The organism is Mycobacterium appelbergii, from assembly GCF_032883035.1.
Classification (GTDB): Bacteria; Actinomycetota; Actinomycetes; order Mycobacteriales; family Mycobacteriaceae; genus Mycobacterium; species Mycobacterium appelbergii.
This window is the reverse complement of sequence record NZ_JAMQTH010000001.1, coordinates 57,553-115,223: the sequence shown is the minus strand read 5'-3', so window position 1 is coordinate 115,223 and position 57,671 is coordinate 57,553. Positions and strand designations below refer to the sequence as shown.

Genomic DNA, 57,671 nt, shown 5'->3' with positions numbered 1-57,671 from the left:
TCGCGCTGGCGGCCCTGGCCGGTGGCCTCGGCACCGGGCTGTCGTCCTATCTCACGACCCGGTTGGGCGAAGGAACCCTGGCCGATCTGCGTGAACAGGTGCTGCAGCGGGCGTTGAACCTGCCCGCAACGATGATCGAGGAGAGCGGGCGCGGCGATCTGTTGTCCCGGGTGGGACCCGACGTGGCGGTGGTCGCGCGGACCGTCGCACAGGTGCTGCCGACGATCCTCAACGGGTTCTTCCTCGGGGTCGTGACGCTCGTCGGCATGACGAGCCTCGACTGGCGTCTCGGTCTGGCCGGCGCGCTGGCAATCCCGGCGTACGTCTCGGGCTTGTGGTGGTATCTGCCGCGCTCTGCGCCCATGTACGCCGAAGAGCGCGTGGCGATCGCCCGCCGGGCTCAGGTCACGGTCGAATCCATCCAGGGCGCCAGGACGATCGACGCCTACGAGATCCACGACCGGCACCTGGCCGACATCGATCGCGCGTCAGGACGGGCGCGAGACATCTCGATCTCGGTCTTCACGTTCTTCACCCGTCTGGTCGGCCGGGTCAACCGGGCCGAATTCATCGGGCTGACGGCCACCCTGGTGGTCGGATTCCTGCTGGCCCGCTCGGGTGACATCACGGTCGGCCAGGTCACCGCTGCCGCGTTGATGTTTCATCGGTTGTTCAACCCCATCGGTGAACTGATGTACAACTTCGACGAGATCCAGTCCGCCTCGGCGAGTTTGGCGCGCCTGGTGGGCGTGCTGGACCTGCGGGCACCGGGCGAGGCCGAGCGCAGCGCAGCGACCGCGGTCCCCGGTGGGACGGACGTCGAGGTCGACGACGTCTCGTTCGCCTATGGCACCGGCCCCGAGGTACTGCACAGCGTCTCCTTGACGATCGCCGCGGGCACCCGGTGCGCACTTGTCGGCACCACGGGGGCGGGCAAGACCACGCTCGCCGCCATCGTCGCAGGCATGCTCGGTCCGACGGGGGGCCAGGCCCGCATCGGTGGGGTCGACGTCTCGGATATCGACCGCAGCCAACTACGCCAGTGGGTGGCCACGATCACCCAGGAAGTGCACGTGTTCTCCGGTCCGCTCATCGACGACCTGCGTCTGGTGGCGCCACAGGCGACCACCGAGCAGGTGTGGGCGGCGCTCAAGACCGTCGGCGCCGACGGCTGGGTCGCGGCGCTTGAGGACGGCCTGGACACCCTGGTCGGTGAGCACGGCTTGGCGCTCAGTGCGGCCCAGGCCCAGCATGTCGCGATGGCCCGGCTGGTGCTGGCCGACCCACGGGTGGTCGTGCTCGACGAGGCCACCGCGGAAGCGGGCAGCGCCCACGCCGCGGAACTGGAGAACGCCGCGGCAGCGGCTACCGCCGGGCGCACCACGCTGATCGTCGCGCACCGGCTGACCCAGGCTGCGGCGGCCGACCAGATCGCCGTGATGGACGACGGGCACATCGTCGAGAACGGCACGCACGCCGAACTGATCGCACTCGACGGCCGATATGCGCGGCTGTGGCAGGCCTGGGGCAAGCACAACTGAGACAGTGTGCCGTCCTCGCCAGAACATCGGCGGGACAGGCGCTTTACGGACATGGAGAGGTTGCTCGCACGTGACCGCAGACGCATTGGACATCACTGAGCTTCTGGAACAGTGGAACAACCATTCGACGCCGGAGTCGACGTCAACGGTACCGGCGCTGTTCTCCGCCCAGTGCGCCTCCACCCCTGACGCCATCGCGGTCGTCGACGGCGACCGCAGGCTGACCTACCGGGAACTCGAACAGCGTGTCGCCCAACTGGCCCACACCGTGCGCACGGTGACCGAGGCCGTCCCGGAATCCGTTGTGGCGATCGGTGTTCCCCGCTCGGCGGAAATGGTCGTCGGCGTACTGGCCGCCATGATCGCCGGGGCGGCATTCGTGCCGCTCGACCCGACCTGGCCGCTGCACCGGCGCGGCCAGGTGCTGGCCGATTCCGGCGCGGTCGCCGCGGTCATCGCCACCGACGACGAATCCGGCTGGGACGTCCCGACGCTGCGCGTCGATCTGTCCGACTGGCGTTTCGCCGAGGCCCCGACCGTGCTGCCGGTCAACGAGGTGCAGCCGACTCAGCTTGCCTACGTCATCTTCACCTCGGGTTCGACGGGGAAGCCCAAGGGCGCGATGATCCGGCACGAGGCGATCGCCGAACGTCTGCTGTGGCAGCGCGATCAGATCCTGCACTTCGGCAAACACGACCACACCGATGCGTCGCTGTTCAAAGCACCGCTGTCATTCGACATCTCGGTGAACGAGATCCTGCTGCCGCTCGCCAGCGGCGGCAGGGTCGTGGTAGCCGTGCCCGATGGGGAGAAAGATCCCGAGTACCTGCTCGAGCTCATCCGGACCGAGCAGGTCACCTTCGTCTACCTGGTGTCGTCGATGCTCGACACCCTGCTGGAACTCGACCGGATCGCCCAGGCAGACGGTGCGCCCAGTTCGCTGACCTCGTTGCGTCACGTGTGGTGCGGCGGTGAGGTGTTGACTCCCGGTCTGTTCGCCCGATTCCGCCGCCAGTTGTCCACCACGCTGTACCACGGATACGGGCCTGCGGAGGCGACAATCGGTGTCTCCCATGTGATCTACCGGGACACCGCCGAGCGGATCGCGACCTCGATCGGTAAGCCGAATCCGCACACCCAACTGTATGTGCTCGACGATGACATGCGTCCGGTGCCACCGGGAGTCGGCGGCGAGCTGTACGCCGCCGGATTCCTGCTGGGCCGAGGGTACGTCAACGCGGCATCGCTGACGGCCTCCCGGTTTGTCGCGAACCCGTTCGACGACACCGGCTCTCGCATGTACCGCACAGGTGATCTGGCCCGGTGGACCGCTGACGGCTCGTTGGAGTTCCTCGGCCGTGCCGACAATCAGGTGAAGATCGGCGGCAGGCGGATCGAGCTCGAGGAAATCGAGTCACAGCTGGCCGATCACCCCGCGGTCCGGCAGGCCGTCGTCGACGTGCATCGCCAGGGCGGCGCCGAGCTGCTCGTCGGCTACGTCGTGACGGTCGACGGCACCGCCAACGACGCCGCACTGCACGGCGAGATCACCGACTGGTGCCATACCCGCCTGCCCGGATACCTGGTGCCCAAGATGTTCGTCGCACTGGACCGGGTGCCGGTCACCGCCAACGGCAAAACCGATCGCCGGGCCTTGCCCGCACCCGAGGTGGCCCGGTCCCGGACGGTCAGTCCCCCGCGGACTCCGCGAGAAACGGTGCTGTGCCAGGCCTTCGCCGATGCCCTCGACATCGCCGCCGTCGGAGTCGACGAGGACTTCTTCGCGCTCGGCGGCGACAGCATCGTCGCGATCCGGGTGGTCAGCCGGGTTCGCGCCAACGGGTACTCGCTGCGGCCACGCGACATGTTCGCCCACCGCACGGTGGCAGCCCTGGCCCCGCTACTCGTCGAGTCGGGAGCCGATGCCGATATCGACGTGGTCGGACCGACCGGTGCCGTGGCGGCCACGCCCATCCTGCGCTGGCTCGACGAGGTGGGTGCTTCCGCGTCGGTGTTGAACGGCTTCTACCAGGGCATGTCACTGGTCACCCCGGCCGACCTCGACGGCGACACCTTGCGGACCGTGCTGGACGCGACGTTGCGCCGCCACCCCGCATTGTGGGCGTCGACCGGCGCGGGCGCGGCCGAACTGCAGATCGCTGACAGGGCACCGGAATTCGAGGTTGTCACCACGGATTGCGCCGACGACCTGGCGCCGGCCGTCGCGCGTACCGCCGAGCGCCTCGTCGAACGCCTGGACCCCGCGAACGGGGTCATGACCGGGTTCGGCTGGGTCCGGCGCCGGGGGGCCCCGGGCAGGCTGGTCGTGATCGCGCACCACATCGTCATCGACGGGGTGTCCCTGCGAATCCTGGCCGATGATCTGGCCACCGCCCACCGGCTGGCCACCACGGGCGGGCGTGTCGACCTTCCCGCCGAGAACACCTCGTGGCGTGCCTGGGCACAGCAACTGGCCGACGCCACGGCCACGGGCAACTTCGAACCTGATCGCGACTACTGGCAACACGTGTGCGCCGTCTCCGAAAAGCCGTGGGGGGACCGACCGCTCGACCCCACCCGCGACACCGTGGCCACCGAGTCCCGGCTGACCGTCGAACTGCCCGCCGCCGTTACCGATACGCTCCTGACGGCGGTACCGAACCGGATCCACGGCCACGTCAACGATGCTCTGGTGACGGCGCTGTACCTCGCGCTGCGGCAGTGGCTCGCCGACCGCGGTCACGCGGGTGACGGCACCCTGCTGGTCGAGATGGAGGGACACGGCCGCGAGGGACACCTCGTCGGGGACGTCGATCTGTCGAACACGGTCGGATGGTTCACCACGCTGTACCCCGTCGCACTCGGGGGCACGGGTTTCGATTGGCGAACAGCACTTTCCGGCGGTCCGCAGCTGGGCGCGGCGGTGCGGGCGGTCAAGGATCAGTTGCGCGCCGTTCCGTCGCACGGGCTCAGTTACGGGGCATTGCGCTACCTGCCCGCGGCCGCCGCGGAGCTCGCCGCCGCACCACAGGTGCTGTTCAATTACCTGGGCCGGTTCGATGCACCCGACCGCCCGTGGGCGTTTGCCGACGATGACGTCGCGGTCCTGGAGGACCGTGACCCTGCCATGCCGCTCCCCCGGCTGCTGGAGATCAACGCCGAAGCGGTCAATACCGCCGCGGGCCCTGTGCTGCGCGCATCCTTCAGCTGGCCTTCGGGAGCGGTCGCGGAATCGGAGATCGCCACCCTCGCGCGCAACTGGAGCGAGCTGCTCACCACGATCGCCGGCAGCGAGCATGTCAGCGGGCACAGTGTGTCCGACTTCTCCGCGGTCACCCTCGATCCGCAGGACGTCACCGAGCTGGAACGGCGCTACCCGGGGCTGACCGACGTCCTGCCGCTCACGTCGGCCCAGCAGGGCATCTACTTCCACTCCACCTTCAGCCGCCGACACGATCCCTATGTGGTGCAACAGATCGTCGACATCACCGGGCCGCTCGACATCGAACGGTTCCAGGGCGCCACCGAGACCGTCGCCGCACGGCACCGGGCGCTGTCGGCGGCTTTCACGACGCTGTCCGACGGCACCCCGGTCGCGGTCCACGCCGCGGTCATCGCGCCGGACTTCGACGTGGTCGATGCGCGGACCGCGGCTGACCCGGCCGCGGTCATCGCCCAGCGGGCCCAGTGGGAACGCAACCGGCGGTTCAACCTCGCTGCGGCGCCGCTGACCCGCTACACCCTGGTCCGCCGCGCCGACGAGCTGCACACCATGATCCAGACGGTGCACCACATCGTTGCCGACGGATGGTCGGTGCCGATCGTGCTCGACGACCTGCTGACCGCGTACACAGGAGACGACTTCGACCGTCCGGCACCGCAGTTCGGCCGATTCGTGGACTGGCTCGGCGACCGTGACGAGGCCGCCGATCAGTCGGCCTGGGCCACGGTACTCGACGGTATCGCCGAGCCCACCCGGGTGGCCATCGCGGACGGGGCCCGCGGCCGGGAGTCCGGGACGGGCTTCGGTACCCGCACCGTGACGTTGTTGCCCCGCAGCGCGGCAACTTCCGCGGCGGGCCGCGCGGCAGTCACCGTGGGTACCCTCCTGCACACCGCGTGGGGTCTCACCGTGGGCCGGCTGACCGGCCGCGACGACGTCGTCTTCGGGACCGTCGTCTCGGGCCGGGGCGGCGACATCGAGGGCATCGAGTCCATGGTCGGCCTGCTGGTCAACACCGTGCCGGTGCGCGTGCGCTGGTCTGGAACCGACACCGGCGCCGAGGTGGCGACGCGGCTCGCCCGCATCGAATCCGATGTCGTCGAACATCATCACCTGCCGTTGCCCGAGGCACACCGCCTGGCCGGCGTCGGCGAACTGTTCGACTCCCTGGTGGTGATCGAGAATCTCGGCGCCTCAACGCATTCGCGCGGCGACCTCAGGTTGGGTGACATCGGTGTGGTCGAGGCGCCGCATTATCCGTTGACGCTGATGATCACGGTCCGCGACACGATCAGCGTGACGGTCACCAACGACCGTCAACACGTCTCCGACGTCTTCGCCGAGGCTGCTGCCGGTGCATTCGGCGAGGTCCTGGCGGCCCTGGCGGCCGATCCCACGGTGCTGTCCGGCGATATCGCGCTGGCACACCCGACCGATCCGGAGACCGCGGGTCCCGTGCCGGAGACCACCACCGCGCTCCTCGCCGACGCCATCCGTGCGCACCGCGACGAAACCGCGATTGTCACCGGTGACACCGAGTGGACATTCGCCGAATTGGATGCCCGCGCAGCCGCGTTCGCCCGTGAACTCACCGAGGCCGGTGTGCGACGCGGCGACGTGGTGGCACTGGCGATGACCCGGTCGGCCGATCTGGTCGCCGCGATGTGGGCCACCATTTCCGCCGGCGCCGCCTATCTGCCGGTGGACCTTTCGTATCCCCGCGCCCGCATCGAATTCATGCTGCACCACGCACGCCCCGGTGCGGTCATTGTCGACGCGGCCGGCCGCGCCGCGGTGTCCGGGCTGCTGCCCGAGGGCACCGTCACACTGTCGGCCACCGACAGAGCGGACCGCGGCGACGGGTTCACCCCCGTCCCGGTCGGCCCGGCCGATGCGGTGTCGGTGCTCTACACCTCAGGATCCACCGGAGAACCCAAGGCCGTGGTGGGAACCCATGGCGCCCTGGCGAACCGGCTGGCGTGGGCGATGACTGACTGGCCCGCAGCCGTCCGGGTCGCCAAGAGTTCACTGTCGTTCATCGACGGCACCACCGAGCTGCTCGCCGGGCTGGCCGCGGGCGCCCGCACGATCCTCGCCGGCGACGACGAGGTCCGCGACGGACGCCGCCTCGCCGAACTGGTCGCCACCCACGATGTCGGTCAGCTGGTCGCGGTGCCGTCGCTGGCCGCTGCGCTCGCCGATGAGCACGCCACGGACATCGCGGCGCTCCACCGCTGGATCCTCAGTGGCGAACCGCTGGAACCAGCACACGTCACCGCGCTGCGCACAGCCTGCCCGAGCGCAGAACTGATCAACTCCTACGGATCCTCCGAAGTCGCCGGTGACGTCCTCGCCGGCGTGCAGGACGATGCGGGCATCACCCTCGGCGTCCCGGTGCCCGGTGTGACCATCCGGATCCTCGACGAGAGGCTGGCCGACCTACCGCCCGGAGTGATCGGCGAGATCTACGTCGGCGGCAGGCAATTGGCCCGCGGTTATCTGCATCGGGCCGGTCAGACCGCGAGCCGGTTCGTCGCTGCCGCGGATGGTCAGCGGATGTACCGCACCGGTGATCTCGGGGCACTGCTGCCCGACGGGCAGGTGACCTTCGCCGGACGCGCGGACGGCCAGCTCAAGATCAACGGGCACCGCGTCGAACCCGGTGAGGTCGAGGCCGCGCTGGCCCGCCGACCCGGTGTGCGCGACGCGGCTGTCATCGGCAACGGGACGGTGCTGGCGGCTTTCGTGGTGCTCGACCCGGAATCCCCCGGGCCCGAGGCTGTGCTCGAGAGCGTCGCCGCGGAGCTGCCTCGGCACCTGGTGCCGAGCTCCATCCAGGCGGTCCACGCGATTGCGTTGCTGCCCAACGGCAAGCGGGACACCGCGGCCCTGCGTGCACTGATCGGCGCGACGAGGCCGGGTGGGGACGCGATGGTGGCCCCTGCCGACGAGGTGCAGCGTGCAATCCTCGAGGTGCTGGCCGGTGTCCTGGGCCGCGACAGCGTCAGCGCCGACGCGGACTTTTTCGCCATGGGCGGTGACAGCATCGCCGCCATCCGAGTCACCAGCCGGTTGGCGCGCGCGGGCTACCACGTCGCAGGGGAGGACATCTTCCGTGGTCGCAGCGCCATCGGAGTGGCCGCCCTGCTCGGCGACAACACCGTGGGTCACGGCCTCGAGCAGGCCGGTGAGCCGATCGTGCCGTTCAGCACGGTACGGCTGTCGCCCGAGACGGTCGAACGGATGTGCTCGACCGGTGCGGTCGAGGACATCTGGGCGATGTCACCGCTGCAGCAGGGCGTCTATTACCAGAGCACCCTTGCCGATTCGGGGCCCACGTACATCGCGCAGAACACGTTCGAGTTCGACCGCAGGATCGAACTCGACGCGATGCAGCGCGCCTTCACCGCGCTGCTGAGCAGGCATCCGCAGTTGCGGGTCGGCTTCCACACCGTCGAGCACGTCGAGGCCGAGCCGGTGGCAGGCGCGACCGCGCTCGCGCAGGTGGTGATCACCGATCCGCCGTCCGACATCACTGTCCTTGACCTGTCCGACCACGAATCCGACGACGCCGCACAGCGCATCGTCGACGCCGATCGCCGCACGCCGTTCGACGTCACCGCACCGCCGTTGCTTCGGCTCACGGTCATCCGGCTGCCCGGTGGTCGCGACCGGATGCTCCTGACCTACCACTTCCTGCTGTTCGACGGGTGGTCGCGCGAGCTGGTGCTGCGGGAGTTGTTCGCGCTGTACGACTCTGATGCCCGGCACGGAGCGGTGCAGCCCCACGGCGAGCTGGTGGTGCGGCATCTGCATTGGCTGGCTGCGGACGGGGACCCGGAAACGTCAGGGGCCTCGGTGGCCTGGCGCGACCTGTTGGCCGGCCTGGGCGGACCGACGCTGGCCAGCGGTGTGGAGCCCGGCCATCCGGACGCCACCCCGGCCGAGGAGCCGGGGCGGCTCGTGGTGACGGTGCCCCGTCACGTCACCGAGCAACTGAACGCGTGCGCGGCGGCCCATGGAGTCACCCTCAACGCGGTGGTGACGGCCGCGGTGGCGCTGGTGACCGGTTACCACGCGGGCACCACCGATGTGGTGATCGGCACGACCGTCGCCGGACGACCGGGGGAACTGGTCGGTATCGACGAGACGATCGGGCTGTTTCTCAACACGGTGCCGGTGCGGGTCGACGTGTCGCCCGCACAGCCCGCTTCGGCGGCGATCCGTGACATCGGCGAGCAACGCATTTCGATGATGCGCCACGACCATCTCGGGCTCGGCCAGATCCAGCGGGCCGCAGGGGATTCCGCAGGCGCGCTGTTCGATTCGCTGTTGGTGCTGCAGAACTTCCTCGACGACGATACGTTCACCGACCTCGAGGCGCGGCACGGCATCGTCGGTGTCAGCTATCACGACACCACCCACTTCCCGCTGACCTGGGTACTGACCCCGGGCGCCGAACTGACGATCAAACTTGAGCACCGCGTGATCGGTGATGCGCGGGCAGCCGAGATGGTCGGGCAGCTGCAGACGGTACTGACGACCATCGCCGGACAACCCGACGTGGCGGTGGGCGCCGTCGACCTGGTCGACCGGACCCGGCGCACCGAGCTGGAGCGGCGGTGGTCATCGACCACTCGACCGGTCGAGCCGGTCACCATCGCCGAACTGCTGGCCCGTCGCGCCGAACTGATCCCGGAAGACATCGCACTGGTCTTCGGATCGGAGTCGGTGACCTACCGCGAGTTCGACGAGCGGGTGTCGGGGATGGCCCGCTACCTGTGCCGGCACGGTGCGGCCCCGGAGACGTTCGTGGCACTGGCGTTGCCGCGTTCCATCGACATGGTCGTCGCGTTGTTCGCGGTGCTGCGCGCAGGCGCGGCCTACCTGCCGCTGGAACTGGACCTCCCGATCGAACGCCTGCGGACCATCGTCGATGACGCGCGGCCGGTTCTGCTGGTGACCACCGGTGACCACACCGAGCTGATCGACTGTGCGCGCCGCCACGGCAGCCGGGTCATCACCGCCGACGATCCGGAAACCGTTGCCGCCCTGGCAGAAACCCCACGTCAGCCGTTGAGCGCGGACGAACTCGGCGATTTCGCCTCGGGTGAACCGCGTCTGGGACATCCGGCGTACCTGATCTACACCTCGGGTTCGACCGGGGTACCGAAAGGCGTACTCACCGGGTATGCGGGCTTGACGAACATGTACTTCAACCACCGCGAGGCGATCTTCGACCCGACGGTGCGACGGGCCGCGTCGCCCGACCCACTGCGCATCGCGCACACCGTGTCGTTCTCCTTCGACATGTCCTGGGAGGAGCTGTTCTGGCTCGTCGAAGGACATCAGGTGCACATTTGCGACGAGGAACTGCGCCGCGATGCGCCTGCCCTGGTCGCCTACTGCCACGAGCATCGCGTGGACGTCATCAACGTCACCCCGACGTACGCACACCACCTACTGGACTCCGGACTGCTGGGCGATGCGGACAGCGGCCACCCGCCCGCGCTGGTGCTGTTGGGCGGTGAGGCCGTCGGTGACGGCGTGTGGTCAACACTGCGTGATCATCCCGAATCGGCGGGTTACAACCTCTACGGCCCGACCGAGTACACCATCAACACCCTCGGCGGCGGCACCGACGACAGTGTGACACCCACTGTCGGCCGGCCGATCTGGAATACCAGGGGCTACATCCTGGACGCTGCGCTGCGGCCGGTGCCCGACGGCGCCACCGGTGAGCTCTACATCGCCGGCATCGGCTTGGCCCGCGGCTACCATCACCGCGCGGGTCTGACAGCCGCCGCCATGGTCGCCGACCCCTACGTCCCGGGCGGCCGGATGTACCGCACAGGTGACCTGGTGCGCTTGCGTCCCGGCAGTGCCGAACCCGGAATCCTCGACTATCTCGGCCGTGCCGACGATCAGGTGAAGATCCGCGGTTACCGCGTCGAACTCGGCGAGATCGAATCTGTCCTCGCGACCGCAGCAGGGGTCGCGCGCTGCGCAGTCGTGGCCCGGCCCGACGGGTCCACTCCCCCGGTGAAAACACTTGCTGCTTACGTGATTCCGACGACACCACGAGCCGACGAAGCGGACTTCATCACCGGACTACGCGCCCACCTGGCCGATGTCCTGCCCGGCTACATGGTGCCGACGCGGTACGGCATCGTCGGGGCACTGCCGCTGACCATCAACGGCAAGCTGGATGTGGCTGCCTTGCCCGAACCCGTTGCGGCCACCCGCGCGGCCACGCGTGAACCGCGTAGCGCCGCCGAATCGACATTGCTCGAGATCGTCGCCGCAGTGCTGGGCATTGACGGCGTCGGCGTGGACGACGACTTCTTCACCCTCGGCGGTGACAGCATCTCCTCGATCGCGGTGTGCGGCCGGGCGCGCAAGGCCGGGCTGGCCATTTCGCCGCGCGACGTGTTCCGCCGCCGCAGTGTCGCCGCGCTGGCCGCCGCGGCCGGGAGCACCGCCCCGGTGCACACCGCCGCGCCCGATACGGGCGTCGGGGCGGTGACCGCGACTCCGATGCTCGCCGAGACGAGGCTGGCGGGCACCCCGCTGACGAACTTCTACCAGGCGATGGTGCTGGCCACGCCTGCCGGAATCAGCGCTGAATCCGTCGAACTGGTGGTGCGGGCCGTCGTCGACACCCACGCCATGCTGCGCGCCCGGCTCGAGGTTGCCGAGGGTGGCTGGACGTTGACCGTGCCGGAAACCGCCGAACCGGTGACGCTCACCGTCCACCCCGGCGGACTCAGCGCTGCGGGCATCGAGGAGGCCAAGGCCGGCGCGGCCGCCGAACTCGCACCGCAGGACGGCACCATGGTCCGCGCGGTGTGGTTCGACACTCCGGGCGCGAGCGGCCAGCTGCTGCTCGTCATCCACCACCTGGTGATCGACGGGGTGTCCTGGCGCATCATCGCCGAGGATCTGGCCCGCGCCTGGGACGCCCTCACCGAGGGGCGGCCGGCCACACTCGATGCCGTACCGACCTCATTCCGAACCTGGTCGGCAGCCATCGCGGCGACGCGTTTCGCCGAGACCGGATACTGGAACGAGGTGCTGGCCACCCCTGATCCCGATCTCGGGATCCGACCGCTGGACCCCGAAGTCGACACCGCCGCAACCGTAAAGAGCCATCAGGTGTCGTTGTCGGCGGAGGTCAGCACGGCGCTGCTGGCGTCGGTTCCTGCCGCGATGTTCGGTGGCGTGAACGACGTACTGCTCACGGCGCTCGCAGTGGCGCTGGCGCAGTGGCGTGCGGACCGCGGGCATCCGGGTCACAGCGCCGCGCTGCTCAACATCGAGGGGCACGGGCGCGAATCCGAGCTGGTGGCAGGCGATCTCGATCTGTCGCGGACCATCGGCTGGTTCACCGCGATCTATCCGGCATGTGTCGATCCCGGCAGGCTGACCTGGGACGAGGTCCTCGGCGCCGGTCCGGAATTGGCGGCGGCGACCAAGGCGGTCAAGGACCAACTGCGCGCAATCCCCAGCCGTGGCCTGGGCTACGGCGCGCTGCGCTATCTCGACGACACGAAACCGCTACGCGGCAAGCCGCCGCAGATCCTGTTCAACTACCTCGGCCGGTTCTCCGGAGGAGGCGGCAAGGACTGGCAGCCGGTCGCAGGAATCGGCGCGCTGAGCGAGGGCGTGGACCCGAGCAATCCCGCGGTGGCACTGGAGATCAACGCACTTGCCGAGGACCGGCCCGACGGCACGGTACTCACGATGGCGTTGGCATGGCCGGGCGGCTTGCTCGACACCGACGATGTCACCGAACTGGCGTCGATGTGGGCCCAGGTGCTCGAGGCGTTGACCCGGTGTGAGGAGCTGACCGGGCACACGCCGTCGGACTTCGGGTTGATCGACATCAGCCAGGCCGATATCGACGAGTGGGAGCAGAGCGGCGCAATCGACGACGTGCTGCCGTTGTTGCCCCTACAGGAGGGCATGTACTTCCACAACGTTTTCGGCGGCGCCGACCCGCAGCAATCACAGGTGGACACCTACCGCGTGCAGCAGATCGCCGAACTGTCCGGCCCGGTGGACCCGGAAACGCTGCGCTCGAGCCTGGCTGCGGTCATGCAGCGTCACCAGGCGCTACGGGCCGGCTTCCAGGAACTTTCCGACGGCAGGCTCGCCCAGGTGATCTGGTCGGAGATCCCCGTCGATTTCGAGGTCGTCGATGGCGATGACGTCGTTGTGGAAGACATTGCCGCAGCGCGGTTGTCACGCCCGTTCGCGCTGTCCGAGGCGCCGCTGGTGCGGTACACGCTGGTGCGGTCGGGTGTCGATGACTACCGGTTGATCCAGACGATGCATCACATCATCGCCGACGGCTGGTCATATCCGGTGTTGTTCGGCGACGTCGTCGACCTCTACAACGCGGCCATCGGTGTCGGCACCGGACCGCGAGCGGTCACCGTGACCCTGCGCGACCACGTCGAGGCCGTCACCGGTGGTGACCGCGACTCGGCCCGTCAAGCGTGGGCGACCGCGCTGGCCCGTATCGAACCGACCACGCTGCTCCCGCGGACCGAAGGGCACACCGTGGGCGAGCATCGAAGCGTCGTCCGCCGGTTGTCACCCGACCTGACCGCTGCGCTGATCCGGACGGCCCGCGACCGCGGCCTCACCGTCGGGACGGTGCTGCACGGTGCCTGGGGGCTGCTGCTGGGCAGGCTTCTCGGCCGCACCCGGGTGGTGTTCGGATCCACCGTCTCGGGCCGCGGCGGTGAGTTGGCCGGCACCGATTCCATTGTCGGGCTGTTGATCAACACTATTCCGGTGCCGATGTCGTGGGATCGGGACAGCACGCTGGCGTCGACCCTGGTGGATCTGCAGAACCAGCAGAGCGCGCTGCTCGATGCGCAGCAACTCGGACTGGCCGAGTTGGCGCGGCTCGCCGGCGTCCGGGAATTCTTCGACACCATGGTGGTGGTCGAGAACTTCCCGACGACCAGCTCGGCCACGCACACCGACCCCCGCGCCGTCGAGTTCCGCGGATTCACCGGAACCGATTCCCCGCACTACCCGGTGTCTTTCGTGGCTTACGTCGACGACGAGCTCGCCCTCGAGATCAAGTACGACGCGGCCGTGGTAACCGGCACCCAGGCCGACCGTTATGCCGAACGGGTGGAGCGCATCCTGGGCGTGTTCGCCGAGCATCCCGACCACCCGGTCAGCGGTATCGAGTTGCGCACTGCGGCCGAGCTCGAGTTCGTCGCAGGTGGACAGTCCCGGCCTGGTCCGGACCGCACCCTCGACGACATCTTCGCCGCGGCCGTGCGCCGATCACCGGACGCCGTCGCGGTCGGCTGCGGTGCCGACCGCCTCACGTACGCAGATCTCGATGCGCGCGCATCGGCGGTGGCTGCCACGCTCACCGAGCGCGGTGTGCGAGCGGAATCCCGCGTGGCGGTCGCGCTTGGGCGGTCGGCGGATCTGATCGTCGGGCTGCTCGCGGTGATCAAGGCCGGCGGCACGTATGTGCCGCTCGACATCCACTCGCCGCCCGCACGCCTTAAGCACATCCTGGATGACTCGGCACCGGTGTGTGTCCTGACCAATGTCGACATCCACCTGCCGGATTCGGATGTCCCGCAGGTCCTCCTGACCGAGGCCGCCCAACGGCCGGAGACGCTACGGCCCACGCCGGCCGCAATATCGGCTGACAACACCGCCTACGTCATCTACACCTCCGGCTCCACCGGTGTGCCCAAAGGCGTTGCGGTCACCCACCGCAATGTTGCCGCGTTGTTCGCCGGCACTGCCGCAAGCGCCGTGGCGCCGTTCGACTTCGGGCCGGACGACGTCTGGACGATGTTCCATTCCGCGGCGTTCGACTTCTCGGTCTGGGAGCTGTGGGGACCGTTGCTGCACGGCGGCCGGCTGGTGATCGTCGAGCAGGACGTGGCGCGCGATCCGGACCGCTTCACCGAACTGCTGGCGACCGAGCGGGTCACCGTGCTCAACCAGACCCCGTCGGCGTTCTACCCGTTGATCGAGGCGGACCGGCGCCTGCAACCGGATCTCGCCCTGCGCTATGTGATCTTCGGTGGAGAGGCGCTCGACGTCGGGAGGCTCGCACCCTGGTACGAGCGGCACGCCGCCAACACTCCCCGACTGGTCAACATGTACGGCATCACCGAGACCTGCGTACACGTCTCGGTCCGCGCGCTCGAGCCTGCCGATACCGCCGAAGCCGACAGTGTGATCGGTGGGCCCATCCCCGGGCTGCGAATCCATCTGCTGGACAACAATCTCCAGCCGGTGCCCGCCGGCGTGGTGGGCGAGATGTATATCGCGGGCGGGCAGGTGGCACGCGGCTACGCCGGCCGGGCGGGCCTGACCGCGTCACGATTCGTGGCGAACCCCTTCGACGCCGACGGTGAACGGCTGTACCGCAGTGGTGATACCGCGATGTGGACAGACACCGGAGAACTCGTCTACCTCGGCCGGTCCGACGCGCAGGTCAAGGTCCGTGGATACCGCATCGAGCTCGGTGAGGTCGAGTCGGCGCTGGCCACCCTGCCCGGCGTGTCCAATGCGGCAGCCGATGTGCGCCGCGACGACACCGGGCGCGCCCGGCTGATCGGGTACCTCGTCGGCCCCGAGCACCTCGATATCGCCGGACTTCGAACGGAACTCACACAACGACTCCCCGACTACATGGTGCCGTCGGCACTGGTGACGCTCGACGCGCTACCCCTGACCGTCAACGGGAAGTTGGACCGGTCGGCCCTACCGGCGCCGGCGCCGGCGCCGACTCCGCAACCTGCCGCCGGCAGCGCCCCTGCCGACACCGCAGCACTGCTCGCATCGCTGTGCACCGAGATCCTCGGTACCGAGGTGGGTCTCGAAGACGACTTCTTCACCGTGGGTGGCGACAGCATCGTCGCGATCCAGCTCGTCAACCGGGCGCGACGCCACGGCGTGCGGATCACCCCGCAGCAGGTCTTCATCCAGCGGACGCCGTCCGCCCTGGCCGAGGCAGCCGGTGTGCCCGCCGCGGACAGCACCGCATCCGACGACCCGGGTCCCGATCTGGGCGAGGTCATGCTGACACCGATCGTGCAGCGTCTCGCCGAACTCGGCGGCTCCGTGACACGGTTGAATCAGGCCGAGCTGTTGCGCACCCCCGCGGGGCTGACCACCCAGCAGCTCGAAGCGGCGATCAACGCCGTTATCGGGCGTCACGACGCGTTACGGATCCGGCTGCACCGCCCGGCACCGATGCTGTGGTCGCTGGAAACCACGGCGGAAGCGGCGATTTCGGTGACCCGGGTGGCGGCCGGCAGCCTGGACGACGATCAGCTGCACGCCGCCATCAGCGAGCAGTCCGATGCCGCCGCCGACCGGCTGGACCCCGAGGCGGGCGTGATCGTGGCCGCCGTGTGGTTCGACCTCGGACCCGACCGCCAGGGCAGGCTCGTGCTGGTTGCGCACCATCTGGCCGTCGACGGGGTGTCCTGGCGCATCCTGATCGACGACCTGGCCGAAGCCTCGCGCCAGGCGATGGCGGGGCAACGCATCGTCCTGCCACCGGTCACCACCTCGCTCCGGTCCTATGCCCGCACCGTCAACGAGAACGCCCAGCATGCCGCGCGGCTCACCGAGTTCGAGCACTGGACCTCGGTACTGACGCCGGGTGGCGAGCTCGACCCGCAGGCCAATGTCGTGACACTGACGGTGGGTGACACCCGGGAACACGAGGTACGCCTCACCGCAGCGGAAACGGTGCCCCTGCTGACCACCGTCCCGGCCGCGGCGAACGCTGACGTGACCGAAACTCTGGTGGCAGCCCTGCATCTGGCGGCAACCCGCTGGCGTGCCGCGCGCGGCGGCGTACCGGATGCGCCGCTTGTACTCGACCTGGAGCGGCATGGCCGCGACGGGTGGGGTGCGGAACTGGACCTGTCGCGGACCGTCGGTTGGTTCACCTCGATCGCACCGGTCCGGCTGCCCGCGATCAACTCCGCCGATGCGGCCGACCACCTGGGCGTCCTCAAAGAGGTCAAGGAACGGCTGCGCGCCGCGCCTGACGGTGGACTCGGGTTCGGTCAACTGCGCTACTGCAACCCCCGAACCGCTGCCGCGCTCGGCCGCCTACCCGCACCCCAGTTGCTGTTCAACTACCTGGGGCGCTGGGCCGCCGACGCCGCAGACGACTGGGCGTCGGCACCGGAGGTCGACGCGCTGCGCACCGGGCCCGACCCGGACCTGGGCACGCCGTATCTGGTTGAGATCAACGCGATCTGCGACGAAACCGTCGACGGCCCGCGGCTGCGTGCGACGTTGACCTATGCGGACGGTGAACTGAGTGCGGACGCGGTCGCCGACCTGGCAGCAGGTTGGGTTGCCGCACTGCGGGAACTGGGCGCCATGGCCGCCGCCGCGGATGCGTCGGCCGCGCTGACACCGTCCGACGTGGCGCTGGTCAAGCTGTCCCAGCAGGAGATCGACCGGGTCACCGCGGCGGCACCCGTCGATGTGCAGACCATCTGGCCGCTGTCACCGCTGCAGGAGGGGGTGTACTTCCAGGCGCGTTACGCGGCCGCCGCGGTCTACATCGTGCAGAACGTGTTCGACTTCGCCGAACCGATCGATGTCGGGGCGCTGCGCAGTGCCTACACCACGGTGATGCAACGAAACACGGTGCTGCGGTCCGGTTTCTATGCCGACGACCTGCCGCAACCGGTGGCCGTCATCGCGGCCGATCCGGTGTGCGAGCCGCAGGTGGTCGACCTGACCGGGCTGGAGCCGGCGCCGCTGTCCGATCGGGTCGCCCAGCTCACCGCCGATGACCGGTTGCGCACGTTCGACCTCACCGCCCCGCCCCTGGCGCGGATGACGGTGATCCGGACCGGCGACCATGACCGGCTGATCTTCAGCTACCACTTCCTGCTACTGGACGGGTGGTCTCGCGAACAGTTGCTCCGCGAGTTGTTCGCCGAGTACACCGCCGCTCGGCACGGCCACCGGGCGAATGTGCCCGAGCCCACCGTGGATTTCACCGACTACCTGCGGTGGCTGACCGATCGGGATCGGGCCGAGTCGGCGCGGCACTGGGTGGCGGCCCTGGACGATCTTCCCGCACCCACGCTGCTGGTGCCCGCCGCGGCGGGCACCGCTCCGACATTGGCGTTGCGTCTCGATTTCACGCTCACCGAGGAACAGTCAGCGGCGCTGACCACCGCGGCCCGCGCCGCGGGGGTCACGCTGAACGCGATGATCAGCACCGCACTGGCGCTGGTACTGGCCTACGAAACCGGCTCTGAAGATGTGGTTTTCGGCTCCACGGTGGCAGGACGGCCCACCGACCTCGAGGGCATCGATTCGGTGATCGGGCTGTTCCTCAACACCGTGCCCACCCGGGTCCGCCTCGACCCGGCCCGCTCGGTGACCGACACCGTGGGCGCGGTCCAAACCGACCGTCTGAACCTGATGGATCACGAGTACCTCGGACTCGGCGACATCCAGCGGGCACTGGTCGCGGCCGACCGGGACAACGGCGCCCTGGCGGGTGGAGGGGCACTGTTCGACAGCCTGTACGTGCTGCAGAACTTCCTCGATGACGACACGTTCACCGACATGGAGACCGAACACGGCATCGTCGGGCACGATTCGATCGATGCGTCGCACTACCCGCTGACCTGGGTCGCCTCCCCCGGCCGGCGCCTGTGGGTGAAGCTCGAGTACCGCCCGGATGTGGTGGACCGCCCGTACGCCCAGAACCTGCTGGACCGGTTGCGCCAGGTGCTGCTCCAGCTGAGTGAAACCGATTGCGGGCAGACCCCATTGGCCGCGCTCGAACTGGTGCTCCCGGCCGAGCGCGACGCGATGGCCACCCGCGACGCCGCAACCGACCACGAGTTGCCTGCCGCGACGGTCATGGACCTGCTCGCGGACCGGGCCGGTCGGTCCGCGGAACTGACCGCGCTGGTCTGCGGCGACGAGCGTGTCGATTACCACCAGCTCAACATTCGCGTCAACCGGCTGGCGTGGTTCCTGCGCGACAGTGGAATAGGACCGGAAAGCACTGTTGCACTGGCAGTTCCACGATCGATCGACGCCGTGGTGGCATTGTTCGCGGTGCTGCGCGCGGGAGCCGCCTACCTGCCGCTGGAACTGGACTATCCCGACGATCGGCTGGCGGTCATGCTCGCCGATGCGCGGCCGGTGTGTGTGCTGGCGACCCGGTCGACGGCAGGACGTATCGCCGGTGTCACGTCCGGTGCAGGCCCGGTGGTGGTCCTCGACGGTCCAGAACTGTCGGCGACGCTGAAGACGGTCCGCTCCGATTGGGACGGGTACTCCCCCGGGCCCGACCAGCCGGCCTATGTGATCTACACATCCGGGTCGACCGGCAAACCGAAGGGTGTCGTCACGCCGCATCGCGGGTTGACCAACATGCACCTCAACCATCGCGAGGCGATGTTCGCGCCGGCCATCGCCAAGGCCGGCGGCAGGCGGCTCAAGATCGCCCACACCGTGTCGTTCTCCTTCGACATGTCCTGGGAAGAACTGTTGTGGCTCATCGAAGGTCACGAAGTCCACATCTGCGACGAGATGCTGCGCCGCGACGCCACCGCGCTGGTGAAGTACTGCCACGCCCGTGAGATCGACGTTGTCAACGTGACGCCGACATATGCGGCAGTGTTGTTCGAGGAGGGGCTGCTCGATGCCGGCGGTCACCCGCCGGTGCTGGTACTGCTCGGCGGTGAGGCCGTGTCGGCAACGGTGTGGAACCGTTTGCGCGACAGTGATTTCTGGTACGGCTACAACCTGTACGGCCCCACTGAATACACCATCAACACCCTTGGCGGGGGCACCGACGACAGTGCGTCACCGACGGTCGGCAAGCCGATCTGGAACACCAGGGCACACATCCTCGACAGCTGGCTGCGGCCGGTGCCCGACGGGGTCTCCGGTGAGCTCTATATCGCCGGTGCGGGCCTGGCCCGGGGCTACCTCGGCAAGCCGGCGCTCAGTGCGGGCCGCTTTGTCGCGAACCCGTACGGGCCGGGACGCATGTATCGGACCGGTGATCTCGTGGTGCGCCGGCCCGACGGCAATCTCGACTTCCTCGGTCGCACCGACGATCAGGTCAAGATCCGTGGGTACCGGGTGGAACTCGGCGACATCGAAGCTGCGCTGACCGCCTATCCCGGTGTTGCGCAGGCCGCGGTGATCGCCCGCCCCGATCCGGTGACCGCGGGCTCGCACCGTCTGGTGGGTTATGTGGTGGCGGCCGCGGGGGCACCCCAGGATCTGATCGGCGAGCTGCGGACCCACCTGGTTGGCACGCTGCCGGGCTACATGGTGCCGAGTGCGCTGGCCACACTCGACGAGATCCCGCTCACCGACAACGGGAAACTCGATACCCGCGCCCTGCCCGAGGTGGCGGTGACGGGCCGGCAGAGCGCAGGCCGGGCACCGAGGTCTCCGGTCGAGGAGACGTTATGTGGCCTGTTCGGTGAGATTCTCGGTGTCGAAGCGGTCAGTATCGACGACGATTTCTTCGAGCTGGGTGGGCATTCCCTGCTGACGATCCGGTTGATCAGCCGGGTGCGCGCCGAGCTGGGCCACGAACTGTCTCTCGAGGACGTGTTCAACGCCCGAACCATCGCCGCGCTCGCACCGCACCTGGCCTCCGAACCGCCCGGCGGTGTCGTGGCGAGACCGGTACTCGTTGCCGGGCCGCGGCCGGAGCGTCTGCCCGCATCACCGGCGCAACAGCGCCTGCTCATACTCGATCGGCTCGGGGAAACCGGTACGGCCTACAACTATCCGCTGGTCTTTCGGGTCAGGGGCCCGCTGGATATCGACGCCCTGCACGACGCGCTGACCGACGTCGTCGATCGGCACGAGTCGCTGCGCACCATCTTCGAAGAGCGCGACGGCGTGTATCACCAGCGGATCCTGCCACGCGGAACGCGGCCACCGCTGCACCTCGTGGACTGTGCCGAGGCCGACACGGCGGCCGCCGTCGCCGCCGCTGTCGAGTACCGCTTCGACCTCAGCACCGAGATCCCGCTGCGGGCACAGGTGTTCCGGGCCGGCACAGACGATCACACGGTCGCGTTGCTGCTGCATCACATCGCAACCGACGAATGGTCGGACACCCCGTTCGTGGTCGATCTCGACAGGGCCTACCGGTCGCGGCGCGACGGCGCCGGCGCTCGGTTGCCCGATCTGGCGGTGCAATACGCGGACTACACGTTGTGGCAGCGCGAGCTGCTGGCGGCCGTCGGCGAGTCGCAACGAGAGTTCTGGCGTGCCGCGCTGTCCGGCGCACCCGACGAAATGACGCTGCCGACCGACCGGCCCCGACCTGCCAGACCCAGCGGTGCGGGCGGCACGGTCCGCATCGACGTGCCGCCCGAAATCGCGGTGGCGTTGCGCGGATTGGCCGGCGCACACCAGGTGAGCATGCTGATGGTGTTGCATGCCGCCGTCGCGGTCCTCGTGCACCGGCTCGGGGCGGGTGACGACATCGTGGTGGGCACACCGGTCGCGGGTCGCGACGATGCCGCGCTCGACGAGGTGATCGGCTTCTTCGTCAACACTGTCGTCCTGCGGGCGGACCTGACGGGCAATCCGTCGTTCGCCGAGTTGCTGGGCAGGCTCCGGACGGCGGACCTGGCGGCGTTCGCCCACCAGGACCTGCCGTTCGAGCGCCTCGTCGAGGAGCTGAACCCGCCGCGGGTGGCGGGCCGCAACCCGCTGTTCAACCTCTTCATCGGCTACCACCTGCGCGACGACTCGGACAGCGACATGTTCGGCTTACCGACACAGTGGTGTGAACCCGAGGTGTCGGCAGCGATGTTCGATCTCGGCTTCACCCTGATCGACCAGCGGGGCGACGAAAGCGCCGGCATCATGGCCGAATTCGCCACCGACCTGTTCGACGAGTCCTCGGTGCGGACACTGGCGCAGCGGCTCATCGCGATCTTCGGCGTGGTGGCGGGCAACGACACGGTCCGGGTCGGCGCCATCGAACTGCTGGGGCATGGCGAACGCGACGATCTGGTCATCGCCCGCAACCAGACTCACCGTGACGTCGAGTCGATGTCGTTGGGCGCATTGGTCTCCCGACAGGCGCAGCGGACACCGGCGGCGATCGCCGTCAGCCACGAGGGCCGGGAGTTGACCTACGGGGAACTCGACCAGTGGGCGGGCCGGCTGGCCGCGCAACTACTGGACCAGGGTGTACACCCTGGCGCGGTGGTGGGGGTTTCCCTGCCCAGATCGGTCGAACTGATCGTGGCGCTGCTGGCGGTCGCCAGATCGGGCGCGGCGTTCCTGCCGCTGGACCCGGAGTATCCACCGGATCGGTTGGCATACATGGTCTCCGATGCCAAGCCGGTGACGGTGCTCGACGATGCCGGTGTCGTGCGCGGCGCACGCGGGCGTTCGGCCGCGCCGACGCCTGCGGAGGTCGATCCGGCGGCCTGGGCATATGTGCTCTATACCTCGGGATCCACCGGGCGGCCGAAGGGCGTCGCGGTCGCGCACGCCGGGATCGTCAACCGGATCGCCTGGTTGCAGCACGCCTACCCGTTGACAGCGACCGATCGCATGCTGGTCAAGACGCCGATCAGCTTCGACACGTCGGTATGGGAGGTGTTCTGGCCACTGAGCACCGGGGCCACGCTGGTCGTGGCGAGATCAGGCGGCCATCGTGAGCCCGGCTACCTGGCTGAAACCATTGTCTCTCAGCGCATCACGGCCATCGACTTCGTTCCTTCGATGCTCGAGCTGTTCCTCGAGGAGGCACGCGCGGCGCACTGCACATCGCTGACCCGGGTCACCGTCGGCGGAGAGGCGCTCCCCACCGAGCTTGCGGCCCGGTTCGCCGACGTGTTCACCGACGCGCCGCTGCACAACCTGTACGGGCCCACCGAGGCGGCGGTGGACGTGCTGGGCTGGACCGCCGACGGCGGTCCGGTGGCCCTCGGCGTACCGGGATGGAATGTCCGTGCCTACGTGCTCGACGAGTACTTGAACCCGGTCCCGGCCGGGGCTCCCGGCGAGCTGTACCTGGCCGGTGTGCAGTTGGCCGACGGCTACCTGCACCGATCGGACCTCACGGCGCAGCGCTTCGTCGCGTGTCCGTACGGCACCGGTGAGCGCATGTACCGCACCGGTGACGTGGTCCGGTGGCGCCGCGACGGGCAACTGGAGTACCTCGGCCGGTCCGACGATCAGATCAAGCTGCGTGGTGTTCGGATCGAGCCGGGTGAGATCGAAGCGGTGCTCGGTACCCACCCGGCGGTGTCCTCGGCACGCGTCGTGGTCCGCGATGACCGCCTGGTCGCGTATTACCTGCCGGAAGCAGACACGCCACAGGTGACAGCCGATGCGTTGCGCGAACATGCCCTGGCCACACTGCCCAGCCACATGGTGCCTGCGGCATTCGTTGCGTTGTCGGTGTTTCCGCTCACGCCGAGCGGAAAGTTGGATCGTCGGGCGTTGCCGCACCCGCAGCTCGGCTCGAGCTCCGGGCGGCCGCCTACGACCGAGCGGCAACGGCAGCTGTGCGAACTGTTCTCGACTGTGCTCGGGGTCAGTGTCACCGGTATCGACGATGATTTCTTTGTCCTCGGCGGACATTCGTTGCTGTTGGTCAGGCTGGCAGCCGCACTGCGGCGGGTGTTCGCGGTCGAGATCCCGGTGGCGGAGCTGATGGTCGCGCCGACCGTGGCAGAGGTCGACGAGCGGCTGGACGCGGGCGGCGCCTTGGTGGACAGTCTTGCGCCGCTGTTGCCGTTGCGTCCGTCAGGAACCGACGCCCCGTTGTTCTGCGTCCATCCGGCCAGCGGACTCAGTTGGCAGTTCGCGGGCCTCAAGCGCTACCTACCGCAAGGTGTTCCGATCTACGGTCTGCAGTCACCACTGTTCTCCGGTGCCGGGTTGCCCGACACGATCGAGGAACTGGCATCCCGGTATGCCGATACCGTCGTTGCGGCGGCCCCCGACGGGCCCGTGCGGCTGCTCGGCTGGTCGTTCGGCGGTTCACTGGCACTGTTGATGGCCCGGGAGCTCACTCGACGCGGCCGTCAGGTCACCTTTGTCGGCATGCTCGACGCCCGTACCGACATCGTCGATGAGACTGCGGAATTCGACGCGCCCGCGGTGCTGGCAGGTCTGCTGCGTGAGATGGGATTCGCGGTGGACCCGGAGGTCAGGATGACCGTGGCGGACGCGGTGGCGCTGGTACGCGGCACCGACGATGCGGTCACCGTACTCGACGATGACCAGATCGCCATGGTCGTGGAGAACTATGTCGCCGCGGAGCGATTCACTGCGAACGCCGACTACGGCACCTATTCCGGTGATGTCTTCTTCGTGGACGCGACCACACTGGAAATGAATCTGATGGGCGTCGCCTCCGGTGGTTGGCGTAGCCATGTCTCCGGGGAGCTACGAGTGGTCGGACTCGATTGCCGCCACTCCGAGCTGATGGATTCCCAGGTCCTCGAGCGGTTGGGCCCGCTCATCGCCGAGCAGTTGGGCGAGACACCGATGCCCCGCCGCTGAGAGCGGCGGGGCATCGGAAAGCGGTTGTCTCTCAGGCGTCGGCGAGATCAGCCACCGGGCGTCCGTTGAGTGCGTTCGCGAGCTGTGGAGTCAGCACGTCGAGCGCGTAGAGCAGCGAATCCGGACCGCTGTAGGTCAGCGCATCACTCAGATTCGATTCGAAGTTGGTGTAGAGGGTACGGCCGTCGCGGACCACTCCGAGGCGACCGAACGCCGGGGAGGAGATCAGCTCATCCCTGGTGGCACCGTTGACGAAGAGCACATCACGGTCCAACAGCCCGAGTTTCTCCTCGCTGACGTCACCCACCACATCCTGCGTGTTGAAGCCGAGCGCGGTGAACAGTGACCGGCGCGGATCGTTGGCCCCGAGCAGGTAATGGCCCCCGTCGGCCGGTCCGAAGTCGACGACCAGGGTCTTGCCGTCGAACTCGGGATTGGATTTGCGCGCATCGTCGATGCGGCCCTGTACCTCACCCACCAGTTTCTTTGCCGCATCTTCTTTTCCGAGTGCCTTGCCGGTCGTCAGCAACTGGACGTCCCAGGGGGTTTCCTCATCCGGGTAGTCGGCGGACTGGATCACCGTGGGGGCGATCTGCGACAGCCGATCGTAGGTTTCCCTGTCGATCGTCTCGTAGATCGCGAGGATGAGGTCCGGTTTCTGCGCCGCGATCGCCTCGAAGTCGATCGAGTCGGCACCCCAGGTGGTGACGCCTTTGTCGTCGGTGGCTTGCTTGACCCATGGCAGATCGTTGTAGTTCTCCGAGAACTCGCGGGTGCTCACCGGCACGACACCGAGCGGCAGCACGTAATCCTGGTCGGTCCAGCCGACCGTGACCACCCGGCTCGGGTTGGCGGGAACCTTTGTCTCCCCGAACTTGTGGCTGATCGTCGTTGATGCGGCTTCGGTCGCGGTCGCCGGTTCCGAACCGCATGCGGTCATCACACCAGCAGCGATGACGACAGCGAAGATCGGCGCGACAGCGCGGCGCCACTTGGGTTTTTGAACGTTCACGCGCAGGTATCCCTCTCGTCGGCCCACCGGTCGACATTAGCTTAGGCTTGCATTAGTGCCAATACTTCGACGCTCCCAGGAAATCGGCAGCGGTTTGCCAGAAATGCATCTGCGGGGCCATGTCTCTACGGCGAAAGGCGCGGCGGGACAGTCGAAATGCAAGGCCTTGCAAGTGCACCCAAATAGGTTAGCCTTCGCTATGGAAAAGCTGTGGGGAGATGACTTGATCAGCTAGACCGATTCGACTGCACGAACGGAGGGGTGAGATGCAGCGACAAATTCTCGGAAGCAAGATTCACCGGGCGACGGTGACTCAGGCAGATCTGCACTATGTGGGTTCGATCACGATCGACGCGGATCTGATGGACTCTGCCGACATCGTCGAAGGCGAACAGGTTCACGTCGTCGACATCACCAGCGGTGCGCGTCTGATCACCTACGCCATCACCGGAACGCGTGGTTCGGGCGTCATCGGCATCAATGGTGCGGCCGCACATCTGATCTCACCGTCCAACCTGGTCATCATCATGTCGTTCGTCCAACTCGACGAGGCTGAGCGCGCTGCGCATCAGCCGAAGGTGGTGCACGTGGACTCCACTAACCGCATCGTGGCGATCGGGGCAGACGCGGCCGCGCCCGTGCCCGGGGCGGCCGATCAGATTCTGGGACGGGTGTGATGTCAACCAACGGCAATTACCGCCATAACGGCAATGATTCAGCGCTCGACCTCGTCGGCGTCGGTTTCGGCCCGTCCAACCTCGCTCTGGCGATCGCCATTCGCGAGTACAACGAAAATCGAGGCGACGCTCGGCCGATACGCGCCGAGTTTGTCGAGGTGAAGCCGGAATTCGGCTGGCACATGGGGATGCTGATCCCCGGGACCACGATGCAGATCTCGTTCTTGAAAGATCTCGTCACACAACGAAATCCGCAAAGTGCGTTCACGTTTCTGAACTATCTCACCGAGCGGCGACGGCTCACCGAGTTCATCAACTACCAAACGTTCTTCCCCACGCGGCTGGAATTTCACGACTACCTGGCCTGGGCTGCGGACAAGGTGGCTGCCACGGTGCGCTACGGCTCGAGGGTGACCTCGGTCCGTGACGTCGACGGGGCATTCGACGTCGAGGTCACCGGCGCACATGAGGGAATCCTGCGGGCAAACAATGTCGTCATCGCAGGCGGTCTGCATCCGCAATTGCCGCCGGGCGTGACCCGCTCACGGCGCCAGATCCACAACCACGGTCTCCTGCACGATCTGGAGGCGATGCCTGCTCCGCGGCACAACCGGTACGTGGTCGTCGGCGCCGGGCAGAGCGCCGCCGAAGTGTGCGCCTATCTCCACGACCTGTCGCCGTCGACCGAAGTGCACGGCGTTTTCGCCAAGTACGGCTACAGCCCGGCCGACGACAGTCCCTACGCGAACCGCGTTTTCGATCCCGACGCGGTGGACGACTTCTATGTCGCCGACCCGGGCGTGCGCCGGCAGCTGATCAACTACCACCGCAGCACGAACTACTCGGCTGTCGACCTGCCGTTGATCGAGGAGCTCTACGCCCGCGAATATGCCGAGCGGGTCGCCGGACGTCGCCGGCTGTTCGTGCGCGGCGCATCGAGCGTGCAGCACACGGAAGAGACCGACGACGACGTCAAAGTGCAGATCCTGCACCACCCGACCGGCACGGTCGATGAAATCGAATGCGACGCCGTCGTTTACGCGACCGGGTTCCTACCGGCCCGGCTCGACGGTATTCTCGGCGATCTCTACCGGGCCCTGGTGCTCGACGACGGTGGCCAACCCGTGGTGTCCCGCGATTACCAGCTCTCCACGGTGCCGGCCACGGCCGGAGGCCTCTACATCCAGGGCAATACCGAGCACACCCACGGACTGACGTCGTCCCTGTTGTCCAACATCGCCGTGCGCAGTCAGGAGATCGTGCAGTCGGTCGTGGCCGGCACGCTCAGTCCCGTCGGCGAGATGTGTTGAGGCTATGGCCGCGGTGTGACGTCCACACTGGGCGGCAGAGGTGACGGCGGCTCGGGTCGCCGCGAGCGCCGGATGATCGAGAACGTGACCGCGCCACCGGCGAGTACCGCCGCACTCACCGCGGCGATGAGCAGCGGACGGCGGCGGCGGCGCTTGGGCGGGTTGGCGGCATCGTGCAGCACCTCGGGCAGCGCGGCGACCGCTCCGGCCGCGGCCGCGAGCTGGCGGCTGAGCTTTCCGGACTGATAGCGCTTGCGTAGCCCGGCGGCGGTCGCCTGCGCGGTGTTCGCGCCGAGTCCCACCACGCCGCGCGTGATGTCGACCGGGCCGACGGCGGTGTACTTCAACCCTCGGGTAAGTCGTTGACGGGGAGCCAACCGGGCATCGGCGTTCACGCTCATCTCGCACCTTTCAGGCCTACGGGTAGGAACTGCAATCCAGACTGCCATCTCCGCGGGCGTACGGGGGTAACTGGCGGACGTCGGTGGGCCCCCGATCTGTCCATCAGACCGAGATGGCAGACTTGCATCCCGTGACGAGCCCCATTCAGACCGCGACGGCGACCCTGCACACCAACCGCGGCGATATCAAGATCGCACTGTTCGGAAACCACGCTCCCAAGACCGTGGCCAACTTCGTCGGTTTGGCGCAGGGCACCAAGGACTACAGCACCGAGAACGCGTCGGGCGGCACGTCAGGTCCGTTCTACGACGGCACGATCTTCCACCGGGTGATCGACGGCTTCATGATTCAGGGCGGTGACCCGACGGGCACCGGCCGCGGCGGCCCGGGCTACCAGTTCGCCGACGAGTTCCACCCGGAACTGCAGTTCGACAAGCCCTACCTGTTGGCCATGGCCAATGCCGGTCCGGGTACAAACGGGTCGCAGTTCTTCATCACGGTGGGCAAGACCCCGCACCTCACCCGCAAGCACACCATTTTCGGTGAGGTCGTCGATCCGGAGTCCCAGAAGGTCGTCGACGCCATCGCGACCACGGCCACCGATCGCGGCGACCGGCCGGCCGAGCCGGTAGTGATCGAGTCGATCACCGTGGCCTGACCCCCAAGCCCCTACAGACGCGACGTCCCCGTACGCGGGGGCGTCGCGTCGTGTGTGGAGGTGCTTCTAGTAACCGGCCGCGGTGAGGGCGTCCAGGACGCTCACCGGGTCGGTCCCCAAATCCCAACGGGTGAACACCAGTAGCCGGTCGTCGACGGTGTCGATCTCCAGCAGGCGCGTCTTGCGGCCGATTCGCCGGAACTCGGTGATTCGGATGGCCTGGATCTCATTGCGCCGTAGCGTGCGGGCACGCCGCCAGCCGCCGACAGTGAGACCGTCTTCGGTGATTGCCAGTTTTGGGCGGGCCCGCCACGAGACCGTTGCAAACGTGAGCAATCCCACCGCGGCTACGCCGGCAATAACACGTCCGGGCCCCTCTGTGATCATGGTCACAGCTGCAATAGCCATCATAAGTCCGGCTATGCCACAACCTGCGATTCCAAACGTCGGGGGGCTCCAGTGAGTTTGCTGCACAGACTGTTCACACCCTCTTACCGTGGCTAATGAAGTTATCCACAAGTGCTATCCCCAATGGGGATGAATAACATCGATGTCATTGGATGGGCGCCGCGTTGCTAAATGGGTAAAGCCAAGAACGTAAGATGAATTCATTATGGTGTCCGGGCGGGTCAGCGCCAGCGCATGGTGAGCAACAGACCGCTGATCATGAAAGCAAAGGCGATCGCGTAGTTCCACGGACCGAGGTCGGCCATCCACTGAAGGAATGACGGCGTGTCGATCGGATTGGTCGCAGCGAGCTGGAACACCAGCAGCCAGATCAGCCCGAACAGCATGAGGCCGATGAACAGCGCGATGAACCAGACGCTGGACGGTCCGGCTTTAACCTTGACCGGGGTCCGGCTCACCGGCTTGATGGTGAAATCGTTCTTTTTGCGGACTTTGGACTTGGGCATGAGTACCTTCGCGGACAGTCGGCGTCACACGGTGCGACGATGAAGCAGGATGCTTCACGAGACTAACGTAGCTGCACGTCCAGGAGAGAAATCGATGGACCAGGACAGTCGCTCCAGGTGGCGGTTCGGCGTACCCGTGGTGTGCCTGCTCGCAGGCCTGCTGCTGGCCGCCACGCACGGTGTCTCCGGTGGTGACGAGATTCGCCGGAGTGATTCGCCGCGCCTGGTCGACCTGGTGCGCGAAGCCCAGCAGTCGGTCGACCGGCTGAGCGTGCAGCGGGATTCGCTGTCGACCGCGATCGACAGTCACCACGGCAGCTCCCCCGGGTCGCACGCCGCCCTCGCCGCGATCAATGAACGCACCGCCGCGCTGGTCACCAGCGCCGGTCTGGAGGCAGAGCGTGGGCCGGGCCTGGTCGTCACCCTCAACGACGCCCAGCGCGACGCCCAGGGCCGCTTCCCGGGCGATGCCGCCCCCGATGACCTCGTGGTACACCAGCAGGACATCCAGGCCGTGCTCAACGCCCTGTGGAGCGCGGGAGCCGAAGGCATCCAGATGCAGGACCAGCGCATCATCGCCACCTCGGCACCCCGCTGCGTCGGCAACACCCTGCTGCTCAACGGCCGCACCTACAGCCCGCCGTATGTGATCACCGCGATCGGCGACGCGCCCGCCATGCAGGCGGCGCTGGCCGCCGCCCCGCTGGTGACGCTCTACAAGCAGTACGTGGTGCGATTCGGGCTGGGCTACCTCGAAGAGCCCCGTGCGGAGGTCGAACTGACGGGCCACACCGAACCGGTCCGCATGCGTTACGCCAAACCCGTCGGGCCCATCGGCTATTGAGCCGGTAACCTGGGCCGATGCAGATCCTGGTCGTCGACAACTACGACAGCTTCGTGTTCAACCTGGTCCAGTACCTGGGCCAACTCGGGGTGGACGCGCAGGTCTGGCGCAACGACGACGAGCGGTTGGGCACCGACGCCGACATCGCCAAGGCCGCCGCCGAGTTCGACGGTGTGCTGCTCAGCCCGGGACCGGGCACTCCCGAACGGGCGGGCGCGTCCATACCGCTGGTGCGCGCGTGCGCTGAAGCGCGCACTCCCCTACTGGGCGTCTGCCTGGGACACCAGGCCATCGGCGTGGCGTTCGGTGGAACCGTCGACCGGGCCCCGGAACTGCTGCACGGCAAGACCAGCGTCGTCCACCACAGCGATACCGGTGTGCTGAAAGGACTTTCGGATCCTTTCACCGCCACGCGGTATCACTCGCTGACCATCCTGCCGGAGACCTTGCCTGCGGACCTGGAGGTCACGGCGAGAACAGATGGCGGCGTCATCATGGCGGTGCGCCACCTCGAGCTGCCGATCCACGGGGTGCAGTTCCATCCCGAGTCGATCCTGACCGAGGGCGGGCACCGCATGCTGGCCAACTGGCTCGGCTACTGCGGTGCCGCCCCGGACGAGAACCTGGTGCGGACCCTCGAGAGCGAAGTCGCCCGCGCGGTCACGGCGGCTACGACGCGAAATTCAGCGTGATCCGCGCGTCGCGGTTCACCCCGGCACCGGCAGGCGGGTTCTGCGAAACCACCGCGTTGGTGCGCTGACCGCTGTTGTCGACGTTCGCGCCCTTGTCGAGCACCCCGGTCCAGCCGAGTGCCGTCAGGCGCGGATACGCGTCATCCCAGAACTGGCCGACGAGATTGGGCATGACGAACTGGTTGCCGCGGGATACGTGGATCTGGATCACGGCGTCCTTGGGCACCGACTGACCCGCAACCGGTTCGGTGTCCACCACCTGTCCGGAGGGTGCGATGTTGTCGACGTCGATGGCCACGGTGTTCAGGAAGCCCGACGCGGTGAGGATCTGCTTGCACACGTCGGAGGTCTGGCCGACGCAGTCAGGCACCGCCATGCTCTCCGGCCCTGAGCCCACCACGATGGTGATCTCGTTGGTGATCGCCGCGAACTGATTGGCGGGCGGGCTGGTGGCCAGCACCCGGCCTTTCTGCTCCGGCGTCGACGGGCTGGGTGATTCCTTGACCTTCTCGAATCCGGAATCCTTGAGCTTTGAGCGCGCCTGCGACGGAGTCAGCCCGGCCACGCTGGGAACCTCCCGCTGCTCCGGTCCGGTCGAGACGTTGATGGTGATCAGATCCCCCGCGTCCACCGTGCTGTCGGCGGCCGGATCGGTACTGATCACGTCGTTCGGCGGCACCGTGTTGTCCGGGCGGCGCTCCTCGCGGGTCTTGAAGCCGCGATTCTGTAGCGCGGCGGTGGCGTCGGCGGCGTTCTGCCCACTGACATCGGGCACCTGCACGTCCCGTGGGCTGCCGCCGATCATGTTGATCGCGACCGTCACCACCACGGTCAGCACCGCGAGCACAGCCACGGCGATCAGCCAGCGGGCCACCGAGGTGTTGCGGGGCCGCGGCTGGATGCTGGGAGGGCGCTGGGTGGGCATGTGCTGCGTTACGCCGCCGGGGTTCATCGGCGGCGGCGCCGCCATCATCGACGTCCGCTCGGCGTCGGTCAGCACCTTGGGCGCGTCGGGGGCCTCGCCTGCGTGCACCCGGACCAGGTCGGCGCGCATCTCTGCCGCGGACTGGTAGCGGTTGTCGGGGTTCTTGGCCAGCGCCTTGAGCACCACGGCGTCGAGTTCCGGGGCGATGCCGTCATGGCGCTGCGAAGGCGGGATCGGGTCTTCGCGGACATGCTGGTAGGCGACGGCGACCGGGGTGTCTCCGACGAAAGGTGGTTCGCCCGTGAGCATTTCGTAAAGAACGCAGCCCAGCGAGTAGACGTCGGAGCGGGCGTCGACCGATTGACCGCTGGCCTGCTCCGGCGACAGGTACTGGGCGGTGCCGATCACGGCCGAGGTTTGGGTGACGCTGTTGGTGTCGGCCAGCGCCCTGGCGATGCCGAAGTCCATCACCTTCACAGCGTTGTTCTTGCTGATCATGATGTTGGCAGGCTTGACGTCGCGGTGGATGATGCCGTGCTGATGGCTGAAGTTCAGCGCCTGGCAGGCATCGGCGATCACCTCGATGGCCCGGGTGGGGGTCATCGGCCCTTCGGTGTGCACGATGTCGCGCAACGTCACACCGTCGACGTACTCCATCACGATGTAGGGCAGCGGCCCGTTGGGTGTCTCGGCCTCCCCGGTGTCGTACACCGCGACGATCGCCGGATGGTTCAGTGCGGCCGCGTTCTGGGCTTCCCGGCGGAAACGCAGGTAGAAGCTGGGGTCGCGGGCCAGGTCGGCCCGCAGCACCTTGACAGCGACATCGCGGTGCAGGCGCAGGTCGCGCGCCAGATGAACTTCGGACATGCCACCGAAGCCGAGGATTTCGCCGAGTTCATACCGGTCGGAGAGGTGCTGAGGGGTCGTCATCGCAATATCTGTTCTGGTGCCGCGGGGGGCCGCGGCACAATCTCAATGACGCCGAGCGCGGGCAACGCTGACATCCATTCGCTCCTCGCGTGCGCACCAGGCGTCTCGTACGGCGTCGTTTGGGTCACCGTATCGGTGACGGTGGGCGGCGGTGACTGATCGCGATCCTTGCGGTCCTGTGCGTTGAGCACGATCAGGATCGCAATGACGATAGCCAGGGCGCCGAGGACACCGGCCGCCCAGAGTAGCGCCCGTTGTCCGGAGGAGAAGGTGCGTCGCGCCGGCGGGGGACGGTGGTTGCCTGCGGTGGGCCTGGCCCGGGTGGCCGAGGTCACCGGTGCCCGGCCGCTGAGATCGGCCGCGGCACGGGCCTGTGCGGCCGACGGCACCGCCGCCGGGGTGGCCCGGCCGAGGGTGGGTGCCTGATTGGGACGCGGTGGACGACGGCCCGAGCGCACCGCGGCGACCGCGTCGGCGAACGGACCGCCCGACTTGTAGCGCATGCCCGGGTTCTTCACCAGGGTGATCTCGATCAGCTCCCGCACATTGGGCGGAAGATCGGCGGGCAGCGGCGGCGGGGTCTCCTTGATGTGCTTCATCGCCACGGTCAGCGCACCGTCACCGGTGAACGGACGCTTGCCCGAAACCGATTCGTAGCCAACGACTCCCAGCGCGTATACGTCACTGGCCGCGGTCGCGTCATGGCCCAGCGCCTGTTCCGGGGCGATGTACTGGGCGGTGCCCATCACCATGCCGGTCTGGGTGACCGGGGCGGCGTCGACGGCCTTCGCGATGCCGAAGTCGGTGAGCTTGACCTGACCGGTCGGGGTGATCAGGATGTTGCCCGGCTTCACGTCGCGGTGCACCAGCCCGGCGGTGTGGGCCACCTGCAGTGCGCGCCCGGTCTGCTCCAGCATGTCAAGGGCGTGGCGCAGCGACAGTCGCCCGGTGCGTTTGATCACCGAGTTCAGCGGCTCACCGTTGACGAGCTCCATCACCAGATACGCGGTGCGGCCCTCGCCGTCCATGTCGGTCTCGCCGTAGTCGTAGACGCTCGCGATGCCGGGGTGGTTCAGCATGGCCACGGTGCGGGCCTCGGCCCGGAACCGTTCGACGAACTCGGCGTCGGTGGAGAACTCCGCCTTGAGCACCTTCACCGCAACCCGGCGGCCCAGCCGTGAGTCGACGGCCTCCCACACCTGACCCATGCCGCCGGTGGCGATGAGTCGCTGCAGCCGGTACCGACCCGACAGTGTGACTCCAACCCGGGGACTCATGAACCCTCCCGCAACGCCGCCGCAATGGTGGCGCGTCCGATTGGGGCGGCCAGTGCGCCGCCGGTGGCCGACAACCGGTCGCCGCCGTCCTCGACCAACACCGCGACCGCGACCTTGGGGTCTTGGGCCGGTGCAAAGGCGATGTACCAGGCATGCGGCGGAGTGTTGCGGGGGTCAGTCCCGTGCTCTGCCGTACCGGTCTTCGAAGCGATCTGCACGCCGGCGATGGCTCCCTTCTGCTGAGTCACCTGCTCGGCGGCGACCATCAAATCCGTAAGTGTAGCTGCGACCTGGGGTGACACTGCCCGCCGCTCTTGGACGGGCGAGGTCGTGCTGATCGTGCTCAAGTCGGGCCCCTTCAGGCTCTCCACCAAATAAGGCCGCATGGCGATGCCGTCGTTGGCGATCGTGGCCGCTACCTGTGCATTCTGCAAGGGCGTCAGCGCGACGTCGCGCTGACCGATGCTGGACATGCCCAGCGCAGCGGCATCCTCGATCGGCCCGGTGGTCGATTCGGCCACCTGCAGCGGGATGGTTGGTGGTGGGGTGTCCAGTCCGAACGCCTGGGCCGTACTCCTGAGTCGGTCGGCCCCGGTGTCGATGCCCAGCTGCACGAACGCGGTGTTGCAGGACTTCGCGAACGCGTCGTGCAGCGATGCCGACGGTCCTGACCCGCACGGCTGCCCGCCGAAGTTCTCCAGCGTCGCGGTGCTGTCGGGCAGCGGGATCCTGGGCGCGGCCGTGAGTTGGGTGGCGGGGGTGGCCCCGGCCTGCAGGGCCGCGGCCGTTGTGATCACCTTGAACGTGGAGCCGGGGGGATAGGTCTCGGCGATGGCGCGGTTGAGCAGTGGCGACCCGGAGTTGTCCCGGAGCTGCTGCCACGCCGCGGTCTGAGCCTCCAGGTCATGGGTGGCCAACAGGTTGGGGTCGTACGACGGCGCCGACACCATGGCCAGGATCTTGCCGGTCGACGGCTCAAGGGCCACCACCGAACCCTTGCACGGCCCGTCGCAGCCGGACTGCATCGCGTCCCAGGCGGCTTGCTGCACCTGCGGTTTGATCGTGGTGTCGACGTTGCCGCCACGTGGATCGCGGCCGGTGAAGAAATCGGCCAACCGGCGGCCGAACAGCCGCTCGTCGGAGCCGTTGAGGATGGTGTCCTCGGCGCGCTCCAACCCGGTGCTCGAGTAGGCCAGCGAGTAGAACCCGGTGACCGGGGCATAGGTCTCCGGGTTGGGGTAGACCCGCAGGAAGCGGAAACGGCCGTCGGTCGCAACGGAGTTGGCCAGCATCTGGCCGCCCGCGGTGATCTGGCCGCGCTGGCGCGAGTACTCGTCGAGCAGCACCCGCTGGTTCCGCGGATCCGACCGGAGACCGTCGGCGGTGAAGACCTGGGTCATGGTGGCATTGGCCAACAACAGCACGATCAGCACCATGATCGTGACGGAAACCCGGCGCAGCGAGGTGTTCATACCTTCTCGATCACCTCGGTGCTGGCCGCCGCGATCGGGGTCGCACTCGGCGGCCTGGTGTTGGTGATGGGCCGGCGCGCCACATGCGAGATCCGCACCAGGATCGCGAGCAGCACATAGTTGGCCAGCAGGGACGATCCGCCGTAGGACATCCACGGCGTGGTCAGGCCGGTCAGCGGGATCAGCCGGGTGACGCCGCCGACGACGATGAACAGCTGGATGGCCAGCGTCGAGGCCAGCCCCGCGGCGAGCAGCTTGCCGAAGCTGTCACGAACCGCGATCGCAGTGCGCAGGCCCCGGATGATCAAGATCGTGTAGAGCATGAGAACGCCTGCCAGACCGACCAATCCGAGCTCTTCACCGATTGCGGCGACGATGAAATCGGTGGCTGCGGCCGGGACGGTGCCGGGCTGGCCGTTGCCGAGGCCGGTGCCGAAGATGCCACCGGTGGCGAAGCTGAACAGCGACTGCACCATCTGGTATCCGGCGCCTTCGGGGTCGGCAAACGGGTCCAGCCAATTCTGCACGCGCACCTGCACGTGGCCGAAGATCTGGTACGCCGCAATACTTCCCGCTGCGAACAGCGCCAGCCCGATGATCACCCAGCTGAGCCGTTCGGTGGCGACGTAGAGCAGTACGACGAACGAGGCGTACAGCAGAAGCGAAGTGCCCAGGTCCTTTTCGAAGACCATCACACCCACCGAGGCCACCCACGCAACCAGCAGCGGGGCCATGTCGCGGGGGCGGGGGAGATCCATGCCGAACACATGCTTGCCCGCACTGGTGAACAGCTCACGCTTGTCCACCAGCACGGCCGCGAAGAAGATGAGCAGCAGGATCTTGGAGAACTCCGCAGGCTGGATGGAGAAGCCGGGGAACTGGATCCAGATCTTGGCGCCGTACTGTTCGGAGTACTTCGCCGGTAGCAGGGCTGGAATCACCAGCAGCACAAGGCCGCTCAGGCCACAGACATAGCCGTAGCGGGCCAGCATCCGGTGATCGTGCAGGAACACCACCACCAGTGAGAACGCCACCACGCCAAGCAGTGTCCACAGCATCTGCTGGTTGGCAGAGCCGCCGACGCCGTCGGTGGCCATCTGGCCCTCCGCCAGGTCGAGGCGGTGGATCATCACCAGGCCCAGCCCGTTCAGCAGTGCGACCACCGGCAGCAGCAGCGGGTCGGCATACGGTGCGAAGCGCCGCACCGCCAGGTGCGCGCACCCGAACAGCGCCAGATAGGCGACCGCGTACCGGGCCAGATCCCAGCTCAGGCCCTGCTCCTGATTGACCTCGACGATGAGCAGCGCGACCGTGGTGATGAACGCCGCGAACCCCAGCAGCAACAGTTCCGCATTCCGCCGATTGGGTAGCGGCGGCATGACGGTAACCGGCGACTGGGGTTGTGTCGTCATGACACCGCCCGGCAGTTCGTCCCCGGTTGCGGTGGCGGGGGAGGCAGTGCGGTGACGGTCGGAGAGGGTGGCGGAGGCGGTGGTACCGGGGCGGTCACGGTGGTCGGGGTTTCCGGCGCCGGTGTGTCGCCCGGCGCGCGCGCACTGGGCTCAGGGGCCGGCGCCGAGGTCGGCGGTCGCGGCGGCGGGGTCGTGGTCGGGGTGGTGGTCGGGGTGCGGGGTGCGCACACGGGCAGCACCGAACTGCGGGCTAGCTCGCCGATCTGCCCGAAAGCCTCGTCGAGCGTTCCGCCGGGCAGCCCCGCGACCACCTGGGCGCGCTCGGACGGGCGCATGTCGTCGACCGCCATCAACCGGCAGTCCAGGTTCTCGTGGTTCTCGTCCGCGCCGATCAGGGAGAGTTCGTTGCGCGAGTTGAGGCAGCCGAGCCGGTACGGCTCCTGCAGCGAATAGCCGAGGAAGGACCCCTGCACGCCGCGCATGATCGAGACGGTGCCGTTGTGCTCGGCGACGTAGTAGTTGTTGCGGATGATCTCCCGGCCGATTGCGAGCCCGGCCAGCGCCACCAGCACGAGCAACACCGCGGCGATGACGAACCGGCGCCGCGACCGGGGCTTGCGGGCTTCCTCGGCGGGTTGGGGCACCACGCGTTTGGGCTCGTTGCGGCGCGGATTGAAGGCCGAGGCGCGTCCGGCAGACGTGTTGGGCGGGATGGTGTCGTCGTCCTGGCCGGAGACCGCACCGGCCAGGATCGGCTGGGTCTGGCCGTAGTCATAGTCCACGACGTCGGCGACCACCACGGTCACGTTGTCGGGACCACCGCCCCGCAACGCCAATTCGATGAGCCGGTCAGCGCTTTCGGCCACATCCTCGAGCTGCAGTGCCTCATGGATGGTCTCGTGGCTGACCGGATCGGACAGGCCGTCGGAGCACAGCAGGTAGCGGTCGCCGGCCTTGGCCTCGCGCATGATCAGCGTCGGCTCGACCTCGTGACCGGTCAGTGCCCGCATGATCAGTGACCGTTGCGGGTGGCTGTGCGCCTCTTCGGCGGTGATCCGGCCCTCGTCGACCAGCGTCTGGACGAACGTGTCGTCTTTGGTGATCTGGTTGAGTTCACCGTCGCGCAGCAGGTAGCCCCTGGAGTCGCCGATATGGACCAGGCCCAGCCGATTGCCCGCGAACAGGATCGCGGTCAGCGTGGTGCCCATGCCGTCGAGCTCGGGGTCGGCCTCGACATGCGCTGCGATCGCGGAATTGCCTTCGGCGACTGCGGCGTCGAGCTTGCTCAGCAGATCGCCGCCGGGCTCGTCGTCATCGAGGTGGGCCAGCGCCGCGATGACGAGCTGGGAGGCCACCTCACCGGCAGCGTGCCCGCCCATGCCGTCCGCCAGCGCCAACAGTCGGGCGCCCGCATACACGGAGTCCTCATTGTTGGAGCGGACCAGGCCGCGATCACTTCGGGCGGCGTATCGAAGGACGAGGCTCATTCTGCTCCTCGCGTGCGCGCATGCATTTCTGCTCCTCGCGTGCGCGGCCTCACGGGCGTAGCTCGATTACCGTCTTGCCGATTCGCACCGGCGTTCCAATGGAAACCCTTACCGCTGTTGTCACCTTCGCCCTGTCAAGGTATGTGCCGTTGGTCGATCCTAGGTCTTCGACGTACCACTCCGAGCCGCGTGGCGACAGTCGGGCGTGGCGCGTCGAGGCGTAGTCATCGGTGAGTACCAGCGTCGAATCGTCGGCTCGGCCGATCAGCACCGGCTGGGCGCCCAGCGTGATGCGGGTGCCCGCCAGCGCACCTTCGGTGACCACCAGTTGCCTGGCCACATGTCGCCGTTGACGGCTGGGCAGCAGCGAGCCGCGTAATGCCAGCCCGCGGCGGACCATCACGGCGCCGGTGGGCGCGTAGATGTCGGTGCGCAGGATCCGCAGCACCGACCAGATGAACAGCCACAACAACAACAGGAAGCCGACGCGCGTCAGTTGCAGCACTAACCCCTGCATCTGGCGTCCTCTCCATGTCCGTCCCGTTGCTGGCGTTCAGCGACCGTCGGCAACGTCACGATACTTGGACGGTGATTCGCGCGGGGGTGAAGCTGCCTGCTTACCACCCCGGTGTGTCCGGTTCCGAGACGCTCAGTGCACGCGCACGATGATCTCGGAATGGCCCAGCCGGATCACGTCACCGTCGGCTAGCTGCCATTCCTGCACCGGAGCGTTGTTCACCGTGGTGCCGTTGGTCGAGTTCAGGTCTGCGAGCAGGGCCACCTGGCCGTCCCACCGGATCTCCAGGTGCCGACGCGACACCCCGGTATCCGGAAGCCGGAACTGGGCGTCCTGGCCGCGACCGATCACGTTGGCGCCTTCACGCAGTTGATAGGTGCGCCCGCTGCCGTCGTCGAGCTGCAGTGTGACCGACGCGCCACCGGCCTGATAGTCACCGGCGCCGTAGCCGCCGCCGTAACCGGGCTGTCCGCCCTGAGGACCGTAGTCGTAGTCCCGTCCGGCCGGCTCGCCATAACCGGGCTCAGCCGGGTAGCCACCGGGCTGCGGCTCCGCGTAGCCACGGCCGTAGTCGGGCTGCTGACCGTAGTCCTGGCGACCGTACGGCGGGGCTGCGGGAGGTGCGCCGTAGCCGCCCTGCTCCGGGTAGCCACCACGCTGGCCGTAGCCGGGGTCGTCGTGACGTCCCGGGGGAGGAGCCTGGCGGCCCTGGTCGTAGTCCGCGCCGTAGCCGGGCTGCTGGCCATATCCGCCGGGCGGCTGCCCGTATCCACGGCCTGGTGGTTGGTCATAGCCGCCCGGGGGCTGGCCGTAACCGGCCGCCGGCGGCCGCTGCTCGTAGGACTGCGGCGGGTAGCCACCCTGGTCCGGGTAGCCGCCCTGATCGGGGTAACCACCTTGATCGGGATAGCCGCCCTGGTCCGGGTAACCACCTTGATCGGGATAGCCGCCCTGCTCCGGGTAACCACCCTGCTCGGGGTAGCCGCCGCCGCGCGGGGGATAGCCGCCGGGCTCGGGTGGGTACTGTCCGCCCTGCTCCGGCGGGTACTGGCCGCCGCGCTGATCGTCCTGACGCCCGTAACGGTCGTCGTAATACTCGTCGCCTGGCCGCGCAGGTCCTTGGCCGCCGCGGTAATTCGGGTTATCGGTCATAGGTGGTTCTCCTGATTCTGCGGTGAACGCATGGTCGCGATGGGCTCGCGCGGATTCGCCAGCGGTTGAATCGGGGTTGACCGCGCCATGCGCGCGGAACTGTCCGGTGTGCAAGTTCGGTGATCGCTCGAATCTAACGACCACATCACCATACGTTTGCCACCCCTGATCATGGATAAATCCCCCCAGATGTTTGGCGAATGTGGTCGAGGTCAAGTCAGTATCGGCGCTTACCTTCTGATAGTCAGTCTCACTGAGGGTAATTACGTACTCGTTCGGCGCCAAAATCTGGCCACCCGCACCGATGCTGCGGGCCCCCGATTCGGCTTCCCGCCGCAACGCGGTCTCGACTTCCTGCGGCACGATGGAACCACCGAAGACCCGGGCGAACGCGTCTCCGACCGTCGATTCGAGGCGGCGTTCGATGCGGTCAACAAGACCCATGCCACCGCCCGCCTTCGTCCGTCGTTGTTGGAGGACCACTCCGGCGGCCGCTGCCACCGCGTGTCGCTCTGGCCACACTGCTCACATGCATGGTATCGGGCAAGCACCGTTCTGCGGGACCAACAGAACTCTGAGAATCCGATCGCTGCAGGTCAGTAACCTGATCTTGACGGCACTCAGCGAATCTCGACGATCCTGAGGCCGCCATTCACGTAGTTTGGGAACCGCGCCGACGCAGTGATACGCTGCCTCGGTCATTCGGGCGAGTGGCGGAATGGCAGACGCGCTGGCTTCAGGTGCCAGTGTCCTTCGGGACGTGGGGGTTCAAGTCCCCCTTCGCCCACAGTGAGGAGTTCAACGTACTCCGTGCACTAAGGTCACGAACTCGAAAGAGGTCGTGACCTTTGTGTTTGTGTGGGCAGCCTCGGAGGAGTGCGCCTGATCGACAAGTGTGGGAGTTGGTGGCGCAAGTCCCCGGGGGAGCTTGTGACGACAAGTTCGACAGTTGAGTCCTTTTCTTCGACTTGGTGGAAACCGTTTCTGGGCGCACAGTTGGACGCAACCTCCCACCGCCTCGAGAGGTCGTCGATATCGGACCGCTGGTGGCAGATGGCGGCGCCCGGAGGTCTCGGGACGGGCGGTGGCGTCGTAATTGGTTCCTTCGCCGGCGGACTGCCCGCAGCGCTAGGAGCGACACTCGGGGTACTGGCCGGCGCCGTACCTTGGCGCTCGCGCTAACGCTCGACGCGAGGCAGCACGTCTATTTTGACAGCGCGGCGTAAGTCTCGGTAGAACAAGCCCGCTCACCACGGTTACGAATAGCGACCGTGTAGCTACTGTCGCCCGGTTCCTCCCGGTATGAAATCTGTTTGATCTGCTTATCGTCGCCGTGGAGCCAGACGTTCGCGAGCTCGCCCAGACGGTCGATGGACGACCGGTGGGACCGTATGGGCTTGTTCTCCAGAACGTCTCCAGCCGGAGAGCGGGTGATCAGCTTCAGTGCCACGTCGCCGGACTCGATCGGGGGGAAGGCCTGGTCCTGGCAGGCGCGCTGTGCGGCTTCAAGTAGCCGGTCTGTTGAGGCTCAGCTGAGATCGATGTGTTCGTTGTCGCCCGCAGTCTGTTTCGTGGTGGTGACGTCGCGGCACTCGCCGAGCAGTTCGAGGCTACGGGTGGTGTCGCTGACACTTTGCGGCCAGAAGGTGGCCCCCACGCTGTTCTTCGCGACCGCTGTGCCGTGGGTATGCGCGTTGGGATCGGGTGTCCAGCCTTTGGTTTGAAGCTGTTGGACCCACCGGGCCACTTCTGCATCGGACGCTTCAAAGTTTGGGGCTAGCGGGTACGCAATTCTCATGCGCCCGCGGAAGGGCGCCTCGCCCTGGTCGTTGCACGAGGAACGCCAGAATATTGCCGTCTCGACCGGCAAGTTGAGAATGCTGACGATGTCCTTGGCGGCATCGATGACTTGGGCTCTCGATTGCTCCGGGGTGATCGGGTTCGACACGCCATCGTTCATGATTCCGCTCACTACTCCACATCCTGAAACTAGAGTCGCTGCCACGATCGCAGCCACGGTCGCTTTCGGTTTTGCGTATGCGTTGTGCATCTTCGTGTTTGGCATCTCGAGTTTCTGATTGTCGGTCCTATTGATGGGTGTGCCCGGATGTGCCCGAGCGGTATGTTTCGGGGTCGCTGAGCACCGGAACTCCTGACAGTTGGGGAATGCGGTGCCGGGCGGTCATGCCGTCGTGTTCGAGTGCGTCGCCGTGGCCGGAGACGATGTCGGACATGCTGAACAGCGATTCACTGCTAGGAGCGTAGTACTGGCTGTGGTCACTCCACGGTGCGGTAAATCCCGGTACTTCGGCTTTGAACCGGGTCGAACCGTATCCATCCAATGCCGGATCGTCGCCGAGCGCGACACTCCAACCGGTGCCAGGCACCGGCGTCTGGGGGATTCCGGAACCCAATAATGTAATGGGGTCACTGGAGGCCGCTCCCACATAAAGATGTCCGCCCTCGTTGAGGTGGAAGTCGGCCGCGCTGTGGGCCATGTCGGTGCCGGGGCACCCAACGAGGACCACGTCGTCGGTGTGCATGCCGTATCCGGCTGCGGCATCGGACACGGTGGTTGATCCATATGAGTGTCCGAGCACCGTCATATGCCCATTGCCTTCGTGGGTCGTGTTGAGGGCGTTGACATCTGCAGCCAGCAGCTGGCCGCCCTCGTGAGCCAGAGCTGTCGCCCCGATTCGCGGATCGATAAGGCTGTCGGGGGCGTCGTAGCCCATCCAGGCAACGACTGCGGTCGAATGGGCGCGATCGGCTGCCTTTGACTCGTTGTACAGATTGACTGCGTCGTCACCGCCCAGCCAACCGGCGCCGACATCGTTTCCCGTGCCCGGCACAACCACCGCGGTGTTGTCGGCGTGGTCGGGGTCGCCCATGGCGATCGCCGCCCTGCCATCGCCCTTGAACTTCTCCGGCTCATACACCTGAAGGAACGTGGGCGCACCGGTCCTCTCGGCGTTCTTTGTCAATGCCTCTTGAACTTTGAGGGCGTTGTTGTAGCGGTCCATCATCGCTCCGGCCATGCCGTATTTTTCGGGATGGGCCAGCACTTCCTCTTTGGTCACGCCGCGGGACTTGGCCACCTCGGCGGGACGATCGATGTCCTGCTGCATGATGGTCCGATTGGCTTTGTCGCGGTCGACGACTGGGATGCCGTTGAGGTTGCCCAATTTGTCCGGCCAATCACGCAGGAGTTGGTCTTTCTTGTCCTGAGGGAGCGCCTTCCACCACTCCTTGACGTCCTTGGGGTCTTTTCCCACCGGGATCTCAGAGCCTGTGTCATAGGGAGCTTGTGGGAGCGGGGTTCCGCCTGGGCCGAACTTCTGCGGCGCAGAGTCTAGGCCTCCGACAGCGCCACGAAGGTTCTGGTTGAGTTGCCGGTCGGTGGTGTCGAAGCTCGCCAGCTGCGTCTTGACGTTCAGAGAGTTGGTGGCGGCCAGCTGTTGAAGCTTCATGGCGTTGGCCGGACTGATCTTGGCGTACTGATCCAGGGGGCTTCCGGGGCGGACCGATACCGTACCGTCGGGCGCGACCTGCCAGCCCTGGGTCTTCAGCTGGTCGACTGCCCCGATCAGGCTGGTGCGGGTCTGGCTGAGTGCAGTGCCGCCGTCCTGCAGGGCGGTTTGAGCCCGGGTCAGGGCTTCATGGATCTGTTGCATGCGCGCCAGGGTGGGTTGGGCTTTCGCGATCGCAGCGTCGGAGGCGCCGCCTTGCCATCCCGACCGCAACCCGTCGATGTTGGCGCGGTGACTGTCGATCTGGGTTGCCAAAGCCGACGCCTTTTGTCCGAGTTCGGTGGCTGATGCGGTCAGAGTCTCGGGTCGAGATGCCTGCACCTGGGGAATCGTCACTACCACGACGTGCGCACGCTGGCGGTCATGGGGCGAACTTGCGTAGGCGACGGCCGAGTTCGGTGTCCATGCGGTGGTAGTGATCGGCAGCGGTCGACAGGTTGGTGGAATGCTTGGTCAATTCTTCGTGAACCGCACCCAGCGCGGTGTCCACAGCCGAGCTGGCGAACTGACACGCCCCTTCGCTGAGCAGGCCCGATACCCCGGTGCCAGCACTGGTCATCGACTGGCCGGCACCGATGCCGGAGATGAACTCGCCCACTTCAGCCTGCGCCCGAGCAGCTTTGCGAAGCGATTCGGGGTTGACACGCAACACCCCTCCCATGAAGACGAGCTTAGCTCCACCAGCAATAAAGCGATCGCACTTCTTTCGCGTATGAATGCGAGTATCGGAGGTGTCGCCGCACACAGCCGACTTGAAGGGCTCCTCGAGTGAACGTTGGCCGGTGGGGCCTCGTGAGTGGCTCAAGCCGGAGCGCCGGAATGAGGTTCAACCGGGCACAGGACGCGGGATAACCGCCAGCAGACGCCCTCAACTGCCCTCCCGGGGGCCCACCCAAAGCTCGCCGTTGGTGAGCAAACTTGCGGGCACAGCCATCTCAGGAGATCGGGCCTCGCAGACGTTGTCGGAGGCGGCGACCGACAACTTGGACGCTCCGAGGAATCCGACGATGTGGCCGGCTCACCGTCCCACCAAGTGAGCAAGTCTTCGACGCGCGTCCTGAGCCCTGATACACCGATGAGGTCGGGGTTCGGGGTGGGCTGTGTAACCGAGATGACCTGTAGCGGTGAACAATCTGAGTACTTTCGGTGAGCACCGTCAAGCCCATCGCCAGCACGCATACATGCAGGCCTGGCCGGCAGGCCTTGGATGTCGGCGGTGTCGGTGAGGGTGGCTACCACGTCGGGTCCGTCGGCGCGGCAATAGGCGGTGCAGCGCAGTGGGTAAGTACTCGTCTATCCGCCGCCCCAGCCGAGAGGCACGCAGAAGACTCCGGCAAGCCCTCGAACGGTTCGATGTCAGCGAGTGGATCGAGTGCCGCGCATGGCAGTCACTGTGGTATCAGTCCCTCACGGAAAGACCTTGACTCCCATGGAAAGTCCGGAGTCGTGTACCTCTACCGCAGTGATGGCCGGATCTTCACCTCGGATATCGAACAGCACTATGGTCGCAACCGAGTCTCCGGGATTAACGTTCAAATCCTTTCCCTCGCCGTCACAGCGGCTGCAACCGAATCCGTCCTTTGGGACCTCGCCGGTTGAGCGCGGTGGCTCTCTGAGTAGGACTTGGTCATCCGCGGAGAACGTCCAAGGTACGTCGCTGGTGTTCGTCACCTTGATTGTGACTTTGACTGGTTGGCCCATGCATGCGTCGATTTGGCTCACCACGAACGCGAACTTGCCGTCGCGCACTTCCTGGCCCACGCGTCCCGCTTCATTCCAATCGCTAGCCAGATCAGAGAATGACAGGCTCGACCGGTTGTCACGCAACTCACCCACGCTTGGTGGCAGGGGACAGCTTTTCTGTTGTTGAGTCCTGCCCACCACGGACAGGACTGTGATCAGAAGGCCGCTGGCTACTGCGACCATCAGCAGTCGCTTAGCGAGGGAGGCATCTTGCCACCACTTTTGGACCACGTTCGGTGGGGATTTCTGCGGCGGACTTTCGTTGGGCCGACTTAGCGAGGGGATCGGTGCCGGCTGTAGCGGCTGGGGTTCCAACGGGCCCCATGCTGAACCATCCCAATACCGACGCCCGGCACCACCTGAGGGGTTGGGGTACCAGCCCGGTGGCGGCGCGGGGGGCGTAGTCATGGCGCAGGACATTAACAGGGGATCCGAGGTTGAATTGACGGATATGTAGTTTTTCTTGGCCACCAAGACCTGGAAATTACGGCCCTGGGGATTGCGCTAGCGACTGTCGGTCAACGTCCCTGCCGTTCTCGCAACCCGATGAAAATGGACCAGGTTGGAGGAGTCGGCCATCGACGGGATCGCCGAGCGCGAGAAGGAGTAGGACCGCTACACGCCACCGCGGCGCAGCATCCGGCCCTGCGGGGTCTGGAAGTCAATCTTCTTGCCGCGCAACCAGGTACTCCTCACGACGCCGGCGAGTGCGCGCCCGTCGTACGGGCTGATCGGGTTCTTGTGGTGCAGCTTGTGCACGTCGACGACCTGGGCAGACTCGGGCTCGAAGATCGCGAAATCGGCGTCGCGGCCCAGCGCAATCTTGCCCTTGTTGTTCAAACCGGCGAGCGCGGCGGGGTTGGCCGCCATCCACTCGATCACCTGCGGGAGGTCTATACCGCGACGCTTGGCCTCGGTCCAGATCAACGACAGGCCGAGTTGCAGCGACGCGACGCCGCCCCATGCAACGCCGAAGTCGCCGTTCTCGACGTCCTTCAAATCGATCGTCGACGGTGAGTGGTCAGAGACGATGCAGTCGATCGTGCCGTCGAGCAGTCCCTGCCACAGAAGTTCCCGATTCGACGCCTCCCGGATCGGCGGACAGCATTTGAACGCGGTTGCGCCGTTAGGGATTTCCTCAGCCAGCAGCGTCAAATAGTGTGGGCACGTCTCGACAGAGATCCTGACGCCGTCGCGCTTGGCAGTCGCGATCATGGGCAGAGCGTCCGACGACGACAGGTGCAGGATGTGCGCACGGGCACCGGTCCACCGGGCGCGTTCGATGACCTCGGCGATCGCCACGTTCTCGGCGCCGCGCGGGCGCGACGCGAGGAAGCGTTCGTACCGATCCCCCTCGGCGGTGGGAGCGTGGTCGATGGCGCGGGAGTCCTCGGCGTGCACGATCATCATGGAGTCGAAGCCGACCAGCACGGCCATGTCCTTCTCCATCTCGTCCGCGTCGAGATGCGGGAACTCGTCGACGCCGGAGTGCAGCAGAAAGCATTTGAAGCCGAACACGCCATCGTCGTGCAGGCCGCGCAGATCGTCGGTGTTGCCGGGGATCGCGCCGCCCCAGAAACCGACGTCGATGTGTGTCTTGCCCGATGCAGCCGCGCGCTTGGCGTTGAGCGCTTCGACGTTCACCGTCGGCGGAATCGAGTTGAGCGGCATGTCGATCAGCGTGGTCACACCGCCCGCCGCCGCTGCGCGGGTGGCGGAGTCGAAGCCCTCCCACTCGGTGCGGCCCGGTTCGTTGACGTGCACGTGCGTATCGACCAAGCCGGGGATCATCACCTGCTCGTCGGTGAGTTCGACGATCTCTGCGCCGGAGAGGCCGCTACCCAGCGGTTCGATCGCGACGATGCGACCGTCGCGGATGCCGATCTCGCGGGCGACGATTCCCGCCGTCGTCAGCGTGCGTTCGCCGCGGACCACCAGGTCGAAATCGGGTTGGTGCGACTGCTCGGGGGCGTCGGCGGTCATCGGCAGCTCTCCGTTGCTTGAGAATAATTCCTCATCGTGGAACTAAAACTCCATTCCTTGAAATACTCTAGATGTGAGCGTCGACACAGTCAATCATGGCAAAACCTTGACATGCGGCGTGCGGATGCGCCTTACTTATCAAAAGTGTGGAAGTTTTACTTCCGCACAGTGGAATGTTTGCGGCGGCGCGGAGCGTCGGCGCTCCGACCGTGACAGGCGTATCCATGAGCACAGAGTCCCGCGGGCTCATCGACGACTCCAGTCGTAACGATGCAACCCCGCTCATCGACGTGAGTCCGTCTTTGTACAACGCCGATCTCGCGCCCACCAAGCGCGAAGGTCGACGGTGGGGCGCATACAACATCTTCACCCTGTGGGCGAACGACGTACACAGCCTGGGCAACTATTCGTTCGCCATCGGACTGTTCGCCCTTGGCCTCGGTGGGTGGCAGATCCTGCTGGCGCTCGGACTCGGCGGTGTCTTCCTCTTCCTGCTGCTCAACCTGTCCGGGTTCATGGGGGAGAAGACCGGCCTCCCGTTCCCGGTGATGAGCCGGATTTCATTCGGCACCCGCGGTGCGCAGATCCCCGCCCTCATCCGCGGCGCGATCGCGATCGCCTGGTTCGGCATCCAGACCTACCTCGCCTCGGTGGTGCTGCGCATCATGATCATCGCGCTCGCACCGTCCGCCCAGACCCTCGACTCGAACAGCTTCCTGGGGTTGTCCACGCTCGGCTGGATCTCGTTCCTCGCGCTGTGGGTGATCCAGGTGATCATCGTCAGCTACGGCATGGAGATGATCCGCAAGTACGAGGCGTTCGCCGGTCCGGTCATTCTGATCACGATGATCGCGCTCGCGATCTGGGTGCTCAACAACGCCGACTGGGGCATCGCGTGGACGACGCCCGACTCGCTGACCGGCGCCGACATGTGGCTGCAGATCATCGGCGGCGCCAGCCTGTGGGTGGCGATCTACGGCACGTTCGTCCTCAACTTCTGCGACTTCACCCGTAACGCGACGTCGAAGCGGGCCATCGTGAAGGGCAACTTCTGGGGCATCCCGCTCAACATGCTGGTGTTCGGCGGCATCGTCATCACCCTGGCCGGCGCCCAGTTCCGCATCGACGGACGCATCATCGAAGCGCCCGCCGACATCGTCCAGGAAGTGCCGAACACCCTGCTGCTGGTGCTGGCGGCACTCGCGCTGCTGATCCTGACCGTCGCCGTGAACATGATGGCGAACTTCGTCGCCCCGATCTACGCGCTCAACAACCTGTTCCCGAAGCACCTGAACTTCCGTCGCGCAGCGATCATCTCGGCCGTCATCGGCCTGGTGATCCTGCCGTGGAACCTGTACAACTCGCCGGCCGTCATCAACTACTTCCTCGGTGGACTCGGCGCCATTCTCGGGCCGCTGTTCGGCATCATCATGGCCGACTACTGGCTGGTGCGTCGTTCCAACATCAACGTTCCAGCCCTGTTCACGACCGATGCGAACGGCGAGTACCAGTACGCGAAGGGCATCAACATGCGTGCCGTGGTCGCCCTCGTCATCACGGCGGTGGCGGCACTCCTGATGGCATTCGTTCCGGCGTTCAAAGTCGTCTCGGAGTTCTCCTGGTTCATCGGCGCAGGCCTCGGGGCGATCGTGTACCTGGTGGTCGCGGACCGCCGGGGACCGTTCAACGACGTCTCCGGCGAGCCCATCGCCGTGGCGAGCACGCACTAGTAGGGACCGCATGAGAATCCTCGTAGCCAACGTCAACACGACGACCTCGATGACCGATGCGATCGCCGAGTCGGCGCGCGGTGTCGCGTCGCCGGGTACCGAGATCGTCGGCATCACACCGCGTTTCGGTGCGGACTCGTGCGAAGGAAACTTCGAGAGCTATCTCGCGGCCATCGCCGTCATGGACGCGATCACCTCGTATCCGGAGCCGTTCGACGCGGTGATTCAGGCCGGCTACGGCGAGCACGGTCGGGAAGGTCTGCAGGAGTTGCTCGACGTCCCGGTCGTTGACATCACCGAGGCGGCCGCGTCGACGGCGATGTATCTCGGACACAAGTACTCCGTCGTCACCACGCTCGACCGCACCGTCCCGCTGATCGAGGATCGTCTCAAGCTCGCCGGACTCGACGCACGATGCGCGTCGGTGCGGGCGTCGGGCCTCGGTGTGCTGGAACTCGAGTCGGATCCGGATCGGGCGGTCGAGGCGATCGTCCGCCAGGCGCGAGAGGCCGTCGAGAACGATCACGCCGAAGTGATCTGCCTCGGCTGCGGCGGCATGGCCGAACTCGAGGAGAAGGTAACGGCCGCGACCGGCGTCCCGATCGTCGACGGAGTCCGCGCGGCGGTCACCATCGCCGAAGGTCTGGTCCGGATGGGTCTGTCCACGTCGAAGGTGCGTACCTACGCGACTCCGCGCGAGAAGAAGGTCATCGGCTGGCCGATCCAGTTGTAACCCAACGCGTCAGAGCAAGATCTGGCGGTTGACGTCCTTGTACAGCAGGTAACGGAAGTTCGACGGCCCGCCCGCGTAGCACGCCTGCGGGCAGAAGGCGCGCAGCGAGAGGAAGTCGCCTTCCTGCACTTCCACCCAGTCGCCGTTGAGGTGATACACCGCCTTGCCCTCGAGCATCAGGAGACCGTGTTCCATCACGTGGGTCTCGGCGAACGGAATGGTCGCGCCCGGCTCGAATGTGACGACGTTGACGTGCATGTCGTACCCGAGGTCCTGCGGGTCGAGCATCCGCGTCGTGCGCCATTTGCCGTCGGTGCCGGTCATGGATGACGGTGCGATGTCCTGCTCGTTGCCGAACTTCACCGATACCGGGTGGCCCTCGATGGCCTCATAGCGCTTGCGGATCCAGACGAACGTCGCGTCGGCGTCGCCGTTGTTGTGGGCCGACCAGTCGGTGCCTGCGGGAAGGTAGGCGAAGCCGCCCTCGGTGAGTGTCTGCGACTGGCCCGCCGCGTCGACGGTGAGCGCACCGGACGTGACGAACAGGAAGCTCTGCACCTCGGGTTGTGGCTCGGGTCGCTGCGCCCCGCCGCCCGGCTTGACCTCGACGATCGCCTGGTAATACGTCGTCGCACCACCGGAGACCGGTCGGTTGATGATCCATGCGCGCGTATCGGTCCACTCCGGGAACACCGAGGTGACGATGTCCGTGAGGACGCCGCGCGGGATCACCGTGTAGGCCTCGGTGACGATGGCGCGGTCGGTCAGCAGATCGGTCTGCGGGGGCAGGCCGCCGCGGGGCGTGTAGTACGACGCTTTGGTCACTGGGGGGGTCACTGATTGCTCCTGGTTGTGCGGCCGAGCGCGATATCGCGCACGGTGGAGATGGGCAGATCGGTGGCTGCCTCGATCTCGTCGACGGTGAGCGCGCCGCACACGCTGCCACGATGGATCACGTTGGCGAGTGCGCGGGCGGTGGCCGGCTCGTCCATGACGGTCGAGTCGAGCCGGTGGACATAGTTGCGAAGGCGCGTCGCCGCGGGCGCGAAGGCGCCGCGGTAGAACGCGTAGGTCGCCAGGTATCGGGTGACGAGTTGGGCGGGGTGCAGATCCCAGCCCTGGTAGATGCCGCGTTCCAGGTGGCGCCGGACCAGGCGCGCGTGCAGCTTCCAGGCCATCGCGACGTTGTCGGGGTCGCCGACCGGGAGGATGTTGGTCGAACCGTCGGACATGTGCACACCGGTGCCTGCGACGGCGAGTTGCATGACGTTCTTGGCGTGGTCCGCGGCCGGATGCTCCATCGACTGGTACGCGGCGGCGATACCGAGTGACGCCGAGTAGTCGTAGGTCCCGTAGTGCAGCGAGCTGACCCGGCCCTGGCCGGCGTGGATGAACTGGGCAACGGGTGCGCGGCCGTCGGCGCCGAGGATCGCCTGCGGTGTCTCGACCTGCACTTCGAAGCGGATGCGGCCGGCCGGCAGTCCGTTCGCACCCTCGAGCGCGCTCGCGACGACGACCATCGCCTCAACCTGGTCGACGGACGTCACCTTGGGGAGGGTCAGGGTGAGGCCGTCGGGAAGTCCGCCGGAGGCGACGAGTCCGCTGACGAACATGTCGAGCGTGCGCAGTCCGCGGGCTCGGGTGGCTGCTTCGAAGCACTTGAAGCGGGTGCCGACGAACGGCGTCGAGGTGCCTGCGTCGAGCGCGGTCCGCAGCGCGGCGATCGACTGTGCGACATCGGCGTCCTCGGTGGCGTCGTCGAAGGTGCCGTAGCCGTCCTCGAAGTCGATGCGGAGGTCTTCGATCGGCTCGGTGGTCAGCTTGTGCTCGACGAGGGCTGCGAGAGTCTCGGGTGCGCAGTCGGTTCCGCTGCTCGCGCCGACGAGTGCGGCCACCGCGTCGAGTCCGCCTGCGTCCTTCGCGGCTGCGAAAGCGGTGGATCCCCAGTCAGCGGGCATCGTCGCGGAGTACCGGTTGCCCGGGATGTAGACGGTGTGGACCGGCTGCCGACGGCCGTCGTCGCCGGGGTATCGGGTCACCAGCTGTGCGTCGGCAGCCGAGAGGCGCCGGTCGACGTCGGCCAGCACCGCATCGTCGAGGCGTCGTGTCACTGGTGTTCCTTCCCGGTCTGGAAGTTTTCGTGGAACACAGAATTCCACATTGTGGAGTTTAGCGCGATGGGGAGTGGGTCCGTTGTGTGTATCGTCGACTTGCTGAATTATTCCGTATTGCGGAACTGATTCTGGAGATGTTGGATGGAACGAAAATCGTCGGCCGGGAGTGGGTTGCATGGCGGAGAAGTCGGGCGGCGTGCAGTCGGTGGAGCGCGCGTTCGAGTTGATGGAATTGATCGGACGGGCGGGAGGGGAGTGCTCGCTGACGGAGTTGTCGGCGGAGTCTCCGTTGCCGCCGCCGACGATTCACCGTCTCCTGCGCACGCTGGTCGGAATCGGCTACGTGCGCCAACTGCCCAATCGCCGCTACGCCCTGGGGCCGAGGTTGATTCGGCTTGGTGAAGTTGCGAACCGTCAGTTGGGCGCGGTCGCGGGCCCGGTGCTGCAGTCATTGGTTGACGAGCTGTCGGAGACGGCGAGTCTCGCGGTGCTCGACGGTGACATGGTGATCTACACCGGGCAGGTTTCGTCTTCGGAGCGGATGCGGACGAACAATGAGGTCGGCAAGCGCGTCGGTCTGCACACGACCGGTGTGGGCAAGGCTGTTCTGGGTGAGTTGGATGACGCCCGCATTCTGAAACTGGTCACGCAGTCTGGATTTCCGGCACCGACCGAGAACAGTGCGTCGACCCTCTCTGCGGTGTTCGCGAACGTCGAGCGCGTGCGCGCCGACGGCTATGCGATCGACAATGAGGAGTTCGAGGTCGGTGTCCGCTCCGTCGCGATGGCGGTTCCCGGTGCCCCGACTCCGATGGCAATCGGCATTTCCGGTCCCTCGGCTCATGTCAGCAAGGAATTGATCGCTCGCGCCGTTCCCGCTTTGAAGAAGGCGACCGGCGTGATCTCTGAAGCGTTGATCGGGGCGAGGGAGCAGTAGACCTACCGCTCCTCGGCAGGTTTGCGTTTGCGTTCTGCCTTCCGCAGATAGAGATCATGGTCGGCAGAGCCCAGCAGGGCGGCAAACGATTTGGCGTCGTAGGGATGGCCGACGGCCAGCCCGGTGCTGACGTGCACCGGCCCGTCCCCGCGCAACGCGGCTGCCATCGTTGTCACCTGGTCCTTCTCATATCCGGCCACCACGGCCACGAATTCGTCGCCACCGAGCCGTCCGATGACCGCAGAGCCGGGCAGTTGTGCCGTCCATTCCCGGGTGAGCCGGACCAGAACCCGGTCGCCCTCCGCGTGGCCGCCGCGGTCGTTGATCGTCTTGAAGTCATCGATGTCGAGCACGATGGCGGTCACCGGATCACCGCGCCGCCGGGTCCGGGAAAGCAGCTTGCCCACTTCGCGGTCCAGACCGGCGCGGTTCCACACCGCCGTCAGCGGGTCGCGCAGCGCCGCCTCCAGCAGCGTCGAATGCAGCAGTCCCAGCACTTCGGCAGCCCCGACGATGCACACGGGGAACACGATGAGCCACAGCGTCGGAACCTTCGCCGGCGCTATCAGCAGGCCCGTCACCGCCGCCGCGGCGATGAGCAAGGCCGCCGTGCGCGCCACGACCGTTCGATGCCAGCTGCGCACATAGACCGCTGCGAACATCAGCGGAATCAGCGACCACACCTGAGCGACGGGTGCGTGATGGGCCAGCAGGGGCGCGACGGGTGCGGCGCACGCGCACAGCACTGACAGCACGTACCGCCAGCTACGTAACGGGCTGCGCAGGGTGAGGATCAGCCCGAGCCCGCACAACACCACCGCCGCCAGCTCGCCGTGCGCGCCGCCGCGGCCCACAGACGACACGATCGCCAGGAGGTACAGCGCCAACAGGATCGCCAGATAGACGATCAGCATCCGGCGCCGCAGTACCTCACCAAAACTCGGCACAGCCAAATGCGGATCCCTCGAATGCTTCAGTACCCCGACCGGGCAAACCCCTCGGGCCATTTTTACAGAAGTGGGACACCCCTCACGGGCAAGTTGTGATGTCCGTGGCGCCGAACCCCGAATTACAGTCGTGTCATTCATCCCCAATGGGGATAACCGCTGTGGATAACGGGCGATGCCGGGCCGGTGCGGCGCGCGAATCGAGTGCGCTGAAGCCAGGTTGTGGCGTTAGAGTCGCGACGTGCCCAGGATCAGCGCCTCCACCGTGGAGGAGCACCGCGAACAGGTTCAGCAGCGTGTCTTCGACGCGTTCGCCGAACTGATGGCTGACCACAGCTTCGACGCGATCACGATGGCCAAGCTGGCGGCCGCGGCAGGAATCGGGCGCACGGCGATCTATCACCATTTCGCCGACAAGGAAGCCGTCGTCGTCGCGTTCGCCTCCCATGAGACCAGTCGCTACATCGACGGGCTGCGGACGGCGCTCGCCGATCTGGACGATCCGGTGGACCGGTTGGCTGTCTATATCCGCCACCAACTCGACGCGGGGCAGCAGTTCCACATGGGGTTGGGCACCCAGCTCTATGGCGCCCTATCGAAGGACACCATGCTCGCGATCCGCGAGCACGTGCTCGCCGTCGAGGATGTGCTGCGGGAGATATTGGCCGACGGCGTTGCCGCGAAACATTTCGTCGTCGAGGACGAGGTCGCGACGATGTCCCTGATTCACGCCTGCCTGGCGCCGCGGCATCTACCGGCGGCGAGCATCGAGCGGTTCGTTCTGCGGGCGCTGGGCGCCACACCGTAGCTCCCCGCGACGTGCCGATGGCGTGTTAACTTTTCGACAGGTTGTCAGCATCATTCTGACAGGTTGTCAAAGTAGTCGTCCGTCTGGAGCAGAGCATGTCGTTGAGCGCACCCCCGGTGCTCGGGACCATCCGAGCGTTGTCCGTCGCGATGAAGGAGGGTTCGACGGCCGAGCACGATGCGGCCGAACACTCGCCGTATGTGTCGGAACTGCTAGGCGGCGCGGTCAATGCGCAGGGTTATGTCGACTACCTGCTGCGGCTCCGAGTCGTCTACGCCGCGCTCGAGGACGCGGTGCGTGCCCACCGGAACGACCCATCAGTCGCGGCGGTGTACGACCCTGAGCTGGAGCGGCTGGCCACCATCGACGCGGACCTGGACCACTGGGCACCTGGCGTTTCCCGTGCGGTGGACTCCCCGGCGGCCGAGGCGTACCGCGACCGGATCACCGGGCTCTCCTGGGGCGGTGCGCTGGTGGCCCACCACTACACCCGCTACCTCGGTGACCTTTCCGGCGGTCAGGCCATCGGCCGGATCCTCGACCGCACCTTCGGTCTGGACGGCGCCGGCCTGTCCTTCTACGAATTCCCCATGCGCGCCAAGCCTTACAAGGACGCCTACCGGGCGCGGCTCGACGGCCTCGACCTCGAGCGCGACGAGATCGACCGGACCGTCGATGAGGTCAGGTGCGCCTTCAGCCTGAACCAGCAGCTGTTCGACGAGCTCGCCGCCAACCTGCCCGCATACCGGCGCTGATCACGCCCCTAGCGTGTACGCGGTCATCGACAACGACCCGTAGGTGTAGCCGCTGATCAACGTATCGACGGAATCCTCAGCGGCAGAGGCGAGTCCGGCAAAGTAGAGCAGCGGGATGAAATGGTCCGCGGTGGGCACCGCCAGCGGATAGTCCGGGTGCGCGTCGAGGCCGGCGACATCGGCGGGGGAGCCCAGGAGCCGGGCTCCGGCCGCGTCGTCGAAACGCTGCGCCCAGTCGTACCCGCCGTCGGGCCGCGCAGCATCCATGCCGCCGAGGTTGTGCACGATGTTCCCACTGGCCACCACCAGCACACCCTGTTCGCGCAGCGGCGCCAGCTGCGCCCCGAGCCGGAGGTGGTAGTCGGCGGACTCGTTGGCGTTGATCGCCAGTTGCACAACGGGAATCGACGCATCGGGGAAGGCGTGCACCAACACCGACCAGGTTCCGTGGTCGATGCCCCAACTGTCCACATCGGCGCCCACCCATGTCGGGTGGACCAGGTCGCTGATCTCCTCGGCCAACTCGGGCAGGCCCGGCGCCGGGTACTGCATATCGAAAAGCGCCCGGGGAAAGCCGTAGAAATCATGGATCGTGCGCGGTCTGGGCATTGCCGTCACCGCGGTGGCATTGATGTACCAGTGCGCGCTGATCACCAGGATCGCGCGTGGCCGCGGGACGGACTGCCCGAAGCGCTGCCATGCCGCGGTGTACCGGTTCGATTCGAGGGCGTTCATCGGGCTGCCGTGGCCGATGAACGCGGCGGGCAGGCGCGGGGTCGACGCCATCGCCACCTCCCTGCCCGTAGTCGAAGTCCAGGGTAGTGAGGCTGCCGTGGCGCAGCCACCTTATGGTGGGCAGACAAAGCAGAGAGGTGCTGATGCGTGGGTAAGAACGAGCGCGGGAAAATCGTCATGACCGACGACGAGATCGCCGAATTCATCGATCACAGCCGGACCGCCACGCTGGCAACGGTGCTGCCCGACGGCAGGCCCCACCTGGTGGCCATGTGGTACGCGGTGCTCGACGGCGAGGTCTGGTTCGAGACCAAGGCCAAGTCGCAGAAGGCGGTCAACCTGCGCCGTGATCCGACGATCACCGTGATGATCGAGGACGGCCAGACCTACGACACGCTGCGCGGCGTGTCGATCGACGGCCGGGCGGAGATCGTCGATGACCCGGAAACCATTCTCCGCGTGGGCATCAGCGTATGGGAGCGCTATACCGGTCCGTACTCCGAGGAGATGCGGCCGTTCGTGGACCAGATGATGAACAACCGGATCGCGGTACGGGTGGTGCCGGGCCGGCAGCGCAGCTGGGACCACCGCAAGCTCGGTATGCCGGCGATGCCGTTGGGCGGCAGCACCGCCCAGTACCTGACACCTACAGCGTCGGATTCGCCCGCGGTTTGAGCCTGCCGTTCGGCAGTGGCGGTGCGGGTAGCCGCGCGATCCGACCCCGGTAACCGTGCACGTCGCCGAACTGTGCGTCACCCGCCTGCCAGGCCTCACGGTAGGCGGCGATGTCATCGTGGCTGCGGCCGACGAAGTTCCACCACAGCACCAGCTCCTCGTCGAACGGCGGCCCACCCAACAGGATCATCCGGGCCGGTCCCGAACCCCGGTTGGCGAGGTGCAGCTCCTGGCAGCCGTGCCGCTGGAACGCCAGATCCGCGACATCCAACGTGATGCCGGAGACCTCAACGGAACCCTCGTCGAGCAACACCCCATGCTCGAACGTCGGGTCCACGTCGAGCGTGAGAGCCGCGCCGGGCTCGAGATCGATCTGTGCGCCGAGCAGCGGGGTGAAGGTGTGTACCGGCGAGCGCTCCTCGGCCAGCTCGCCGAGGAATACCCGTAGCGTCGCGCCATCGACGGTGCGGGGTACCGGCACGTGGTGGGCGAAGTCGCGGCCGGTGTCGCGGTCAGAATGGGGCAGCGCCACCCACAGTTGGACGCCGTGCAGGATCGGATTGGCCGCCGCCGATGTGACCGACACCTCGGAATGACAGATTCCGGCGCCCGCGGTCATCAGATTCAGCTCGCCGGGCCGAACCATGGCGTGCACTCCGGCGCTGTCCCGGTGCTCCACTTCTCCGCTGAAAAGCCAACTCACTGTTTGTAATCCGGTGTGCGGATGGGGTGGCACGTCCATACCCGGGCCGGTGCGGGTGTCGTGGGGGCCGTAGTGGTCGGCGAAACACCACGCACCGATCAAAGACCGCTCGCGTTGCGGCAGGGTGCGTCGGACCATGATTGCGCGCGGCCCGCCGAGCGGAACCTCGCGCGCATGTAGCACCCCGGTGAACTCCGAAGCAGCGCAGATGACCTCGGCAGGCGCCGGATCGGTGTTGCTCATGAGGCCACCGTAGTGCGAACGCCCACGGTG

34 protein-coding genes, 1 tRNA gene and 1 pseudogene (1 of these 36 running past the window's edge) are annotated in these 57,671 nt (G+C 66.9%); 14 read left to right on the top strand and 22 right to left on the bottom strand.

Annotated features, from left to right (window positions below; all coding sequences use genetic code 11):
- Both M1247_RS00440 and M1247_RS00435 read left to right on the top strand, forming a co-directional pair.
- Window positions 1–1,541: the 3' portion of an ABC transporter ATP-binding protein gene (locus tag M1247_RS00440; RefSeq protein WP_317154287.1), read on the top strand. It extends 235 nt beyond the left edge of the window; 1,541 of the gene's 1,776 nt are visible here — the last part of the coding sequence; the start codon falls outside the window, past its left edge; the stop codon is at window positions 1,539–1,541.
- 70 nt (window positions 1,542–1,611) lie between these two features.
- Window positions 1,612–24,324, top strand: a complete 22,713-nt coding sequence (locus M1247_RS00435; protein ID WP_317154286.1) for a non-ribosomal peptide synthetase — start codon at window positions 1,612–1,614, stop codon at window positions 24,322–24,324.
- 31 nt (window positions 24,325–24,355) lie between these two features.
- Here M1247_RS00435 and M1247_RS00430 read toward each other — a convergent pair whose 3' ends face one another.
- A complete protein-coding gene (locus M1247_RS00430; RefSeq protein ID WP_410506800.1) occupies window positions 24,356–25,264 on the bottom strand; it encodes an iron-siderophore ABC transporter substrate-binding protein in 909 nt (302 codons plus the stop codon).
- A 338-nt stretch (window positions 25,265–25,602) separates the two neighbouring features.
- On the opposite strand from M1247_RS00430, the gene panD reads away from it, so the two are divergent.
- Entirely contained in the window at window positions 25,603–26,013 is a 411-nt protein-coding gene (panD, locus tag M1247_RS00425; protein ID WP_317154284.1) for an aspartate 1-decarboxylase, read from the top strand.
- Complete coding sequence (locus M1247_RS00420; RefSeq protein ID WP_317154283.1) at window positions 26,013–27,323, top strand: lysine N(6)-hydroxylase/L-ornithine N(5)-oxygenase family protein; 1,311 nt, start codon at window positions 26,013–26,015, stop codon at window positions 27,321–27,323. The genes panD and M1247_RS00420 overlap by 1 nt, the downstream gene beginning before the upstream one ends.
- Before the next feature lie 2 nt (window positions 27,324–27,325).
- Here M1247_RS00420 and cwsA read toward each other — a convergent pair whose 3' ends face one another.
- Window positions 27,326–27,724: a cell wall synthesis protein CwsA gene (cwsA, locus tag M1247_RS00415; protein ID WP_317154282.1), complete on the bottom strand. Its 399-nt coding sequence runs from the start codon at window positions 27,722–27,724 to the stop codon at window positions 27,326–27,328.
- A gap of 113 nt (window positions 27,725–27,837) precedes the next feature.
- Between cwsA and M1247_RS00410 the strand changes: the two genes are divergently transcribed.
- The gene (locus M1247_RS00410; protein WP_317154281.1) at window positions 27,838–28,383 is read left to right on the top strand and encodes a peptidylprolyl isomerase; all 546 of its coding nucleotides are present in this window, start codon (window positions 27,838–27,840) and stop codon (window positions 28,381–28,383) included.
- Window positions 28,384–28,449: 66 nt separating this feature from the next.
- Here M1247_RS00410 and M1247_RS00405 read toward each other — a convergent pair whose 3' ends face one another.
- Entirely contained in the window at window positions 28,450–28,857 is a 408-nt protein-coding gene (locus tag M1247_RS00405) for a PH domain-containing protein (RefSeq protein WP_317154280.1), read from the bottom strand.
- A 155-nt stretch (window positions 28,858–29,012) separates the two neighbouring features.
- Window positions 29,013–29,297, bottom strand: a complete 285-nt coding sequence (gene crgA / locus M1247_RS00400) for a cell division protein CrgA (protein WP_317154279.1) — start codon at window positions 29,295–29,297, stop codon at window positions 29,013–29,015.
- 94 nt (window positions 29,298–29,391) lie between these two features.
- On the opposite strand from crgA, the gene M1247_RS00395 reads away from it, so the two are divergent.
- Both M1247_RS00395 and M1247_RS00390 read left to right on the top strand, forming a co-directional pair.
- Window positions 29,392–30,141, top strand: a complete 750-nt coding sequence (locus M1247_RS00395; protein ID WP_317154278.1) for a DUF881 domain-containing protein — start codon at window positions 29,392–29,394, stop codon at window positions 30,139–30,141.
- Between the two features lie 17 nt (window positions 30,142–30,158).
- Window positions 30,159–30,833 (top strand): aminodeoxychorismate/anthranilate synthase component II, encoded by a 675-nt coding sequence (locus M1247_RS00390; RefSeq protein ID WP_317154277.1) that lies wholly within the window; start codon window positions 30,159–30,161, stop codon window positions 30,831–30,833.
- On the opposite strand, the gene pknB is transcribed toward M1247_RS00390, so the two are convergent.
- The 7 genes from pknB to M1247_RS00355 all read right to left on the bottom strand — a co-directional run bounded on the left by pknB (window position 30,811) and on the right by M1247_RS00355 (window position 40,449).
- Window positions 30,811–32,688: a Stk1 family PASTA domain-containing Ser/Thr kinase gene (pknB, locus tag M1247_RS00385; protein ID WP_317154276.1), complete on the bottom strand. Its 1,878-nt coding sequence runs from the start codon at window positions 32,686–32,688 to the stop codon at window positions 30,811–30,813. The genes M1247_RS00390 and pknB overlap by 23 nt on opposite strands.
- A complete protein-coding gene (locus M1247_RS00380; RefSeq protein ID WP_317154275.1) occupies window positions 32,685–33,965 on the bottom strand; it encodes a protein kinase domain-containing protein in 1,281 nt (426 codons plus the stop codon). The genes pknB and M1247_RS00380 overlap by 4 nt, the downstream gene beginning before the upstream one ends.
- On the bottom strand, window positions 33,962–35,437 hold the full coding sequence (gene pbpA / locus M1247_RS00375) for a D,D-transpeptidase PbpA (protein WP_317154274.1): 1,476 nt from the start codon (window positions 35,435–35,437) through the stop codon (window positions 33,962–33,964). The genes M1247_RS00380 and pbpA overlap by 4 nt, the downstream gene beginning before the upstream one ends.
- Complete coding sequence (locus M1247_RS00370) at window positions 35,434–36,849, bottom strand: peptidoglycan glycosyltransferase RodA (RefSeq protein ID WP_317154273.1); 1,416 nt, start codon at window positions 36,847–36,849, stop codon at window positions 35,434–35,436. The genes pbpA and M1247_RS00370 overlap by 4 nt, the downstream gene beginning before the upstream one ends.
- Complete coding sequence (locus M1247_RS00365) at window positions 36,846–38,336, bottom strand: PP2C family protein-serine/threonine phosphatase (protein ID WP_317154272.1); 1,491 nt, start codon at window positions 38,334–38,336, stop codon at window positions 36,846–36,848. Before M1247_RS00365 ends, M1247_RS00370 begins: the two co-directional genes overlap by 4 nt.
- 49 nt (window positions 38,337–38,385) lie before the next feature.
- Window positions 38,386–38,853 (bottom strand): FHA domain-containing protein FhaB/FipA, encoded by a 468-nt coding sequence (locus M1247_RS00360; protein ID WP_317154271.1) that lies wholly within the window; start codon window positions 38,851–38,853, stop codon window positions 38,386–38,388.
- Window positions 38,854–38,985: 132 nt separating this feature from the next.
- On the bottom strand, window positions 38,986–40,449 hold the full coding sequence (locus M1247_RS00355) for an FhaA domain-containing protein (protein WP_317154270.1): 1,464 nt from the start codon (window positions 40,447–40,449) through the stop codon (window positions 38,986–38,988).
- Between the two features lie 260 nt (window positions 40,450–40,709).
- On the opposite strand from M1247_RS00355, the gene M1247_RS00350 reads away from it, so the two are divergent.
- Window positions 40,710–40,792: transfer RNA gene (locus M1247_RS00350), tRNA-Leu, on the top strand.
- A 741-nt stretch (window positions 40,793–41,533) separates the two neighbouring features.
- Here the strand turns inward: M1247_RS00350 and M1247_RS00345 are convergent.
- From M1247_RS00345 to allB, 6 genes and pseudogenes are all read right to left on the bottom strand, one after another.
- Window positions 41,534–41,965, bottom strand: a complete 432-nt coding sequence (locus tag M1247_RS00345) for a lipoprotein LppJ family protein (protein ID WP_317154269.1) — start codon at window positions 41,963–41,965, stop codon at window positions 41,534–41,536.
- 127 nt (window positions 41,966–42,092) lie between these two features.
- Complete coding sequence (locus M1247_RS00340; protein ID WP_317154268.1) at window positions 42,093–43,856, bottom strand: alpha/beta hydrolase; 1,764 nt, start codon at window positions 43,854–43,856, stop codon at window positions 42,093–42,095.
- A gap of 40 nt (window positions 43,857–43,896) precedes the next feature.
- Window positions 43,897–44,196, bottom strand: a complete 300-nt coding sequence (locus M1247_RS00335; RefSeq protein WP_317154267.1) for a type VII secretion target — start codon at window positions 44,194–44,196, stop codon at window positions 43,897–43,899.
- 746 nt (window positions 44,197–44,942) lie between these two features.
- On the bottom strand, window positions 44,943–45,461 hold the full coding sequence (locus M1247_RS00330; protein ID WP_317154266.1) for a DUF4352 domain-containing protein: 519 nt from the start codon (window positions 45,459–45,461) through the stop codon (window positions 44,943–44,945).
- A gap of 138 nt (window positions 45,462–45,599) precedes the next feature.
- Window positions 45,600–45,686: pseudogene (locus tag M1247_RS36370) on the bottom strand (DUF2510 domain-containing protein); the annotation flags it as partial.
- A 207-nt stretch (window positions 45,687–45,893) separates the two neighbouring features.
- Complete coding sequence (gene allB, locus M1247_RS00325; RefSeq protein ID WP_317154265.1) at window positions 45,894–47,261, bottom strand: allantoinase AllB; 1,368 nt, start codon at window positions 47,259–47,261, stop codon at window positions 45,894–45,896.
- Window positions 47,262–47,485: 224 nt separating this feature from the next.
- Between allB and M1247_RS00320 the strand changes: the two genes are divergently transcribed.
- Window positions 47,486–48,991, top strand: a complete 1,506-nt coding sequence (locus tag M1247_RS00320) for an NCS1 family nucleobase:cation symporter-1 (RefSeq protein WP_317154264.1) — start codon at window positions 47,486–47,488, stop codon at window positions 48,989–48,991.
- A gap of 10 nt (window positions 48,992–49,001) precedes the next feature.
- Window positions 49,002–49,724, top strand: coding sequence for an aspartate/glutamate racemase family protein (locus tag M1247_RS00315; protein WP_317154263.1), 723 nt, complete (start codon window positions 49,002–49,004; stop codon window positions 49,722–49,724).
- Between the two features lie 9 nt (window positions 49,725–49,733).
- Here M1247_RS00315 and M1247_RS00310 read toward each other — a convergent pair whose 3' ends face one another.
- Window positions 49,734–50,549, bottom strand: a complete 816-nt coding sequence (locus tag M1247_RS00310) for a bifunctional allantoicase/(S)-ureidoglycine aminohydrolase (protein WP_317154988.1) — start codon at window positions 50,547–50,549, stop codon at window positions 49,734–49,736.
- A gap of 8 nt (window positions 50,550–50,557) precedes the next feature.
- Window positions 50,558–51,835, bottom strand: a complete 1,278-nt coding sequence (locus M1247_RS00305) for a DUF6986 family protein (protein WP_317154262.1) — start codon at window positions 51,833–51,835, stop codon at window positions 50,558–50,560.
- Window positions 51,836–52,013: 178 nt separating this feature from the next.
- Between M1247_RS00305 and M1247_RS00300 the strand changes: the two genes are divergently transcribed.
- Complete coding sequence (locus M1247_RS00300; protein WP_317154261.1) at window positions 52,014–52,775, top strand: IclR family transcriptional regulator; 762 nt, start codon at window positions 52,014–52,016, stop codon at window positions 52,773–52,775.
- Window positions 52,776–52,777: 2 nt separating this feature from the next.
- On the opposite strand, the gene M1247_RS00295 is transcribed toward M1247_RS00300, so the two are convergent.
- Window positions 52,778–53,722 (bottom strand): GGDEF domain-containing protein, encoded by a 945-nt coding sequence (locus M1247_RS00295; protein WP_317154987.1) that lies wholly within the window; start codon window positions 53,720–53,722, stop codon window positions 52,778–52,780.
- Between the two features lie 241 nt (window positions 53,723–53,963).
- On the opposite strand from M1247_RS00295, the gene M1247_RS00290 reads away from it, so the two are divergent.
- On the top strand, window positions 53,964–54,530 hold the full coding sequence (locus M1247_RS00290) for a TetR/AcrR family transcriptional regulator (protein ID WP_317154260.1): 567 nt from the start codon (window positions 53,964–53,966) through the stop codon (window positions 54,528–54,530).
- A gap of 95 nt (window positions 54,531–54,625) precedes the next feature.
- On the top strand, window positions 54,626–55,285 hold the full coding sequence (locus M1247_RS00285; RefSeq protein ID WP_317154259.1) for a biliverdin-producing heme oxygenase: 660 nt from the start codon (window positions 54,626–54,628) through the stop codon (window positions 55,283–55,285).
- On the opposite strand, the gene ygiD is transcribed toward M1247_RS00285, so the two are convergent.
- Window positions 55,286–56,053 (bottom strand): 4,5-DOPA-extradiol-dioxygenase, encoded by a 768-nt coding sequence (gene ygiD / locus M1247_RS00280; protein WP_458695188.1) that lies wholly within the window; start codon window positions 56,051–56,053, stop codon window positions 55,286–55,288.
- Window positions 56,054–56,167: 114 nt separating this feature from the next.
- On the opposite strand from ygiD, the gene M1247_RS00275 reads away from it, so the two are divergent.
- Window positions 56,168–56,695 carry a pyridoxamine 5'-phosphate oxidase family protein gene (locus tag M1247_RS00275; RefSeq protein ID WP_317154257.1) on the top strand — a complete coding sequence of 176 codons (528 nt, stop codon included), beginning with the start codon at window positions 56,168–56,170 and terminating at the stop codon, window positions 56,693–56,695.
- On the opposite strand, the gene M1247_RS00270 is transcribed toward M1247_RS00275, so the two are convergent.
- Window positions 56,667–57,641: a pirin family protein gene (locus M1247_RS00270; protein WP_317154256.1), complete on the bottom strand. Its 975-nt coding sequence runs from the start codon at window positions 57,639–57,641 to the stop codon at window positions 56,667–56,669. The two genes, M1247_RS00275 and M1247_RS00270, sit on opposite strands and share 29 nt — an antisense overlap.
- Between the last annotated feature and the right edge of the window lie 30 nt (window positions 57,642–57,671).

Bases quoted from the DNA above. Each gene is read 5' to 3' on its own strand.
- M1247_RS00430 (WP_410506800.1), bottom strand. From the start codon at position 25,264: ATGACCGCATGCGGTTCGGAACCGGCGACCGCGACCGAAGCCGCATCA.
- M1247_RS00345 (WP_317154269.1), bottom strand. From the start codon at position 41,965: ATGAACGATGGCGTGTCGAACCCGATCACCCCGGAGCAATCGAGAGCC.
- pbpA (WP_317154274.1), bottom strand. From the start codon at position 35,437: ATGAACACCTCGCTGCGCCGGGTTTCCGTCACGATCATGGTGCTGATC.
- M1247_RS00320 (WP_317154264.1), top strand. From the start codon at position 47,486: ATGAGCACAGAGTCCCGCGGGCTCATCGACGACTCCAGTCGTAACGAT.
- M1247_RS00410 (WP_317154281.1), top strand. From the start codon at position 27,838: ATGGCAGACTTGCATCCCGTGACGAGCCCCATTCAGACCGCGACGGCG.
- panD (WP_317154284.1), top strand. From the start codon at position 25,603: ATGCAGCGACAAATTCTCGGAAGCAAGATTCACCGGGCGACGGTGACT.
- M1247_RS00360 (WP_317154271.1), bottom strand. From the start codon at position 38,853: ATGCAGGGGTTAGTGCTGCAACTGACGCGCGTCGGCTTCCTGTTGTTG.
- M1247_RS00300 (WP_317154261.1), top strand. From the start codon at position 52,014: ATGGCGGAGAAGTCGGGCGGCGTGCAGTCGGTGGAGCGCGCGTTCGAG.
- M1247_RS00335 (WP_317154267.1), bottom strand. From the start codon at position 44,196: ATGGGAGGGGTGTTGCGTGTCAACCCCGAATCGCTTCGCAAAGCTGCT.
- allB (WP_317154265.1), bottom strand. From the start codon at position 47,261: ATGACCGCCGACGCCCCCGAGCAGTCGCACCAACCCGATTTCGACCTG.
- M1247_RS00380 (WP_317154275.1), bottom strand. From the start codon at position 33,965: ATGAGTCCCCGGGTTGGAGTCACACTGTCGGGTCGGTACCGGCTGCAG.
- M1247_RS00355 (WP_317154270.1), bottom strand. From the start codon at position 40,449: ATGGGTCTTGTTGACCGCATCGAACGCCGCCTCGAATCGACGGTCGGA.
- M1247_RS00285 (WP_317154259.1), top strand. From the start codon at position 54,626: ATGTCGTTGAGCGCACCCCCGGTGCTCGGGACCATCCGAGCGTTGTCC.
- M1247_RS00420 (WP_317154283.1), top strand. From the start codon at position 26,013: ATGTCAACCAACGGCAATTACCGCCATAACGGCAATGATTCAGCGCTC.
- M1247_RS00395 (WP_317154278.1), top strand. From the start codon at position 29,392: ATGGACCAGGACAGTCGCTCCAGGTGGCGGTTCGGCGTACCCGTGGTG.
- cwsA (WP_317154282.1), bottom strand. From the start codon at position 27,724: ATGAGCGTGAACGCCGATGCCCGGTTGGCTCCCCGTCAACGACTTACC.
- M1247_RS00270 (WP_317154256.1), bottom strand. From the start codon at position 57,641: ATGAGCAACACCGATCCGGCGCCTGCCGAGGTCATCTGCGCTGCTTCG.
- crgA (WP_317154279.1), bottom strand. From the start codon at position 29,297: ATGCCCAAGTCCAAAGTCCGCAAAAAGAACGATTTCACCATCAAGCCG.
- M1247_RS00365 (WP_317154272.1), bottom strand. From the start codon at position 38,336: ATGAGCCTCGTCCTTCGATACGCCGCCCGAAGTGATCGCGGCCTGGTC.
- M1247_RS00370 (WP_317154273.1), bottom strand. From the start codon at position 36,849: ATGACGACACAACCCCAGTCGCCGGTTACCGTCATGCCGCCGCTACCC.
- pknB (WP_317154276.1), bottom strand. From the start codon at position 32,688: ATGACGACCCCTCAGCACCTCTCCGACCGGTATGAACTCGGCGAAATC.
- M1247_RS00315 (WP_317154263.1), top strand. From the start codon at position 49,002: ATGAGAATCCTCGTAGCCAACGTCAACACGACGACCTCGATGACCGAT.
- M1247_RS00330 (WP_317154266.1), bottom strand. From the start codon at position 45,461: ATGGTCGCAGTAGCCAGCGGCCTTCTGATCACAGTCCTGTCCGTGGTG.
- M1247_RS00390 (WP_317154277.1), top strand. From the start codon at position 30,159: ATGCAGATCCTGGTCGTCGACAACTACGACAGCTTCGTGTTCAACCTG.